57 protein-coding genes and 1 pseudogene (1 of these 58 only partly in view) are annotated in these 57331 nt (G+C 43.5%); 39 read left to right on the plus strand and 19 right to left on the minus strand.

The features are described from left to right. Positions 1–125: 125 nt before the first annotated feature. A complete protein-coding gene (locus L3V32_RS20080; RefSeq protein WP_006742321.1) occupies positions 126–2171 on the plus strand; it encodes a response regulator in 2046 nt (681 codons plus the stop codon). 103 nt (positions 2172–2274) lie between these two features. On the opposite strand, the gene cqsA is transcribed toward L3V32_RS20080, so the two are convergent. Continuing rightward, on the minus strand, positions 2275–3456 hold the full coding sequence (gene cqsA, locus L3V32_RS20085) for an alpha-hydroxyketone-type quorum-sensing autoinducer synthase (protein ID WP_237285032.1): 1182 nt from the start codon (positions 3454–3456) through the stop codon (positions 2275–2277). Between the two features lie 339 nt (positions 3457–3795). After that, positions 3796–4740, minus strand: coding sequence for a ribosome biogenesis GTPase YlqF (gene ylqF, locus L3V32_RS20090; protein ID WP_005376521.1), 945 nt, complete (start codon positions 4738–4740; stop codon positions 3796–3798). Between the two features lie 678 nt (positions 4741–5418). Between ylqF and L3V32_RS20095 the strand changes: the two genes are divergently transcribed. From L3V32_RS20095 to L3V32_RS20110, 4 genes are all read left to right on the plus strand, one after another. After that, positions 5419–6606: an EAL domain-containing protein gene (locus L3V32_RS20095; RefSeq protein WP_237285033.1), complete on the plus strand. Its 1188-nt coding sequence runs from the start codon at positions 5419–5421 to the stop codon at positions 6604–6606. Beyond that, entirely contained in the window at positions 6578–6727 is a 150-nt protein-coding gene (locus L3V32_RS20100; protein WP_374270259.1) for a hypothetical protein, read from the plus strand. The genes L3V32_RS20095 and L3V32_RS20100 overlap by 29 nt, the downstream gene beginning before the upstream one ends. Before the next feature lie 6 nt (positions 6728–6733). Continuing rightward, a complete protein-coding gene (locus L3V32_RS20105) occupies positions 6734–8095 on the plus strand; it encodes a GGDEF domain-containing protein (protein WP_237285034.1) in 1362 nt (453 codons plus the stop codon). Positions 8096–8231: 136 nt separating this feature from the next. Continuing rightward, a complete protein-coding gene (locus L3V32_RS20110; protein WP_237285035.1) occupies positions 8232–9119 on the plus strand; it encodes a LysR family transcriptional regulator in 888 nt (295 codons plus the stop codon). On the opposite strand, the gene L3V32_RS20115 is transcribed toward L3V32_RS20110, so the two are convergent. After that, positions 9116–9724: a response regulator transcription factor gene (locus L3V32_RS20115; RefSeq protein ID WP_005395257.1), complete on the minus strand. Its 609-nt coding sequence runs from the start codon at positions 9722–9724 to the stop codon at positions 9116–9118. The two genes, L3V32_RS20110 and L3V32_RS20115, sit on opposite strands and share 4 nt — an antisense overlap. Positions 9725–10202: 478 nt before the next feature. On the opposite strand from L3V32_RS20115, the gene L3V32_RS20120 reads away from it, so the two are divergent. After that, positions 10203–11183 (plus strand): chemotaxis protein, encoded by a 981-nt coding sequence (locus L3V32_RS20120; RefSeq protein WP_025998672.1) that lies wholly within the window; start codon positions 10203–10205, stop codon positions 11181–11183. A gap of 48 nt (positions 11184–11231) precedes the next feature. Here the strand turns inward: L3V32_RS20120 and L3V32_RS20125 are convergent, their stop codons facing one another. After that, positions 11232–11762, minus strand: coding sequence for a prepilin-type N-terminal cleavage/methylation domain-containing protein (locus L3V32_RS20125; protein ID WP_170892624.1), 531 nt, complete (start codon positions 11760–11762; stop codon positions 11232–11234). A gap of 446 nt (positions 11763–12208) precedes the next feature. Here L3V32_RS20125 and L3V32_RS20130 point away from each other — a divergent pair, with 446 nt between their 5' ends. The 4 genes from L3V32_RS20130 to L3V32_RS20145 all read left to right on the plus strand — a co-directional run bounded on the left by L3V32_RS20130 (position 12209) and on the right by L3V32_RS20145 (position 15059). Beyond that, positions 12209–12931 (plus strand): sulfite exporter TauE/SafE family protein, encoded by a 723-nt coding sequence (locus L3V32_RS20130; protein ID WP_054867404.1) that lies wholly within the window; start codon positions 12209–12211, stop codon positions 12929–12931. A gap of 101 nt (positions 12932–13032) precedes the next feature. Continuing rightward, positions 13033–13938 carry an EamA family transporter RarD gene (rarD, locus tag L3V32_RS20135; RefSeq protein ID WP_237285036.1) on the plus strand — a complete coding sequence of 302 codons (906 nt, stop codon included), beginning with the start codon at positions 13033–13035 and terminating at the stop codon, positions 13936–13938. Positions 13939–14145: 207 nt separating this feature from the next. Continuing rightward, a complete protein-coding gene (locus L3V32_RS20140) occupies positions 14146–14532 on the plus strand; it encodes an MAPEG family protein (protein WP_005395243.1) in 387 nt (128 codons plus the stop codon). Beyond that, positions 14526–15059, plus strand: coding sequence for a hypothetical protein (locus L3V32_RS20145; protein WP_047008291.1), 534 nt, complete (start codon positions 14526–14528; stop codon positions 15057–15059). The genes L3V32_RS20140 and L3V32_RS20145 overlap by 7 nt, the downstream gene beginning before the upstream one ends. A gap of 292 nt (positions 15060–15351) precedes the next feature. Here the strand turns inward: L3V32_RS20145 and L3V32_RS20150 are convergent, their stop codons facing one another. Beyond that, positions 15352–16716: an endonuclease/exonuclease/phosphatase family protein gene (locus L3V32_RS20150; protein ID WP_237285135.1), complete on the minus strand. Its 1365-nt coding sequence runs from the start codon at positions 16714–16716 to the stop codon at positions 15352–15354. 352 nt (positions 16717–17068) lie between these two features. Here L3V32_RS20150 and L3V32_RS20155 point away from each other — a divergent pair, with 352 nt between their 5' ends. Together L3V32_RS20155 and L3V32_RS20160 are read left to right on the plus strand one after the other, a co-directional pair. After that, complete coding sequence (locus L3V32_RS20155) at positions 17069–19174, plus strand: M4 family metallopeptidase (RefSeq protein WP_237285037.1); 2106 nt, start codon at positions 17069–17071, stop codon at positions 19172–19174. 149 nt (positions 19175–19323) lie between these two features. Further along, positions 19324–19638, plus strand: a complete 315-nt coding sequence (locus L3V32_RS20160; protein ID WP_005395239.1) for a multidrug efflux SMR transporter — start codon at positions 19324–19326, stop codon at positions 19636–19638. An 82-nt stretch (positions 19639–19720) separates the two neighbouring features. Here the strand turns inward: L3V32_RS20160 and L3V32_RS20165 are convergent, their stop codons facing one another. Continuing rightward, positions 19721–20626 carry a DMT family transporter gene (locus L3V32_RS20165; RefSeq protein WP_005395238.1) on the minus strand — a complete coding sequence of 302 codons (906 nt, stop codon included), beginning with the start codon at positions 20624–20626 and terminating at the stop codon, positions 19721–19723. A 184-nt stretch (positions 20627–20810) separates the two neighbouring features. Between L3V32_RS20165 and L3V32_RS20170 the strand changes: the two genes are divergently transcribed. From L3V32_RS20170 to L3V32_RS20180, 3 genes are all read left to right on the plus strand, one after another. Continuing rightward, the gene (locus L3V32_RS20170; RefSeq protein ID WP_237285038.1) at positions 20811–21269 is read left to right on the plus strand and encodes an NUDIX pyrophosphatase; all 459 of its coding nucleotides are present in this window, start codon (positions 20811–20813) and stop codon (positions 21267–21269) included. Positions 21270–21384: 115 nt separating this feature from the next. Further along, a complete protein-coding gene (locus tag L3V32_RS20175) occupies positions 21385–21957 on the plus strand; it encodes a GNAT family N-acetyltransferase (RefSeq protein ID WP_237285039.1) in 573 nt (190 codons plus the stop codon). Between the two features lie 125 nt (positions 21958–22082). Further along, complete coding sequence (locus L3V32_RS20180; RefSeq protein WP_124007837.1) at positions 22083–23495, plus strand: coniferyl aldehyde dehydrogenase; 1413 nt, start codon at positions 22083–22085, stop codon at positions 23493–23495. 169 nt (positions 23496–23664) lie between these two features. On the opposite strand, the gene L3V32_RS20185 is transcribed toward L3V32_RS20180, so the two are convergent. Continuing rightward, positions 23665–24144 carry an aminoacyl-tRNA deacylase gene (locus L3V32_RS20185; protein WP_006742302.1) on the minus strand — a complete coding sequence of 160 codons (480 nt, stop codon included), beginning with the start codon at positions 24142–24144 and terminating at the stop codon, positions 23665–23667. Positions 24145–24300: 156 nt separating this feature from the next. Here L3V32_RS20185 and L3V32_RS20190 point away from each other — a divergent pair, with 156 nt between their 5' ends. The 4 genes from L3V32_RS20190 to L3V32_RS20205 all read left to right on the plus strand — a co-directional run bounded on the left by L3V32_RS20190 (position 24301) and on the right by L3V32_RS20205 (position 29293). Then, entirely contained in the window at positions 24301–25842 is a 1542-nt protein-coding gene (locus L3V32_RS20190) for a glutamate synthase-related protein (RefSeq protein WP_206957718.1), read from the plus strand. Positions 25843–26028: 186 nt separating this feature from the next. Next, the gene (gene katG / locus L3V32_RS20195) at positions 26029–28203 is read left to right on the plus strand and encodes a catalase/peroxidase HPI (protein ID WP_237285040.1); all 2175 of its coding nucleotides are present in this window, start codon (positions 26029–26031) and stop codon (positions 28201–28203) included. Between the two features lie 165 nt (positions 28204–28368). Further along, on the plus strand, positions 28369–28821 hold the full coding sequence (locus L3V32_RS20200; protein WP_017820987.1) for an antitoxin Xre/MbcA/ParS toxin-binding domain-containing protein: 453 nt from the start codon (positions 28369–28371) through the stop codon (positions 28819–28821). Between the two features lies 1 nt (position 28822). Then, positions 28823–29293, plus strand: a complete 471-nt coding sequence (locus tag L3V32_RS20205) for an RES family NAD+ phosphorylase (protein WP_005376497.1) — start codon at positions 28823–28825, stop codon at positions 29291–29293. Between the two features lie 79 nt (positions 29294–29372). Here the strand turns inward: L3V32_RS20205 and L3V32_RS20210 are convergent, their stop codons facing one another. After that, a complete protein-coding gene (locus tag L3V32_RS20210) occupies positions 29373–31223 on the minus strand; it encodes an acyltransferase family protein (RefSeq protein WP_237285041.1) in 1851 nt (616 codons plus the stop codon). Positions 31224–31464: 241 nt separating this feature from the next. Between L3V32_RS20210 and L3V32_RS20215 the strand changes: the two genes are divergently transcribed. Beyond that, complete coding sequence (locus L3V32_RS20215) at positions 31465–31740, plus strand: nitrogenase-stabilizing/protective protein NifW (RefSeq protein WP_017635333.1); 276 nt, start codon at positions 31465–31467, stop codon at positions 31738–31740. Between the two features lie 117 nt (positions 31741–31857). Here L3V32_RS20215 and L3V32_RS20220 read toward each other — a convergent pair whose 3' ends face one another. Next, positions 31858–32958, minus strand: coding sequence for an alkene reductase (locus L3V32_RS20220; protein ID WP_237285042.1), 1101 nt, complete (start codon positions 32956–32958; stop codon positions 31858–31860). A gap of 11 nt (positions 32959–32969) precedes the next feature. Then, a complete protein-coding gene (gene gloA, locus L3V32_RS20225) occupies positions 32970–33356 on the minus strand; it encodes a lactoylglutathione lyase (RefSeq protein ID WP_145472886.1) in 387 nt (128 codons plus the stop codon). 210 nt (positions 33357–33566) lie between these two features. Here gloA and L3V32_RS20230 point away from each other — a divergent pair, with 210 nt between their 5' ends. Both L3V32_RS20230 and L3V32_RS20235 read left to right on the plus strand, forming a co-directional pair. Continuing rightward, positions 33567–33995 carry a PaaI family thioesterase gene (locus L3V32_RS20230; RefSeq protein ID WP_237285043.1) on the plus strand — a complete coding sequence of 143 codons (429 nt, stop codon included), beginning with the start codon at positions 33567–33569 and terminating at the stop codon, positions 33993–33995. A gap of 26 nt (positions 33996–34021) precedes the next feature. Next, positions 34022–34411 carry a MazG nucleotide pyrophosphohydrolase domain-containing protein gene (locus L3V32_RS20235; RefSeq protein ID WP_237285044.1) on the plus strand — a complete coding sequence of 130 codons (390 nt, stop codon included), beginning with the start codon at positions 34022–34024 and terminating at the stop codon, positions 34409–34411. Between the two features lie 45 nt (positions 34412–34456). Here the strand turns inward: L3V32_RS20235 and L3V32_RS20240 are convergent, their stop codons facing one another. Further along, positions 34457–35332: a universal stress protein gene (locus L3V32_RS20240; protein WP_237285045.1), complete on the minus strand. Its 876-nt coding sequence runs from the start codon at positions 35330–35332 to the stop codon at positions 34457–34459. A gap of 212 nt (positions 35333–35544) precedes the next feature. On the opposite strand from L3V32_RS20240, the gene L3V32_RS20245 reads away from it, so the two are divergent. From L3V32_RS20245 to def, 7 genes are all read left to right on the plus strand, one after another. Further along, positions 35545–36891: a magnesium transporter gene (locus tag L3V32_RS20245; RefSeq protein WP_069496682.1), complete on the plus strand. Its 1347-nt coding sequence runs from the start codon at positions 35545–35547 to the stop codon at positions 36889–36891. Positions 36892–37185: 294 nt separating this feature from the next. Next, on the plus strand, positions 37186–37728 hold the full coding sequence (locus L3V32_RS20250; protein WP_237285046.1) for an AAA family ATPase: 543 nt from the start codon (positions 37186–37188) through the stop codon (positions 37726–37728). 107 nt (positions 37729–37835) lie between these two features. Then, positions 37836–39281 carry a hypothetical protein gene (locus tag L3V32_RS20255; protein WP_006742289.1) on the plus strand — a complete coding sequence of 482 codons (1446 nt, stop codon included), beginning with the start codon at positions 37836–37838 and terminating at the stop codon, positions 39279–39281. Between the two features lie 100 nt (positions 39282–39381). Further along, the gene (locus tag L3V32_RS20260; protein WP_005395194.1) at positions 39382–39633 is read left to right on the plus strand and encodes a DUF2999 family protein; all 252 of its coding nucleotides are present in this window, start codon (positions 39382–39384) and stop codon (positions 39631–39633) included. A 288-nt stretch (positions 39634–39921) separates the two neighbouring features. Then, positions 39922–40251, plus strand: a complete 330-nt coding sequence (locus L3V32_RS20265) for a YceK/YidQ family lipoprotein (protein WP_237285047.1) — start codon at positions 39922–39924, stop codon at positions 40249–40251. A gap of 32 nt (positions 40252–40283) precedes the next feature. Next, a complete protein-coding gene (locus L3V32_RS20270) occupies positions 40284–40748 on the plus strand; it encodes an ABZJ_00895 family protein (protein ID WP_237285048.1) in 465 nt (154 codons plus the stop codon). A gap of 220 nt (positions 40749–40968) precedes the next feature. Beyond that, complete coding sequence (gene def / locus L3V32_RS20275) at positions 40969–41475, plus strand: peptide deformylase (protein ID WP_005388756.1); 507 nt, start codon at positions 40969–40971, stop codon at positions 41473–41475. Positions 41476–41539: 64 nt separating this feature from the next. Here def and L3V32_RS20280 read toward each other — a convergent pair whose 3' ends face one another. Next, positions 41540–41938 carry a helix-turn-helix domain-containing protein gene (locus tag L3V32_RS20280; protein WP_237285049.1) on the minus strand — a complete coding sequence of 133 codons (399 nt, stop codon included), beginning with the start codon at positions 41936–41938 and terminating at the stop codon, positions 41540–41542. Positions 41939–42022: 84 nt separating this feature from the next. On the opposite strand from L3V32_RS20280, the gene L3V32_RS20285 reads away from it, so the two are divergent. From L3V32_RS20285 to L3V32_RS20300, 4 genes are all read left to right on the plus strand, one after another. Further along, positions 42023–42526: a DUF2938 domain-containing protein gene (locus L3V32_RS20285; RefSeq protein ID WP_237285050.1), complete on the plus strand. Its 504-nt coding sequence runs from the start codon at positions 42023–42025 to the stop codon at positions 42524–42526. A gap of 232 nt (positions 42527–42758) precedes the next feature. Further along, positions 42759–43787, plus strand: coding sequence for a phospholipase A (locus tag L3V32_RS20290; RefSeq protein WP_006742284.1), 1029 nt, complete (start codon positions 42759–42761; stop codon positions 43785–43787). 94 nt (positions 43788–43881) lie between these two features. Next, positions 43882–44340 (plus strand): hypothetical protein, encoded by a 459-nt coding sequence (locus L3V32_RS20295; protein WP_005395188.1) that lies wholly within the window; start codon positions 43882–43884, stop codon positions 44338–44340. Positions 44341–44673: 333 nt separating this feature from the next. Beyond that, positions 44674–45678 carry a metal-dependent hydrolase gene (locus L3V32_RS20300; RefSeq protein WP_134645629.1) on the plus strand — a complete coding sequence of 335 codons (1005 nt, stop codon included), beginning with the start codon at positions 44674–44676 and terminating at the stop codon, positions 45676–45678. A gap of 41 nt (positions 45679–45719) precedes the next feature. Here L3V32_RS20300 and L3V32_RS20305 read toward each other — a convergent pair whose 3' ends face one another. The 3 genes and pseudogenes from L3V32_RS20305 to L3V32_RS20315 form a co-directional block, all read right to left on the minus strand. Continuing rightward, entirely contained in the window at positions 45720–46112 is a 393-nt protein-coding gene (locus L3V32_RS20305) for a hypothetical protein (protein ID WP_237285051.1), read from the minus strand. Between the two features lie 501 nt (positions 46113–46613). Beyond that, positions 46614–48374 carry an ABC transporter ATP-binding protein/permease gene (locus L3V32_RS20310; protein ID WP_237285052.1) on the minus strand — a complete coding sequence of 587 codons (1761 nt, stop codon included), beginning with the start codon at positions 48372–48374 and terminating at the stop codon, positions 46614–46616. 167 nt (positions 48375–48541) lie between these two features. Next, positions 48542–49157, minus strand: a pseudogene (locus tag L3V32_RS20315) (PolC-type DNA polymerase III). A gap of 356 nt (positions 49158–49513) precedes the next feature. Here L3V32_RS20315 and L3V32_RS20320 point away from each other — a divergent pair. The 3 genes from L3V32_RS20320 (at position 49514) to L3V32_RS20330 (ending at position 51565) form a co-directional block, all read left to right on the plus strand. Beyond that, a complete protein-coding gene (locus L3V32_RS20320) occupies positions 49514–50374 on the plus strand; it encodes an immunity 49 family protein (RefSeq protein WP_237285053.1) in 861 nt (286 codons plus the stop codon). A gap of 194 nt (positions 50375–50568) precedes the next feature. After that, on the plus strand, positions 50569–50829 hold the full coding sequence (locus tag L3V32_RS20325) for a DUF5062 family protein (protein WP_005376453.1): 261 nt from the start codon (positions 50569–50571) through the stop codon (positions 50827–50829). 241 nt (positions 50830–51070) lie between these two features. Continuing rightward, entirely contained in the window at positions 51071–51565 is a 495-nt protein-coding gene (locus L3V32_RS20330; RefSeq protein ID WP_237285054.1) for a YcxB family protein, read from the plus strand. A gap of 119 nt (positions 51566–51684) precedes the next feature. Here L3V32_RS20330 and L3V32_RS20335 read toward each other — a convergent pair whose 3' ends face one another. From L3V32_RS20335 to L3V32_RS20345, 3 genes are all read right to left on the minus strand, one after another. Next, a complete protein-coding gene (locus L3V32_RS20335; protein ID WP_182018573.1) occupies positions 51685–52425 on the minus strand; it encodes a helix-turn-helix domain-containing protein in 741 nt (246 codons plus the stop codon). Between the two features lie 104 nt (positions 52426–52529). Continuing rightward, entirely contained in the window at positions 52530–52991 is a 462-nt protein-coding gene (locus L3V32_RS20340; protein WP_046876053.1) for a carboxymuconolactone decarboxylase family protein, read from the minus strand. A gap of 164 nt (positions 52992–53155) precedes the next feature. Next, positions 53156–54100: a DMT family transporter gene (locus tag L3V32_RS20345; RefSeq protein ID WP_237285055.1), complete on the minus strand. Its 945-nt coding sequence runs from the start codon at positions 54098–54100 to the stop codon at positions 53156–53158. Positions 54101–54193: 93 nt separating this feature from the next. On the opposite strand from L3V32_RS20345, the gene L3V32_RS20350 reads away from it, so the two are divergent. From L3V32_RS20350 to L3V32_RS20360, 3 genes are all read left to right on the plus strand, one after another. Beyond that, entirely contained in the window at positions 54194–55099 is a 906-nt protein-coding gene (locus tag L3V32_RS20350; protein ID WP_237285056.1) for a LysR family transcriptional regulator, read from the plus strand. Between the two features lie 266 nt (positions 55100–55365). Beyond that, complete coding sequence (locus L3V32_RS20355) at positions 55366–56193, plus strand: MBL fold metallo-hydrolase (RefSeq protein ID WP_237285057.1); 828 nt, start codon at positions 55366–55368, stop codon at positions 56191–56193. A 250-nt stretch (positions 56194–56443) separates the two neighbouring features. After that, complete coding sequence (locus L3V32_RS20360) at positions 56444–56845, plus strand: VOC family protein (RefSeq protein ID WP_237285058.1); 402 nt, start codon at positions 56444–56446, stop codon at positions 56843–56845. Between the two features lie 242 nt (positions 56846–57087). Here the strand turns inward: L3V32_RS20360 and gcvP are convergent, their stop codons facing one another. After that, on the minus strand, positions 57088–57331 hold the end of the coding sequence (gene gcvP, locus L3V32_RS20365) for an aminomethyl-transferring glycine dehydrogenase (protein ID WP_237285059.1). It continues 2621 nt past the right edge of the window; 244 of the gene's 2865 nt are visible here — the last part of the coding sequence; its start codon lies off the right edge, out of view; the stop codon is at positions 57088–57090.

Here is a 57331-nt window from a genome sequence, read left to right on the forward strand (position 1 = left end):
ATATTTGCGCCATTTCGCGCTGCTTATAAGCGTTAAGTAATATATAATTACTTAATAATAAAACGATAAGAATGAATGCAAATCACACTATTGGGACGTCAGGCGGAGTAGGCAAAATAGATAATATGGACTCGATACGTAAGGTTTATCAATATGCAGAACCCAACCTGACTCTCGTTGGTTGGATGGGGTTTCTTGGCTTTCCGCTGTACTACTTTGTTTGGGATTTTGTTTTCCCACAGGCTTATGAAAACTTGCCGCTCAGACTGTTTTGTTCACTATTGTTCTTTGGCATCATTTTTAGAAACCGCTTGTCGTCAACGTGGCGAAAATATATCCATATTTACTACCAAGTGACGATAACGATCTGCTTACCGTTTTTCTTTTTCTATATGTTACTGATGAATGACTGGTCCAATGTTTGGGTCATGTCCTTTATGTCCGCGATTTTCTTGCACATTCTATTGGTTCATGTCACAAGAGTTATGTTCGCTCAAACTTTTGCCGGAATAGGTTTAGCGACGTTCTTTGCTTGGGTGGCGAAAGGGTTTCATCTCGATTTAACAATGGACTGGACGCATGTGCCAATCTTTCTCTTTATTTATGTATTTGGCAATTTATTCTACTTTCGGAACCAAGTAGAGCACGAAGCGAAAGTGTCGTTGGCCAAGTCATTCGGGGCCGGAATTGCGCATGAAATGCGTAACCCTTTAAGTGGCCTTTGCACGTCAATCGATGTTATCCAATCAGTCTTACCCAGTAAAAAAGAAGCCGAGAAAGACCAATATCTGATGAGCGGAGAGGATGTCACCCTGCTGCGCGAAGTTAGTGAGGATGCGATGAACATCATCCAGTCGGGCAACGAGACGATAGATTTACTTTTGACATCGATAGACGAAAACCGTGTCTCGCGATCCAGTTTTCAAAAGCATTCTGCTCACTCAGTGGTTGAAAAAGCGATTGAAAGCTTTAGTTATAAGCGTGCGACGGATCGCTTTGCTATATCCCTAGATGCGAGAAGTGAGTTTGATTTTCTTGGTAGCGATACCTTACTCAAATACGTTATGTATAACCTTTTCAAGAACGCCTTCCATCATCGCACATCTGAAGATTTCCACATACATGTCTCCATGACGAGTACGGAGCACTCAAACCAAATCGTTGTAACCGATAATGGTGCAGGCATTGCTCCTGATGTCCTACGTAATATATTTCAGGACTTTTACACAACTGGTAAGTCAGGCAGCTATGGTTTGGGTTTGCCATTTTGTAAAAAAGTGATGCGTTCTTTTGGAGGTAACATTGAATGCCAGTCTCAGCTAGGTGAGTGGTCTCAGTTCACGTTAACTTTCCCGCCGATCACATCTGATATCGTGACTGAAATTAAAAACGATTTGACCAAACTCAAAACCATCCTAACGGTGACTAATCAAGATATTCTTGTGTCGAAAGTGACGGACATTAGCCGTTTTATGGGTTTTGAATCAACGATCTTAGATGTTAATCAAGTGCTCAAAAAGAAAGAGTATGAGTTCGAATTCGACCTGATTTTTATCGATCTTGAGAGCTTGGATGCAAGAGCAAACCAATTGGACAGATTAGAATCTCTTTTGTCTTTCACGGAAGCTCGTATCGTTTATCTTTTTGAGCATCACCCGACACAGAGAGCATGCAAAGCGGCATATGAGCCTATTTGGGTCGAGACTCAAGCCTGGTTATTGAATACTAAGCCAACCATTGACCGTCTCTTGTATGATTCAAGCTATGTGTCGACACCAACGGCCTCAGTGGCTTTGGATACGTCAAATAAGCGGACAATTATGGTCGTGGATGATAACGAATCTTTGCGAAAATTTACCGCGATGTTACTCGAAAAGCAGGGCTTTGAAGTGATTCAGAAAGAAGACGGGCAGCAAGCACTGGATACATTAGAGCAAGAGAACGTTGACCTCATTCTTATGGATATCGAGATGCCCATCATGGATGGTGTAGAAGCTTCAAGGCGAATTCGAAGCTCGGATAAAAACTATGCGTCGGTACCTATTATTGCGCATACTGGGGATAGCTCACCTGTTACGCTGGACAAAATAGGCTCTTCTGGCATGTCTGACTTTATCGTGAAACCAGCGGATAAAAATCGCTTATTCGACAAAATCGCAAACTGGATTTAATCACTCGCAACTGTGTTATCTTGAGACGAGTTGATCATAACGCGAATACGGATAAAGAGCTCAGCAAAACTGCTGAGCTCTTTATTTTTACCTACGCTCTAGCTTATACAAACTCTAGATCGGGATGAACAAACGCTTCTTGGCAGGCGGAAAGAACGTGATCGACTTCGGCGGCAGTCATGTCCGCATTGACAGAAAAACGAATGATGTTCTTGTTTCTTCCTGTTGCAGGGCGACAGAAAACTGCACCAAAGACATTCCTTTCTTCTAGAAAGTCGCGAACTCGCTCAGTGTTTCTTTCGTTGCCACATTCTAGCGCGATAATTTGCGACTCACTGCGAATAGTAAACCCAATACGTTTTAAACCAACGGCTAGAGACTTCGCTCTTTTAAACAAAATCTCCCGCTTGTCATCGGCTTTTTTTATGACGTCCAGTGTTTTTTCTAACCGAATAATCTCTTGCGGTAACACGGTAGAGCTGAAAATGGCAGGATACGCGACAAATGGAAGCGTCTTCGCCAGCTTTTCTGCCCCTAAAATTGCGCCAGCACGATAAGCAAATGTCTTTGCAAGACTTACGGTTACAAAATCCACCATATGAGTCAAATCCAGCTCTTGCAGTAGCCCCGCGCCTTGCGTACCGTGCGTACCTAACGAGTGCGATTCATCCACAACTAAGCCGCAGTCAAACTCTTGTGCTATTTCGTAGATATCACGTAGAGGAGCAATGGTTCCGATAGTGCTGTAAACCGAATCCACAACAATAATTCCCGAACCATGGCGTGAAATCTGTTTTCGCAAGTGGTTGGTGTTGTTATGCATGAACGGATGAATTTGTGCTCCTGCGATACGTGCACCTTCCCATAAAGACATATGCGCAAAGAAGTCGATATACACAGGTATGTTCGGTGCACAAATAGTCTGTAATAAACCGACATTCGCAGCCCATCCCGATTGAGAAAGCAGACAGCTAGGCATGCCGACAAAACTGGCTAGTTGAGTTTCAAATGCAGGTTTCGACTCATCATCTTGCAAGAAAATCGCGGACATCACGACGTTGTCATCGTGTTGAGAAATCGCATCACGATGCGCGTTTTGAATCTCCTTGTTATGAGACAGTGCAAGGTAATCATTGCTTTGCATAACAATGGCATTACACGGTGGACGTTTACCAAGAACAAGGTGTTTCTTGTTCTCGTTCGGTTCAATTAGATCTTGAATATGAAAATCTAGGCGTTCCTCAATAAAGGGAGGAAGTGGTTTGCTTTGTATAGTTTCACTCATAATAAATCTCTTCTTCATATGGAAAAACGCCAGCGCTGACACTTATTCATATTGCGGATTTTGGGGAGAGTGTCACTAACCAGGTTGCATAAGTTTGCAGACCCTTGCAAACTCGACATTTGAGGGTTGGATGGTGGCTATAACTCTATAGGGGCCCGGGGTCTAAACTAGTTTGTGCTTAAAGTTTATACGGCGATTTTGCGGTATTTTTTCGTGCTTCATGTCTGGGTTTTGTATGAGGAATATAAAGTTTGAAAAGTGAAAAAATGGGCGCATTAGATAACAAAAAAGGCGCGAAAATCGCGCCTTAAAATATGATTGGGAAAAAATAATATCAGTTTATCGCTTATTACGTAGGTAGCGCTTGCGGCGCTCTTCTTTACGCTTCGCTTTTTCTTCTTCTTTACGAGCGGTTTCAATCTCGACTTCAATCAGCTCTTGAGTGATCATTTCTGGGCGCTCTAGTGTAATTTGGCCTAGTGTGCCTTGGCGAAGTTCGTGCAACAAAATCTCTGATACTTTGTGCAAGTCCACACGTCCACCTGCGCGTAGTGCGCCACGGCGACGACCAATCTCTTCCATGATCTCGATATCTGATTCAGGAAGCTCTTCGATTTGGTAACGTTCTTTAAGCTTGTCCGCATAGTGGGCTGCTAGGTACTCAATGGTGTAAAACGCAACCTCGTCGTATTCCATTGCAGTATCTTTTACAGCGCCAGTAGCAGCTAAACGGAAGCCACTGTGTGGGTTTTCCACTTTTGGCCACAGAATCCCTGGTGTATCGGATAAAACGATGCCATTTTGCAGGTTGATGCGCTGTTGACGACGTGTTACCGCTGGCTGGTTACCTGTCACCGCGATCGTTCGACCAGCTAGAGTATTGATGATTGTCGATTTCCCAACGTTTGGGATCCCCATGATCATGGTACGAATGTTTTTACCTATCTCTTCACGGTGTGGGGCAAGTTTACGGCAAAGCTCCATGATTCGATGCACTTCTTGCGGTTCTGACGTCGTGATTGCCATTGCTTTTACGTGTTGCTCTTGCTCCAAGTGCTCAATCCATAATTGAGTTAACTCAGGATCGGCCAAATCACGCTTGTTCAAGACTTTAACGACCGGCTTGTCACCACGGATTTGAGAAATCAAAGGGTTTTCACTACTGAAAGGAATACGAGCATCCAGTACTTCGATGATCACATCCACTTGTGGGATTGCTTCTTCGATCTCTTTGCGTGCTTTGTGCATGTGGCCAGGAAACCACTGGATTGAGTTATTAACCATTTGAATTTAATACCTTAATTTTCTTACTGCTCCAACGGGCGTACGAGTAGTAATTTGAGCTTCGAGCAGCATAGTTTTAGACTGAGTGTGTTAAAACCGTACTTACTTTTGTGGCTCTGTACCGCAAAGTTGAGCGTTTCTTTCGTGTTAATGAGCTAGTTTATCACGGAATGAAGGCGAAGCATTCAAGATGGAGACAAAAAGCCATGGTTTACAAACGAGCAAGCAAACATTTGTTGAGTATGCTCGCCAACGGACTTACAACAAGTATTCACTTTGGTGAGATATTAAGCGCAAATATTGTGTAGTCAAAGGTGGATTGTTTTGTCGGTTTTTTCTGACTTATTTCAAATTTTTATCTTTATATCAGTAATTTATGTTTCATTTCGCTATTAGTCGAAATTTGACTTTTAGCCAACACAAATTAATCTGACTGCCCAGTCCGAGTAAGGCTTTATGCTCAGTACGATAAGTCGTATTACAGCGTTGTCCGTTGCCACATTTTTGCCAGTAGTTTCTTTTTTAACTCATTGATAGTGACAGTTATTGAGAACAGACAAGCAGACTGAGTTTTACATTGAGGCTGAGTAATGCTGGTCGATTTTGATCAGCGAGTGGCAGGATTAATTTAACCAATCGAGCAGGAGATCGAAAATATAGACTATTGGATAGAGATAAATGAATACACAGCTTAATGTGATGGTGATTGATGGTCATCCTCTACAAACCAAGATACTTACCCAAATATTGGGTCATAGTGGCGCTTCAGTCAGTACATTCAATTGTGTGGACACTGCTAGTCAATGTGCACAAGAGCAATATTTTGATGTGATCTTTTGCGATCTCCAGATGCCGGGAAAAGGCGGTATCGACATCTTGGAAGTATTCGATCAAATTCAGTATCACGGGCAAGTCGTGCTAGTCAGTTTGTTGGAGCAGAGCATCATCTCGGCAGTACGAGAAATGTGCGAAGGGTTTAGTTTTGAGATATTAGGAGAACTGCCTAAGCCGTACGACGAAATGCAAGTGGTTAAACTCCTCAACCAAATAAAAGATGAAAGAACGCGAAAAACAGCGTTTGCTCAACCTATCGTACTGCAAGACCAAGAGTTTTTATTTGCTTTGGGTGAAGGGCGAGTGAAGAATTATTACCAACCTTTGGTAGACGCACACAGTGGTGAGCTTTTAGGTTATGAAGCGTTAGCGCGTTGGGTGCATCCTATTTATGGCGTGTTGTTACCAAACCACTTTCTTCCGATCGTAAAACGATGCCATTTGTCTTCTGAACTTTTTCAATCAGTGCTGATTAATACAATCTATGACATCAACAATAGGGGATTAACCCAAAAGGTCTCGATTAATGTCGACCACGAAAACTTGAACGACCCTGACTTCTCGCATCGTTTTATTCAACAATGCTCGGAGAGTGGTGTCGACCCGTCACAAATCACCATTGAGATTACAGAGCGGGAAGCTTTCCAAGCTAGCACGTCTATCTACAAAAACCTCATCAAACTCAGAATGAAAGGTGTCACGGTATCAATTGATGATTTTGGTACGGGCTCATCTACATTTGAAAAGTTGGCAAAGTTACCTTTTAACGAGATCAAACTTGACCGCGTTTTTGTCTACGGAGCGAGTGAAGACCTGAAAAAGAAAAGCATTGTCATCGCTATTTGTGCTTTAGCGAAAAGCCTCAATATTCGTATTGTCGCAGAAGGTGTCGAAGACGAAGTAACCTATAAAACCATGCGCGAATGTGGAATAGACATCTGCCAAGGCTTTTACATTGATAAGCCCATGCCGTTAGAGGTAATCACTATTTTGAAGCAAAGATATGAAAACATTGAACGGTTTGATCTTTGATGATCAGATGCTTATCTGTATGGCTATCAGTGATAAAACCGTGAGTATCAAGAAACGTCGATTTCTAGACAAGTTTAATGTGAATAATGTTATTGAACTTGCAAAAGTAGTGGGAACATAAAGTGTTATGAATGTAAGAAGTTTTGTTTCTTCTTTTGCGGTTGCGATGTTGTTATTTATTGTATCGGTGACCATGATTGGTGCTGTTCTCATCTCTTATGAGGAGAAGCAATTTAATACGTACGCTAACAATTTAGCAAAAACAAAGCAGAAGGTTATTCTGCTAGGCTTGTTGACCGAAGCTCAATTGGCGCAGTATGAAAACTTCAGCATCGAACAAATAGAAGCACTGACTGACTTCAGTTTTCAAGATGCAATTTATGCTTTAAGGCCGTATAAAAACCTAGATTATGTAGAAACTGTTGCTCGTAAAGCCCTACACCAAGCAGAAGCTCATTTGTCCAATGTCTATGATAGAGAAGACGCCATATTGTACTTTCGGTCTTACACTAGTGACAAACTCATCTTAGAACGACCAATCCCAGATCTAGAGGGCTCTAAAGAGACGTTTGATATAGAATGGTGCAGATTGAATTACGCTTGTATTCTTGCCGCGTGGAAAGAGCAGCTCTCCGACCGAGTTCTTATCTCTAAGCCCTTTAAAACCACGTATTCAGATGAGATGGCATTAAGTATCATGAGTCCCGTCTACTATAGAGGGAAGCTTGTCGGCGAATTTTCGGAACAACTGTATTTATCATCGCTTTATAATGAAGGCAAAGCCGTTGACGTAGAGGTTAGTAACGGAAATAAGCAGATAATTATTTACTTTCCGAGCTACCCCTTAGCTCATTTTGCTTACACTCAATCCTATGTTGCCGACAATAATAATCTTGTCATTTACCAATATCCGTTTAGTAAAATTGTGGTGGACTACAGCTTTATTCTTGTCATCTATTTTGTCGTAGCGTTCGCCTATTATCGAAAAGCCAATGAATCTAAACAGAGCAAAATTCAATTAGAAAATGCGCTGAGTGATGTAACGCAAGATGACTTAACCGGATTATTAAATCGGCGAGTATTTAAAGAAGAGCGGTTTAAACATCGGATGGAGGTTGAACCATACTCTATCATTGCGATTGACGGAAATCGTATCAAGAAGATTAATGATCGTTACGGACACCATGTTGGCGATGAAGTCATTGTTATTATTGCAGACTCAATGAGAAAGGTTTTTCGGAACAGTGACTACTTAGTCAGGACTGGTGGTGATGAGTTTATTGTAATTTTGCCCGGATGCAGCATGAGCAAAGCTTCCATGTTAGCGAAAAAGCTCCGTAGCGTTGTTAAACACAATCGTTTAAATACATTAGATATAGAGATCAGCGTTAGTACTGGTGTTGCTGTGCGCGAAGAGGATGAAACGCTGCAAGAGGTGATCGTGAGAGCAGATGAAGAGTTATATGAAATGAAAAAACAGCGTGTTTGAGGACAACAATACATAACCATGACATAACTGTTTGATAAATTTGACCAAGCAGTACCCTTGGTCTTTTATATTAGTCGAGCAATGCATAATGCTCCTTTGATTGCTGATTAGCATAAGACCCAACTGGTACTGTATCGTGAACAAAGACCTTGATCTAAACCTATTAAAAATACTGGTTCTGCTAGAAAAGCATCGTCAGCTTAAACCCGTAGCGAAAGCCTTGGGCAAGAGTGAGGCGTCGATCAGTAAATATCTTGCTCGCTTACGCATCCAGCTTGGTGATGAACTATTCATTCGTCACCCACATCATTTAGAACCCACCAACTTTCTGATGCGTCAGTTACCCAAAATAGCAGATGCATTAGATAACTTAGATACATGCTTAGTTCGATCAGAATTCAAACCAGAAAAATACAGTAAGGATATAACGGTCTGTTTACCCCAAACGGCTCAGTACTCATTTGGACACTTGTTGGCGATGGATTTAATGACGCTGTTTCCTAAAGCTCATATTACTGTCGCAACCATCACGGAATATACGGTGGACGAAATCCTTTTAGGCAAAGTGGATGCCCAGCTTCATTACTTCAATGATGAATTGCCAAAATCTATCCATCAGAAATTTATTGGCTACGCGCCTGCTGTGGTTGTTGTTCCGGAAGAGCTTGGGATCACCACTCTTGAAGAGGCTGCCAAACTGCCATTTATTATGCTTGAAATTATCGGTTGGAAAGAGAAAGAGCAGCTTGCAAAACGAGCAATGGAAAATCACGGTATGGTGATCAATCGAATTGCAGCGCTAGATAACGTGAGCAGTGTGCTAAAGCTGCTCAAACAAAAAAAGGCGGCGACGGTTTTTCTGGAGTATCAGGCGCCAATCGAAGGATACCGTTTTATTCGTATTCCTGAATCTTATTACCCCAACGGCTGGCCAAAGGTTGTAATTCAGATGAAGCAAAGCCATCGTCACGACGCAATGCACCAGATATTAACCGATGCCATTGCAAAATATATGAAGAACTAACGATCGCATTGAATGTTTTCAGCGCTTGGGATCGTATGCAGTAATTCAATCAATGAATCTGCATGGTATTTTTTCAAAATACGAGTTTTGTAAGTGCTGATGGTTTTAGCGCTGAGCGATAGTTGTTCTGAAATACGTTTATTTGAATAGCCCTGAGCTAAGTAGTGGAACACCATGGCTTCGCGATTGGATAGCGTGACATCACCAGTAGAAGGAGCGTGAGTAGACTTAAACATAGAGTACCCACGTGAGACACTCACAATCGCGTCAGCAATCGCTTCTTTTGTCTCGTTTTTATTCAAGAAACCATGAGCTCCCATCTCGTAAGCCGCTTTAGAAAGGCTGGAATAGTCGCGTGAAGAAATGAAAAGTAATTTACCTTGATAGCCCGTTGCTAAAATATTCTTCGCCAAACGCATACCATCTCGATCACCAAGGACAACGTCTAGAATAATAAAATCAATTTTTGTATTTCGAACTAAGTCCATTACTTCTGCGCTGTCTTTCGACTGAATGACTTCGGCTGTGTTGATTACGCTCTCAACAAGAGAAGTCAGTGCTTCGCTGTAAAGTGGTTGGTCATCAATGATAAGAACATTATTCAAATGGAGCCTCACTACTATCCGAACTGTCATACCGCCCAACGCAATATGATTGTATTAAGAGGGATTGTAGGAAAAACCTTGCTGATGGAAAGGAAAATGACATTTTCTATAATTGAAATTCACTGAGCACAATTGAATAAGATACTGTCGAATACGCCAATACACGAGGGATTTCATATGTGTGGGAATAGTGATAGGCCAACGAAAAACATCAATATTAACCCTAAACTTTTTATCGAAATGGCCGCTAAAAGTGGGAAGGTAAGGTCGCACTAAGTTAACTCATGTTATCCTGTTCAAAAATGAGACATTTTTTCACAGTTTGATATGGAAATGTGCGTTGGCCGTCCTTTTGGTGGTTTACAAACTTTGTTGTAACGACTAAAAAGGATGCTTGGATTTTTAGCCTGAGAATGGCTTCTCATGGCGTTTGCATCAAACTTTTTCTGATGCGTATTTTGGTTGGATAATTGGCTTTATGAGTAACGTAACCAGCACCATTTTGACAGAAAGTGGTACCAATGAGCTTGAAATCATCGAGTTTCATTTAGAAAAAACATTGCCGGATGGCAGCACAAAAACTTGTTATTACGGCATCAACGTTGCGAAAGTACGAGAAGTGATTCGCGTACCAGAGACAACCGATTATCCAAACGCACAACCTCACATGATCGGGGTGTTTTCGTCCAGAGATGTATTGACGCCTTTAGTAGATTTAGCTGGTTGGTTAGGTGTACCAACACGCCAGGACCTAGAGCGTAAGTTTGTTATCGTTACTGATTTCAACAAAATGACCAATGGCTTTCTGATTGATAGTATTTCACGTATTCATCGTATCTCTTGGAATGATGTGGAATCACCAAGTCAGTTTTTGGAAGCGGGCGAACAAGATTGTGTAGTGGCCGTTGTTCGCAAAGAAGGCAACCTGATCATGATTCTCGACTTTGAAAAAATCATCGCGGATATTAACCCAGAGCTGAGTATGGAAAAATACGATGTGAAAGGGGATAAGTCGGTAGATCTAAACCAGAGAATGGTGGGTAAGCGTAATGCTAAAACGATCATGGTGGTGGATGACTCAGCATTTATTCGCTCTTTGATTCAAGATACATTAGCTTCTTCAGGTTACAATGTGATCACTTGTAAAGACGGTGGTGAGGCTCATGAGAAATTAATGAGCTTAATCGAGGTCGCGAAAGAAGAAAACTTGCCAGTTAAAGAGCTGTTAGATGCGGTGGTTACAGACGTAGAAATGCCTCGAATGGATGGTATGCACTTAGTGAAGAGACTACGCGATACTGAAGCGTTTCATGAAATGCCGATCATTATGTTCTCATCATTGATGAGTGAGGATAACCGAGCGAAAGCACTGTCTCTTGGCGCAAATGATACGATTACCAAGCCAGAGATTGGCCGTATGGTGAATATGATGGATAAATACGTATTTAACTTTGCGTAAACAAACCCGATAAGATTAAAAATAAGGCTGCCGATGGGCAGCCTTATCTTATTGTGGGCATGGAAGAATTTTTAAGGTGTAACTTTCGTTTGGAGCCTGCGGTGGTCCATATAAAATCCCGCATTGTGTCAGGCTTGCTCTTTTTTCGTCTACTGCTGCAATGACCATTTCTCGTGTTGTTGAACCCGCTGGGTGATGAAATGTTTTCCAATCTGAGCCTTCTTCGTTCAGCCCTTGCACAAGCAATTTCATCGACTCGCTATCAGAATCAGGATACCCATATAAGAAAACACAGCGTTTTGAACCACCAATATTACAACCGTCAAATGGTAAACCGGCCATTAAAGCACTGTCTACGAAGTTTGAAACGTAAGATTTGCTCTCCAACCCTGCAATCGCCATTTTCCCATAACCGACACCAAGCGCTGATGCAATTGCGCCCTTCATGCCTTCTAAACGCGCTTCACGCGCATCACTTTGAAGGTTTAAAAAGCGTGGTGCGGCAGTGACAGCAAGAATGCCGAGCACGACAATAACTACGACTAACTCTATTAGAGTAAATCCAGTTTGTTTTCTCATATTATTTTCACAGCAAGTTAAAGGTAGAAAAAGTAACACTGACCGTACACTTGTTGTTGTGTAAATAAGTACGGTAATGACAGAATGATCAATAGTATAAAGCGATGAGTCATAAAGTGCTATACCGACGTAGTGAGAATCGATTACGCCTATATAGAGCGGGAGGAGGGTTCAAAGATCTAATGCGGCCGTTTTTGAGCAGTCATTAATTCCGTGGAAGAAATGCTGCATGAACAGTCGAGCATGAATTCGCCTAGATATAAGCATACGCGTACATCGGCTGAATGAAAGACGAAAAGAAGTGACGGCAAACCGCACAAATGGATTGTCTTTTTGTTCACTTTGATGAATGCTACGCGAGATTCATATCACAACACACTCGACGCATTCATCGTGCGAATGTGCTTTGCTTTCGTGTTTGGCTTTCAAATATAAGAATAATCTAAATGGAATTCGATTCGATAAACTTGCTTGCGATAGGGCTAATATTTCTTGGCTCTTATGTACAAACCGCAATAGGCTTTGGCTTGGCAATTGTTGCCGCACCTTTACTGATTCTTTGGGCGCCGGAGTATGTGCCTGCACCAATCTGTTTAGTCGCGTTATTTATTTCGTTGATGAATGCGATGAAGCACCGCAGTAGTGTTGAAATCGGCGGTTTAAAAATGGCATTGATTGGGCGTGTGCCCGGATCGGTCGCTGGCGGCTTGCTACTGTTTTTTGTCTCGACTCAAGCCCTTACACTTTGGATTGGTTTTTTGGTGTTATTCGCGGTTGTGGTGAGTGTTTTACCGTTTCGGGTTGAACCCACACCATCGCGTATGACATTAGCAGGATTCTTTTCAGGATTGTTTGGTACCAGTTCGGCGATTGGAGGCCCACCGATGGCGTTGTTGTTGCAACATCAAGAAGCGAATCAGTTACGTGGTAACCTATCGGCATTTTTTGTTTTCAGTTCCATCATTTCGCTCGTTGTTCAAATTCCCGCTGGTTTCTTCACATTACACCATTTGGTGATTACTATTCCGCTGTTACCTGCGGCAGCACTTGGGTATTGGCTCGCGATGAAAACCACCCAATCGTTACCAAAAGAAAAAATTCGGTTTGGAGCACTTATGTTGTGTTTTGTGAGTGGGTTTACAGCAGTAGTACAAGCGTTGAACCAATAATGCCCTCAGCATCTTAAACTCACAGGGATATCGCGTTCCTTTTATTATGCATAGCGCGATTTGTTTGCGCTGACTTATTCGTTTAGATGAGCGATAGTTTTATGAATAACACTCGTTATGGCACTTTTATGGCAGCATTCTCCTTTGTAATTTGGGGGCTGCTACCCATTTATTATCGTTATTTACCGAATGCTTCAATGGATGAGTTGCTGGCATGGCGAATCATCGGCTCAGTTCCGGTCGGTTTTTTAATTGTGCTTGGTATAACCCGTCGAGGACCGAATTGGAAAGAAATCTGGTGTGACAAAAAATCTTTGTGGTACACGTTTGTCGCGAGCAGTTTGATGTGTATTTCATGGAGTGCGTTCACTTGGGCTTTGACTCACCATCGAGTCATTGATGCAAGCTTAGGCTTTTTTATTGGACCGTTAGTGTCAGTGGCGCTAGGCGTGTTTATTCTTGGAGATAAGCTTTCAAAAGGTAAACTCATCGCAATTGTGCTAGCAACAATTGGTGTGATGTATCAAGTGATTCATTATGGCCAGTTGCCTGTTATCGCACTAACGATGGGGTTGTTCTTTGCTTTGTATGGCTTGTACAAGAAGAAGATAGCATACGACTGGAGCACCACCTTGTTTGTTGAGGCCCTGCTATTGACTCCAGTTGCCGTGGCGTATTTGTTTTACAAACAATGGACAGTGGGTGAGTTGGCTTCAGGCGTAGATATCAAAACATTGCTTTTGTACTTTGGCAGCGCACCGATCACGCTTTTACCACTGATTTTTTATTCTATCGCGATACGTATAACAAACTTATCGACAGTTGGTTTAATGCAATATATTGAACCAAGCTTGCAATTTGTTTTGGCTGTGATGTTTTTCGGTGAACTGTTTGATGAAGTTAAAGCAGTGACTTTTGCCTTTATTTGGGTGGGGCTGTTATTTACAATCTTTGAAAGTATTGTCAAAGGGCATAAGCGTAAAAAGCTGGCCAATCATCCTTTATAGTGCACCATTCTTGAATATTCACGATTTCACTCTCACGCCCTCTATTCGAGGGCGTTTTTAGTTCCATAAAGTATTCTCTTACTCGTTTTCTTATATTCGAGTCAAAGCATAATTTGAGGTTAATTGACGCATTATCATTAGGATACCGCTATATTTATAGCCAAGTGACACGCTATATAATGAAAACCGGATCAAAAAGGACGACATATGATCACAGCTCTATACGCTAGCATTCTTGCAATACTGATTATTTGGTTGGCCGTTCAAGTGATTAAGCAGCGTCGCTTAAATCAGGTTGCTTATGCTGACGGAGGAGTAGAGGCTCTCCAAATCGCTCGTAGTGCACAGAGTAACGCGACAGAATATATCCCCATTACTCTGATTCTAATGGCACTATTAGAATCCAATAGTGCTTACCCAACCTGGATACATCTCACAGGCATTATTTTCGTGATCGGTCGAATTATCCATGCTCGAGGTATATTGAAAGAGGACTTAAAAAGGCGTGTTAGGGGCATGCAGGTGACATTCCTAGTGATACTTTCGCTGGTTGTGTTGAATATGATTTATCTTCCGTACGATAAGTTATGGTAAGTCTTCGTAGCTATATCCCGCCGCCATGGGTACTCGTTCTGATTGGGTTAGTACTGAATATTGGCGCGATCGTTCTTACTAGCTTGGTCCTTGATAGGCTTGGCAAACAGTATTCGCAACTCGCAGAGCAAAAGGCGGAAAACTTGTATTCCATCCAACTCGCGTGGAATAGCGTTGAAACTCTAGAAAGAAAAAGAGAGGCGTTGCTGCTTCACTTGCACATAGGTCAGAGCGCAGCGATACCTTCGGAGATAGAACAGATATTGGAAGGGCACTTATCCTCTTGGACTCATCACGAATCGGATGAAATACAAATAGATAAACTCCCTCAGCTAATGTCAAAGATAAACCAAGCACAAGCTTCGTATAGAGATCGCATTGATGACTATTACATTGAGAATGTAGAGCTCAATGAGGTAATGGCAAAGCAAGATGAAAAGATCGCTTGGTACAAGAATATCGGGCTCTTCTTACAAGTATTCGGACTCGCATTAATCCTCGCACGTGATTTGGCTAGGAAGCCATAGAACAAAAGTTAACGGTAGGGTTTATTGCGAAATGCTAATTATAATTTGCAAATTGCAATTCATTGCGTGAGCAAACAGTGGCTATTGGTGAAGTTTTAATGAAAGTGGTCAAATAACAACCTGTTTTTGTGCGCTACAAAGTTGGCACGTCTCATGCTTTAGTATGAGTGACCCTTTCTAAGCCGAGGGTCACCTAGCCAACTGACGTTGTTAGTGAACCACTTTGTTCACAAATATATACAGCCAATCACGAATCCTTGTGGTTGGCTTTTTTTTATTTAAATGACACAGTTTAGAACTGTGCTTTAATCCAGATCATGCGATGGTCGGAAGACACATCTTTGCCATCACCATACTTGCCGATACGCGCATCGTTAAATAGCTTACGACCTTCTTCATAAGAAGCTGACCAGTATACACCAGAGTCCACCACATTTAGGTTTGCAGAAGGCAAGGCATAATCTACACCCAAGCCAAACGTCGAAGTGATGCGATTCGGATATGGGTGAGTGGAGCTGCGGTCAACAGCGTGTTCGGCTGCACCAAAGCTTGTCGGATAAAGCTCGCCATTCATCACGGTTTGGTTAACCAATGGATCATTATGCAGTTCTTGCATTACAGAGCTAATACCGTCACCGGCCACGGGATCAAGGTTTTGATCGCCCATCATTACGAATTTAGCCCCGCTCGATAAGCCACCTTGCTTACCTGCATCGTCGTAGAAATAGTCTTTACCTTGAATGTAGTGATGCCAGAACTCTACTTCGGCTGCGTTTTGCGCTTTGTTTTTACCTGGGTCGAATACTGGTGGAGTAGGGTGCGACATCAGTAGATGCACAACTTCCTCGCCATTGCGAGTCGGAATGATAATTGGTGCATCTACGTGGTTTTTAGAAGATAGGCGTACTTGATCCCATTCTTCTGCAGAGTACCACTCATCACCACACTTCATGCCATCTGGAATCTTTTGTGAGCCGTCACAGATAGTTATGGTTGGAATCTTCGCACCTTCCATATCTTTCCATTTAAACGCTTGGAACGTACGCGTATTTGCCGTATCAATCTTGTATTTAGACATTAGGGCAAAGGCATATTGACCGTGGTACATGCCAAAGCCCCATGCATCGCCCGGCATTTGACCTGCTGTTCCATTGTTGTCGAGGTCAAACTCGCTTAGCAAACCTGTGTTTGTAGAGTAAGACTCCGCGTAAGGATATTCGATAGGTTCAAGGTTCGCTTCACCGCCTGCACCATTGATGCTTTGCGCGAAAGACAGGTAGTTCTTCTGGAAGCCTTCAAGGGCAGCTTTGTTTTCGCCTGTTCCGTCGTTGTTGTATTCCGCCATCATAAGAACATCAGGGCGATTCTTCTGAATAATCGCAGCAACGTTTCGAATTTGAATGACTTTTTCCGCAGTGGTTTTGTCTTCAGCGGCGATAGAACCGTCTAAATAGGCAGTAACCAATACAGTTTGCTGCGCTGGTTCAATTTGCATTTCACTCACTAAAGCTTCAAAAGTTGCACGGTCAAAAGAGAGGTTGTAAGTCGCTATTTTTACTTCTTTAGGCTGAACATTGACGTATTCAGTGTCGTCATTACATCCAGATAATAGAGCGGCGCCAACCAGGAGAGCGATAGAGGTTTTAATTGTTTTTATGGGTACGTCATACCTTATAATTGGTTCTGCTGAATATTAAAGTCATCAGTAATTGTTTTAAGCGATATCAATCACACAAACGTTTTCATATTTACATATTCAATTAGTTTTTGTGTGATTTGTGCAATAAACGCAACACTTTCAACACCAAAAGGTTATATGCAAATTGTTAAAAAACGGTGTCGTTTTTAATAGATGAAATGGCACTAAAACATAAGCTGTATGATTGTGTGTGCTAAAATCAATGAGCGGGATAATTACGATAAGTTTGACTTCACTTTTGGGTGAGAAACAAACAAATAAGAACTGGTCAGTTTGGCTTTGCTATTGATGCAAAATAGGGGGCTAACCGATGGGTTCAGTATCAAACTATCAGAGCAGGTTATTTGTCACGGCAATGCTTGCTTCACCACTTCTTTTTTCAACACCTTTATCCGCCGCTCAGTCCGAACGGTTAGAGCAAAACCATGGTCTTGTTGTTGCTTTAGAAAAACGCAACCTTGCAGCCACACAAAATATAGATCGTGTGTTAGGTTTACAAAATGGAAATCGTGTACAAAAGCTGAAAACCAACCAAGGTAAAAACGGCGGTACGCATAGTCGTTATCAGCAGATGTTTAAAGGCGTCCCGATTTGGGGCAAGCAAATTGTCGTACATCGTGATAAAAAGGGCAAAATCAAGCATATCAACGGCACTCTCGTAAAGGATATTGCCCGAGATATCAATGATATGGTGCCTAAATTGTCGCTTTCTCAAGTAATGTCTTCAACGCAAAAGCCGTACCGTGAAAACGGATACCAAATAGAGAATCAGCGCCAAGGTTTGCGTATTTATGTCGATAAAAGTGACGTGGCGCACTTAGCTTATATTGTCCAGTTTTTTGCTGATAATGAGCATGGTGGTAAGCCTACGCGTCCCACCTTTCTTGTTGATGCTAAAACAGGAAACATTTTGCTGCAATATGAGGGGTTAGCGTACGTAGAAGCGAATGGTCCAGGAGGAAACCAAAAAATTGGTCGTTATCATTATGGTGTGGACTTTGAGTCTCTATTAGTCCAGCAATCTGGTGATACGTGTTTGATGGACATTCCTGGCGTGGTCAAAACCATCAACTTGAATGGTAGGACGTCTGGCAATACGCATACGTTCGTTTGTCCAACCAATAGTGTTAAAGAAATTAATGGAGCGTACAGCCCGTTAAACGATGCGCATTACTTTGGCAAAGTGGTATACGACATGTACAAAGATTGGCTGAATACCGCGCCCTTAACGTTTCAGCTTCAAATGCGAGTGCATTACCGCAAACGCTATGAAAACGCCTTTTGGAATGGCTCGAGCATGACTTTTGGCGACGGTGCGAGTTATTTCTATCCTTTAGTGAGTTTAGATGTCTCAGCGCACGAGGTTAGCCATGGATTTACAGAACAAAACTCTGATCTGATTTATTCAGAGCAATCAGGCGGAATCAATGAGGCTTTCTCAGATATGGCAGGTGAGGCGGCTGAATTCTATTCACGTGGTTCTAACGATTGGAAAGTTGGGTACGATATTAGAAAGGCTGCCAATGCGGCGTTGCGCTATATGGATAATCCGCCCCTTGATGGTCGTTCAATTGATCACGCGTCTCAGTATGTGAGTGGCATGGATGTGCATTATTCAAGTGGTGTGTTTAACAAAGCGTTTTATCTATTGGCGGTTGAGTACAATTGGGGAACGCGACAAGCGTTCGAGGTTTTTGCGTACGCTAACCAGAACTACTGGACGCCAAGCGAAACGTTTGACTCTGCAGCTGCGGGTGTATTGGCGGCCGCCCAAAGCTTAAACGTGGCGGCGAATGATGTAGCCGACGCTTTTGCTCAGGTCGGTGTTTCAGTTGATGGCGGAGTCGTCGAGCCACCATCTAGCACGTGTGAGGCTATCGCCCTAAACAATGGTGTTTCCAGCAACATAGACTCTTCATCTACTGGTGAGTGGCATTGTTTTACGATTGATGTGCCTACCAACAGTTCAGACTTTATTGTTACCACATCGGGAGTAAACGGCGATGCGGATCTTTATGTTAAGCTGGGAAGTGAACCAAGTTTAACCAACTACGATTGTCGCTCATACAGTGGCAACAGTAATGAAGCATGTAGTATTACTTCTCCGAATGAAGGAACGTGGCACATTGGTGTGTACGCTTACAGCAGCTACAGTAACTTGAATGTGGAAGCAAGTTATGTAGGAGAAGAGGCGCCACCACCATCTGATGAAGTTACTACACAATCGATCAACAATGGTAAAACATGGACGGCGATTATTACTGGTTCTGGCTTGATGAATGGCGTGTGGAATGTTATTTCAAATACGCCGTGTGATAACGATAACGAGTGCAGTTTATCCGGTATCGGAAAGAAAACCAGTGAGGTTAGCTTTACGTTGACGGATGGTACCGTATTCATCATCGCTAAGCCCTAGCGATTTTTATGTAAAGAGGCCCTGAAATATCAGGGCCTTATTTTTTACGTTCAATTTTCTGTATATAATAGCGAGTCACAAAGAAGTGAGGACGACCTCACCGCTCTATCTTTTCTCGGGGACGACCCCATCTCGTTGGGAAATATGACATGGCTTGGGGAATTCTCTTCATTGCTGGCTTATGCGAAGTGGCATGGGCTGTCGGACTAAAATACTCACAAGGTTTTACCAAATTGGCGGCATCTGGCTTTACCGTTACGTTTATGGTGTTGAGCTTTTGGTTACTTGGAATTGCATTAAGGACGCTACCACTCGGTATCGCTTACGGCGTTTGGGTAGGTATAGGAGCGATTGGAACGGCAATCGTCAGTATCTACATATTTAACGAGCCCGCGACGCTGATAAAATTGCTGAGTTTACTGCTTATTGTTGCTGGTATCGCTGGATTAAAATTATCCGCTTAACGTCAGGTTAAACATAAAAAGAAAGCCAGAGTCGACTCTGGCTTTTTACGTTTTAGTGTTATCTCGCTTTGGGGCTGAAGGGTTAAGCGCTGCGCTTAACGAATGGCAATCGCAAATGGTGGCCAAATACGTTAATGAGTGCTCCCGCTACAATTAGTGCACCACCGATGTACGTCCAGATGAGCGGGATTTCGCCGAAGAAAATGATGCCTAACAACACAGAAAATACGATCTGAATATACGAGTAAGCAGACGCTTTGCCCGCTTGCTGAGTTTGCATTGCTTTGGTTAATCCCAATTGCCCAACTTGGGTGAATACACCAACCAAAACCAACATGAAAGTCAGATACAGGTCGGGCATAACAAAATCATCGCCAATCAGTAAGAGTGAAGCGGGTAGAGCAACCAGAGGGAAATAGAAAATGATCACTGAACTATCTTCAGTTTGGCTAAGTTTTCTAACAATAACATAAGCAATTGAGCTACCAAATGCGCCCAAGATTGCAATCATTACGCTAAACATAGGTAAAGTGCGCTCTGCTTCTTGTCCTGTTTCTGGACTTACCATTATATAGATGCCGAGTAAGCACAAGGCAATGCAAAGGAACGTCGATGGTTGAATGCGTTCCTTCAAGAAAAAGACGGCTAGGAGCGCAGTAAATACTGGGTGAATGTATTGGAAGATGGTCGCTTCTGCCAAAGGTAAGGTAGTCACCGAATAATATACGCACATCAATGCCATGGTGCCCACTGCGCCACGCGCAAACAGTAATGGCTTATTATTGCCCCATACAGAAATTCGTTTTCGCTTAACATCTAAATAGCTGATAACAAGTGAGACGAGTGCCCTCGCTGCAACAATCTCAAATACAGGGATACCATGAAGACTGACATGCTTTACTGTGGCAGACATTAGCGCGAAACCGAATGCGGAGAGCACCATAAAGCGCACACCAATGGGAACCAGAGTGTTGAATGAATTAGACATTTTACTGCTCATTTGTTGCGAAAGATCGCACTTTAGCATACTCAGCTCACAAAATGATCCGTGATATTTAAACACATCTGCCGAGAGTGAGAATAAGCAGTAGACTATGGGTTCTCAAGCAACCCTATCTTTCATTCGCGCATGGAGCGAATCTAGGAAATATCTAGATATTTAAGGAGCATACATGATCCCAGTACAAGCTACGCATACTTCTGGCGTTGTCATTTCTAAAATTGATGGCGTCGATAAAATGCTGTTGCTCAAACGTGTTAATGGTGGTTATTGGTGCCATGTTGCTGGTGGTGTAGAGGCCGGTGAAACCGGATGGCAAACTATTCTCAGAGAACTGAAAGAGGAGACGCAAATTGACGATGTTGAGTTACATACTGCAGACTTTCTAGAACAGTTCTACGAAGCAAAAAATAACCGCATCATGGTTATTCCATGCTTCGTAATGTTTTGTCCACCTAACCAATCGGTTGTACTTAACGAAGAACACACTGAGTATTGTTGGTGTACGCTTGAAGAAGCAAAACGACTAGCCCCGTTTGCAAATCAACACCACCTTTACGAACATGTGTGGAGGCATTACGTGGATGTGGAGTCGTTGACGCCATTTACGTTAATTGAACAAACAGACTAGACGAGATAGCCATCCTTTTAAGCACGTTTGACATAACGAATATGGAAGTTTGTTCTCAACGCAATGAGGCGGTAGGATTTGTGAGTAGTGTTTACTGAAAAAAGGGATAAAGTGGATGGATGAGGTCATGTGCCAAAAGGCGTATCAAGGAAATAGCATGCAGGCCAGTTTTTCTGTTTCAGAAAGGGTCTCAATTGAGCCTCTCACCACCAAACACGCGACCGTTTTACTGGAAGTGGTGAACACGTATCGAAACAGCCTCTCTGGCTATTTGCCTTGGACGGACTTTGTGACCAACCGCAGAGAAGCAGTGAACTACATCTCTCAGCGCGTGAACAGCAAAGCGTTAGATGCACACTGGTGCGCGATTTATTTTGATGAGCAGTTTTCGGGTGTTATTGGCATTAAAGGTGTGGATTCGCACACACACGTCACTGAGATTGGCTATTGGTTGGCGAACAATGGGCGAGGACACCGAGTGATTGACCAAGTGCTTGCGGTTTTGATTCCTTTTTTGAAGCAGAAAGGGCACGCGCAATTCATCCAATTCCACTGTATGGAAGACAACATTGCCAGTATCAATATTGCTGAGCGTGCTGGTGCTACATTAAAAGAATACATTGATCACGAGTTCGAGACGCTTGACCGCTCTCAACGGCTCGGCATTTATGAGTTGCGTCTGACTTAGCTCCAAACCCACTGATATTTTAATCAGAGTTCGAACTCTAATTTCGCGAGCGCTACAATAGTAACATTGTTGCGCTCGTGTTAATTTGGAGCGTCATTGGTTGAAACTAGGTTAGGAGAAGCATCATGAACGCAATCGCAGAGGTTGAAGTGGACAACCTGTTACAACAAAGCCTTGATCGCTTAAAAGCGGCGTATGCCGCCGAACCTTATCCTAGTTTGGATGAGCGTAAGCAGCGCCTTGTCTTGCTAAAACAAGCTCTGATAGCGAATAAACAAGCATTGGTGGAAGCGCTGAGTGACGATTTTGGTTATCGTTCCGAATTTGATACCGCCATGACCGACGTTTTGCCGACGGTCTCGCACATCAATTACACCATCAAGCAGCTAAAAAAGTGGTGCAAACCAAGTAAGCGTGAATCCGGTCTGTTGCTTGCTCCGTCGAAAGTGACTGTTCAGTATCAGCCACTCGGCGTGGTCGGGATCATTTCGCCGTGGAATTTTCCTGTCATTTTGAGCCTTGCGCCTTTAGTTACTGCTTTGGCCGCAGGTAACCGTGTGATGATGAAGCTCAGCGAATTTACGCCCAAAACCAATAAAGTCATCGTCAATATTTGTCGCGAGTTGTCTGAATATGTCGAAGTCTTTGAAGGAGAAGCGGACGTTGCACAATCCTTCAGTCAACTGCCATTCGATCATCTTTTGTTTACTGGCTCGACAAATGTTGGTCGCGCTGTGGCAAAAGCAGCGGCAGATAACCTGACTCCAGTGACGTTAGAGCTGGGCGGGAAATCTCCGGTGATCATTGCAGAAGATGCAGACATGAAGAAAACCGTTGATGCGATTTTGTTTGGTAAATGCATCAATGCTGGCCAGATTTGTGTGGCGCCTGATTACGCGTTTGTACCACAAGAACGCGTCGAAGAGTTCATCACGCTGTTCTTAAAACGTTTTGAAAAACTCTATTTGAAATCCAACAAGAATCAAAAGCTGACCCATATTATCAATCAACGACAGTATGATCGTTTGACTGCGCTACTTGAGGATGCCAAAGCTCAGGGCGCAAGCATCCATACTGTTGAAGCGTCACCTCAACAGGAAAGGCTTTTGTATCCTCATTTGATCACTGACGTGTCGAGAGATATGCGCATCATGCAAGAGGAAATATTTGGGCCATTTCTACCCATCAAGCCTTACAAAGCGGTAGATGAAGCGATTGACTACATTAATCAGCACCAGCGACCACTTGCGCTGTATGTTATGTCGGACAACAAATCGACCATCAGACATATTGTACGCAACACACACAGTGGCGGCGTCGGCATTAACGACACGGTATTACACGTTGGCGCTGAAGATGCGCCTTTCGGTGGCGTTGGTGAATCAGGCATTGGTCATTATCACGGAGTGGAAGGATTCAGAACCTTTAGCCACGCGAAAACCGTACTCCACACGCCGAAATGGCTACCAAGGACGGGGGCATTAATGCGTCGCAGAGCTATGGCGATAAAAGCGATTCAAAAGATATTTGTTCGATAGTGGTTGGATTGATAAAAACCGCCCAAACGGGCGGCTTTTTTGGTTTCTATGCGCTATAAATTGCGGATTACCAAAAGCCGAGAAGTTTCCACCATGCGCTGCCAATAGAGAAAGAAAGGCTCTTTTTGAAAGAGCCTTTTTCACGAAATGTCGACAGGTTTTTGGAAGTTTAATGCAGAACTTCACTGCTGAATCTTAAGTATTTGCAGTCGTTCATTAGCTCTTTAAATGCCTTTCTATCTAGCTTAATCAGAGTTTCATGATCGCCGGCTTCAAGATAGACATGTTCCAAGTTTGCTAATCTTTCATCACAAACGGTCGACATGTGGTAAGGACTACCAATCGGTGGAATCGCGCCGTGCTCACAATCAGTGAAGAGTCGGTAAACCATACGCTCTTTCACTAAGTGGAAAGTAGCGTTAAATTCATCGTTTAATCTCGACAAACTGATTTTGTTGTTGGCAGGTAAGACCGCCATCATATGATGCCCTTCATGATCCTCAAGAATGACGCCTTTTGCGATATTCATTAAAGGCACACCTGCGGCAACACCACTTTGTAGCGAGCTATGACTGTGGCTGTGATTCACGGTTTGAAAGTGAATGTTATGCTCAGTCAAATATTCATCTAATCGGGTTGCAATCGTCATATAGCCTCCACGTGTATGAGACCCATAAAAAGTATAGGTTAGTCGGGCGACAATCGCGCATTTTACTCGGCGACACTGACGCTCTTTACGCTCCTGTTCTACGCTTATTGCAAGCCAGCGAGAAAGCATGGTTAACAATAATAAATAGGGGGCAACATGAGCAAGCCAATCATCGCTGATAACAAGCCGATCAAAGTAGAGTTGAAAGCTGGGCAAGAATATTACTTCTGCCGATGTGGGCGTTCTAAAAATCAACCTTACTGCGATGGGTCTCATTCGGGAACCGGCTTAAAGCCAATGAGCTTTAGTGCGGAAAAAGACGAAGATGCCTATCTCTGCCAATGTAAGCATACCGCCAATGCTCCTTTTTGTGATGGTACACACAAGCGATTTACCGCAGAGCAAGTCGGTAAAGAGGGACCGGAACAAAAGCGAGAGAAAAGAGACAAACCAACGGCGTCTGCTACTCAAGAAGAACCAACCCTCGAGTTTATCCACCAATTAGCGAGAGAAGGACTCTCTAAACTCGGTCATCATGGTCCGATGGCTGCAATGGGGGTTCCTAGGCATTTGCTACCACATTGGGATGCTATACAAATCATGGTGGCGCAAATGGCGACACAACCGTTGTTGGAAGACGTTCCTGTGTCTACCGAGTTGATTGTGGGACCAAACGCGCGTAAGCCGCTCAGACTCGCCATTCCTTTGTTGGTGTCGGACATGAGTTTTGGCGCGCTTTCGGAAGAAGCGAAAATTGCACTAGCAAAAGGTGCAGAGTTGGCAGGGACTGGGATTTGTTCTGGTGAGGGTGGCATGTTACCGGAAGAGCAAGCCGCCAATTCACGGTATTTCTATGAGCTTGCTAGTGCTCAATTTGGCTACGACGAATCTAAGCTTCTTAATGTTCAGGCGTTTCACTTTAAAGGTGGGCAAGGAGCAAAAACGGGCACGGGTGGTCATCTGCCTGCAAATAAAAATGTAGGTAAGATCTCTCAGGTGAGAGGCATCCCCGAAGGACAACCAGCGATATCACCACCAACGTTCAAAGATCTTCACACTACTCACGATTTCAGAAAGTTTGCTGACAGAGTTCGTGGCATCACAGGCGGTATTCCAATTGGATTTAAACTCAGTGCCAACCATATTGAGCAAGACATTCAGTTTGCGCTTGATGCTGGGGCTGATTACATCATCTTAGATGGTCGCGGTGGTGGCACGGGTGCGGCGCCAACTATGTTCCGTGATCATATTAGTGTGCCCACCATTCCTGCATTAGCTCGTGCACGTAAGTACTTAGATGAAAAAGGTGCAAGTGACCGTGTCACATTAATCATCACCGGTGGGTTGCGAGTTCCTACGGATTTTGTCAAAGCGTTGGCACTTGGAGCAGACGGAGTAGCGATAGCAAACAGTGCGATGCAATCGATCGGTTGTGTCGCGGCTCGCATCTGCAACACCAATAATTGCCCGGCAGGCATTGCGACACAAAATGCCGATTTGAGGCAGCGTCTCGACGTTGAAAAGTCATCCCAGCAACTGAAAAATTTCTTCGAATCTTCGGTTGAGCTCATGAAAGTCATGGCGAGGGCGTGTGGTCATCACGCTCTGAATGAATTTAGTCATCATGATTTAGCTACCTGGGATCACAACATGGCGAGGCTGTCTGGGATTAAGTATTCAGGTATGGACTTAAACTGATCTCTATCCATATTTTCTGCATATAGGTACATGTTTGATAACAATTATTTATTCGCTGAAATGTTTGAAATTTTGACTTGGCGTTAACTAAAAAAACAGTGTATGAACTACGCTGTTTGAGGTGGATATTCGATTTATTGAATAACAAAGAGTGGTTACCACAACCACGACACGAAGGAGCATTATATGAGCAAAGCAAACGGCGGTTCGGTAGGTAAATGTCCAGTTATGCATGGTGGGCAAACATCTACAGATAAGTCGGTGATGGATTGGTGGCCGAATGCCTTGAACTTAGACATCCTGCATCAACACGACTCCAAAACCAACCCATTTGGTCAGGACTTTAATTACAAAGAAGAACTGAAAAAGCTAGATGTCGAAGCACTTAAAAAAGATTTAAAAGATTTAATGACTGATAGCCAAGACTGGTGGCCTGCCGACTGGGGACACTACGGTGGTTTAATGATCCGAATGGCATGGCATGCAGCGGGTAGTTATCGTATTGCGGATGGCCGTGGCGGTGCTGCTACAGGCAACCAACGCTTTGCTCCTCTCAACTCTTGGCCAGACAACGCCAACCTCGATAAGGCTCGACGCCTTTTATGGCCAATCAAGAAAAAATATGGCAACAAACTAAGTTGGGCAGACCTGATTGTCCTTGCCGGTAACATGGCGTACGAATCCATGGGTTTTAAGACCTTTGGCTTTGCGTTTGGACGAGAGGACATTTGGCACCCAGAAAAAGACACTTACTGGGGGGCTGAGCAAGAATGGTTAGCCACAAGTGACGCTGATAACAGCCGCTACTCTGGTGAGCGAGATTTAGAAAACCCGCTTGCTGCGGTAATGATGGGTCTTATCTATGTGAACCCTGAAGGGGTAGACGGTAACCCAGATCCTCTCAAAACAGCACATGACATGCGAGTGACCTTTGCGCGAATGGCAATGAACGATGAAGAAACCGTCGCGCTCACAGCTGGTGGTCACACGGTGGGTAAGTGTCATGGTAATGGTGATGCCGCAAACCTTGGCCCAGAGCCCGAAGCAGCAGACGTTCATGAGCAAGGTCTTGGCTGGATTAATCACAAAACACGTGGTATTGGCCGTGACACGGTAACGAGTGGTATTGAAGGTGCTTGGACAACACACCCTACACAATGGGATTACGGATACTTCCACCTACTATTTAAGTATGACTGGGAACTGAAAAAGAGCCCAGCCGGCGCATGGCAATGGGAGCCAATCGACATTGAAGAACAAGACAAGCCTGTCGATGTTGAAGATGGTTCTAAGCGCTACAATCCAATCATGACCGACGCCGATATGGCGCTCAAAATGGACCCTGAATATCGTAAGATTGCAGAAAAGTTCCAAAATGACCCTGCGTACTTTGATGACGTTTTTGCTCGTGCCTGGTTTAAGTTGACACACCGCGATCTAGGACCAAAATCATGTTATTTCGGCCCTGATGTGCCAAGCGAAGATCTTATTTGGCAAGACCCAACGCCCGCAGGTAAGACAGACTACGATGTTGATTTAGTAAAAACAAAAATCGAAGCAAGTGGCCTATCCATTAGTGAGTTAGTAAGTACGGCGTGGGATAGTGCGCGTACTTACCGTGGCTCTGACCGCCGAGGCGGTGCAAATGGCGCGAGAATTCGCTTGGCTCCGCAAAAAGATTGGCAAGGGAACGAACCTGAACGTCTAAGACGTGTTCTTGCGGTGTTAGAAAAAATAGCAGCAGAAGAGGGCTGTAGTGTTGCAGATGCTATCGTGCTTGCTGGTAACGTAGGTATTGAACTGGCTGCGCGTGCCGCAGGTCATGATGTATCTGTGCCATTCGCGCCAGGCCGAGGTGATGCCACCCAAGAGATGACGGATGTTGAATCATTCGAAGTTCTTGAGCCTGTCGCTGACGGTTTCCGAAATTGGTTGAAGAAAGACTACGCGGTTAAGCCAGAAGAGCTTTTATTAGATCGTGCTCAGCTTATGGGACTAACGGCGCCAGAAATGACGGTACTTATCGGTGGTATGCGCGTTCTAGGCAGTAACTACGGCGGTGGAAAAGAGGGCGTATTTACTGACCGAGTAGGCACTTTGTCGAATGATTTCTTCGTGAACCTTACTGACATGGCATATACGTGGAAACCAGTGAGTGCTAATCAATATGAAATCCGTGATCGTAAAACCGACGCTGTGAAGTGGACGGCTACTCGAGTGGATCTTGTCTTTGGTTCAAACTCGATCCTGCGTTCGTATGCGGAAGTGTATGCGCAAGATGATAATCAGGAAAAATTCATCCATGACTTCATCGCCGCATGGACGAAAGTCATGAACGCGGATCGTTTTGACTTGCAATAAGTGAAACGATGCCCGTCGGTAGATGGGTTGATGAATAAGTAAGAGAGGCGGGCGAAAAGCTCGCCTTTTTCTTTACCTATCTTTTTACTTTGATTGTTACTTTGATTGAAAGTTAAGCTCATTTGAACCATAATAACTGGACCATATGAACCATGGGAGCTTGATATGGCAACTGCAGCATTAAAAAGCTTCAAACCGAAACAACCTCATAAAGCCAATTTCTGGTTTATGTTGGGTATTGAAGACGCTGAAACAGGTCGCACTGATGCGGTTCACAAAGGCTTTGAGCCAAAGGTGTATCGCAATATTGTTGAGCGTGTGAAGCTTTCTCAGAGTGAGTTTCAAAACGTCACATTGATACCTGTTAGCACGATCAAGCGTCGTCTAAAAAACGATGAGCGCTTCAATACGCAAGAAAGTGATGCAATCTATCGATTAGCGATGTTATTGAAACTCGCGACAGAACTGTTTGACGACGAAGAGCGCGCGTTAAAATGGATGAGAGAGAATGTGTATGGCTTAGGTGGAAAACGTCCACTTGATATGGTCTCGACCACGGTGGATTTTGAAATCGTAAAAGATTTGATCGGCCGTTTAGAGCACGGGGTATTCTCGTAATATGAAGCTCTATCGTCTCACACAAAAGAAATTTGCTGACACGCCATTCAGCCCCGTTGGCGCAAAGTTATTTGGAGGGCGATGGAACTCAAAAGGAACCGAAGCCCTCTACTTCTCTGAATCGGAATCCCTTTGCTCGTTGGAAGTATTTGTTCACGTAAACAACGATCCTGCTATCACCAAACTTTACGATTTATATCGTATTGAAATGCCAGAATACCTCATCGCCACCTTAGATGAAGAAGATCTCCCTGTGACGTGGCGAGCAATACCGGCGAGCGAGTCTACGCAGTACATTGGTGATCAGTTTCTCAATGATCCTCATCCAGAGTTTGCCGCGCTGCAAGTGCCTTCAACGATTTCACCTCGTGATAAAAACTACGTGGTGAATCCAAATCATCCCAAAATGAAAGAGATCATCAAGAAAGCCGAAAAGCTCGATTTCGCGTTTGATCCGCGCATTTTCAAATAGACGCCTAGCTTTGTCTTGCTTTAAAGCATTCAGCGCTTACCTGAGATAAACGCTGAAGCATAAAAGTTTATTTCCTTGGTTATTGTCGGTCGTAAGTGAACTGTTGCGCTTCATTTGTAGTGTTGAGGTAATGCCCAAGCACCAACTCAGCACCTTTGTAAGATAAATGGCTGTCATCCGTATACATCGCATTGTTTGCTCCAACTCTCATTCGACATACGCCATTTCTGCAAATGGCATCGGTCAAGTCGACAAACTCAACGTGCTCAAATTGCTCAAAGTAGTTCACTAACTTCGCCACGTTTTGAGGGTGATGTTGTTTGGGAGAAAAGTCGCAGGCAGACTCTTCTGTCTCGCCAAACAAACGCGCTTTCCAAAGGCATTCTCCTACCGCAAACGGTGCAGAAGGGGTTGGACCGAAAACGACCACTTCCTTTCCTTTCAGTTCATTCAATAATTTGGTTAATGATGCTTCATAATCGGCTTGTGAAAGCTCTTTATTGAAATTAGAAGAGATAACAACGCGACGAATGGAAGGGGTACTTAGAATTGTATCGACAGCCTCATTGAAGAACTGTCGGCAAGAAATTGAGCCAGCAGCTTCTAGGATGTCGACATAACCGACCGCACAGGAATCTTGAGTAAGTTGCACCACGCCAGTTGGTGTTACTTCGGATAGACGCTTCACGTAAACCATGCTGTGACTATTGCCCAACACAGCGATGGCGGGCTGCGGCGCAGACGAGCACACATCGTTAACGTTGGTGTTGCCGTTGCAATCTAAACCATAACCGTTGTTAACGCGCATGGCCTCGAAAAATGCGCTTCTTTCTGGAAAACCACCGTTTTGATGACCGATAACGCCGAGCGTTAGCAAGGGCAACGTCAACAACACAATAACCGCGGACACAGTGCGCATGCTCATGGCTTTTCGGCTACGGAACGGCTTTTCAATAAAGCGCCAAGTGAAGTAAGAAAGTACAAAAAGAGTGACAACGTAAAGTGGGATATTGATGTCTTGTGTTGTGTCCAACACGTAGCGGTAAAAGACAAATAATGGAATGTGCCACAAGTATAAGCTGTAGCTGATTAAGCCGACGAACACGACCCACTTTAGGCTCAGTAATCTACCGCAGACATTGTCTTTAGAGGCAAACAAAATCACCAACGCGCTACCGATGACCGGCACCAGCAGCGTAATGCCCGCGCCATCTTGCGATTTTTCAAACAAAAGCGCGGAAGCCAATATCAAAACGATGCCAATGGTTGCTAGAGTATCGTTAGATTGAACTTGGACTTTTCTCATCACTAATACGAGTAATGAACCGGTTGCCAGTTCCCAAGCGCGAGAGAAGATCATGTAAAAAGCGAAATCAGGATCGTTGCTCGCGTAGACAATAGTCATCAAACTCAGCGCAAATACCACGATGAAAAAAGTTAGGTAAAACGCGTTTTTGCCACGAGCGAGTAGCATGAGTAGCAAAGGAATGACAATGTAGTATTGTTCTTCAACGCCCAAGCTCCAAGTGTGAAACAGCGGGTTGGCTTGATCTTCTAAACCGAAGTAATTGTGGCCTTTCAAATACAGAAGAATGTTGGATGCGGAAAGAATGGAAGACACTGCAAATTGACCAACGTCTTTGTGTGCTTGCGGCAAAAATAGCCACCAAGACATCAAATAGCTGACGGCGATCACCACCAGTAAGAGGGGGAGTATGCGACGAATGCGTCGCTCATAAAAATCACCAAGGCTGAACTTCTGGTTTTCTAAGTCGTTAATCACGATGGTAGTGATCAAATAGCCGCTGATCACAAAAAATACGTCGACGCCAATAAAGCCACCAGCGAATTGCTCAACTCCTGCATGAAACAAAATCACCAACGTGACAGCAATCGCCCTTAATCCGTCTACTTCTGCTCTGTAAGTCATATCGTGTTGCTCCAACATTCCGTTTAATGAAGTAGAGCAAAATATGAACCAGAAATAATGTTTATTTAAATCAGTGCCTTAAAGTGATTGTCAAAATGAAAATGCTAGGTGGGTTAACGAATTCCCAAATTGAATTTCAATATGGAAACCCCATAAAGAATGATCTTAAGAGGCGCTAAATCAAAGAACGTAAAGCGCGAGGCACTTAGACTTCATTGAAAATGATTACGCTAAAGAAACGATGACAGAGAATACGATTCAGGAAAAAATTGCCAGCTTTACTTGTATCGAAGAGGCTTTGGATTACTTCGACATCGAGTTTGATAGCCGATTTATCGAAAACAACCGAACCGAGTTGGTTAAGAGGTTTAACGGCTACTTAATCCTCACCAAACCGGATGATTGGTTTTCAGGTCGTCGTGCTTTAAAGAATGCCTACTGTAAAGTACAACGCCGTTTGCTCAGTAAAACGACGCGCTCTGCGTGCCGAGGTTGTACATCTTGTCAAAGACGTTAATTCTGGTGGCTTGCCTAAAAAGAACCCTGCATCTTGGCGTCACAGGGGGAAGAGCAAGGTTCTTTTGGGTTAGCTATTGGTTTGTCGCGAGTTGCGAATCAGCTTTACGTAGATGAATTAACCCGCGTGATACGCAGGGTAGTCCACTAAGCCTTTTTCACCGCCGCCGAACAATGTGGCAGGGTCATGTTCTGCCAGCGGATAGCCATGCTTGATGCGGCTTGGTAAGTCGGGGTTTGCAACAAACGGACGGCCAAAGCCAATCATGTCAGCTAAACCACTTTCGATCGCGTGTTGCGCCTTTTCATCGTTGTAACGACCGGCATAAATCAGTGTACCTTTGTACGCCTCACGAACTGCGGTTTTAAAGTTGTGCGGAGTGTCTGGCGCGTCGTCCCAATCCACTTCTGCAATGTGAATGTAAACCACATTGAGTTTATCAAGCAGCGCTGCAGCGGCGGAGTAGGTTTCGACTGGCGTACTATCAACGGTGCCATTTAACGAAGTGAATGGTGCAAGGCGAACACCAACACGCTCAGCGCCAATAGCTTGCGTCATCGCCTCTACCACTTCACCAAGAAAACGCAGACGGTTTTCAATTGAGCCGCCGTATTCATCGGTGCGGTTATTCGCTTCAGAATCGATAAACTGGTTAACCAAGTAGCCATTCGCTGCATGAAGTTCGATACCATCGAATCCGGCTTCTATCGCGTTTAGTGCGGCTTGGCGGTACTCTTCAATAACGTTCTTGATGTCTTGCTTGGTCATTTCACGTGGCTCAACCACGTCGACAAAGCCAGGTTCGTCTGTGCCATTGTCGATAAATACTTTCACGTTTTCCGCTTTAAGCGCAGAAGAAGAAATAGGTTGCTCGCCGCCGATGTTGTCAGGATGAGTAACACGACCTACGTGCCATAATTGCGCGAAGATAACGCCGCCTTTCTCGTGCACTGCATCAGTTACTTTTTCCCAGCCAGCAATTTGCTCTGGGCTATAAATACCCGGTGTCCACGCGTAGCCTTGACCCATTGGTGAAATTTGCGTGCCTTCAGCAACAATCAATCCCGCTTCGGCGCGTTGAGCGTAGTAGGTCGCCATCATGTCGTTAGCGACATTACCCGGTTGAGAGGCTCGAGAGCGCGTCATCGGAGGCATAACGATGCGGTTTTTTAATGAGAGAGAGCCAAGTTGAATCGGTTGAAATAATGCGTCTGTCATAGGAAACCTCGTTATTGTTCAGTTTGAATCAGTTCGATTGGGTAGCCGTCGGGATCTTTGATGAATGCGATGTGCGTTTCTCCACCTTTCATTGGACCGGGTTCGCGAGTGACGTTGCCACCAAGCGCTTTGATTTTTTCGCAAGCTGCGTAAATGTCTTCACACCCAAACGCCATGTGTCCGAATGCGTTACCTAAGTCGTAACTGTCGGTATCCCAGTTATAAGTTAGCTCGATGGTCGCGCCATCTGGTTGATCAGGGTTACCAACAAACACCAGTGAGTAACGGTATTCTTGGTTTTCAAAACGCTCCAAAACGCTCACTCCCAGAACGTTTGTATAAAATTCGATAGATTTGTCTAGGTCAACAACACGGATCATCGTGTGGAGAAACTTCATAAGTCGCCTTTCATAACGTTGCGTAATCACGGTGCAAACCTTATCGCTACTCTAAATAAACTGGAAATTATCGTTAATTATAAAAATGATTATTTAACGTTATGGACAATGAGGTTGTTGGCCCTACAACGTGCAAACAAAGATTACTCGCCATTTCTTTTTAATAATTGGCATATGCTAATTACTCTTTTTACAAGCTGAGTACTTAACATGTCCGCAAACAGCCACTTTCATTCCACTCACGAATCTCATTATCAATGTGCGGTTTGTTCTTCAATCGATGCGAATCCGAACTCTTTGGCTGTGAACTACCAGTGCCTAGCCGATGGTTCTGTTGTCGGAGAGTTTCACGTTTTACCTCGTCATCAAGGTTACACAGACCTGTTGCATGGTGGCATTGCGAGCTCGCTGCTCGATGGTGCAATGACGCACTGTTTGTTATTTAGAGACATTCAAGCCCTTACCGCGCAGTTGGATGTGCGCTACCATGCACCTATTGAGCTAGATGAGTACGTCACGATTACTGCACACTGTGAAGGTGAACGCCGCGGTATATATCAATTGGTGGCTCAATTGCTGGTCAATAATGAAGTTAGAGTGACGGCAAAAGGGAAGTTTATTCGTCCTAAAGAGGCGTAAATAAAAACTCGTTCTACGGAGAGATAATGAAGAAATTTGATGAGTTGTACGCAATTGCGACGAGAAAATCTCAATATGACCAAACCAACACTTGGTTTAAAGGCGTAGAGACTTATCTGGAGGCCATTGGCAAGGAAGTCGATGAAGTCCGTGAAGAGATTCGTGAGGATCGCCTTTGTCATTTGGAAGACGAGTTAGGCGATGTGTTGTGGAACTATCTTAACGTATTAAAAGTGTTGGAAAGAGAAAAGGGCATAGATCCTGAGAAAGTACTCGAAAGAGCCTGCGCCAAATACGAGCAGCGTGTATCTGCGATTGAATCGGGACGCAGTTGGGATGAGGTTAAACAGCAGCAGAAACAAGCCTTGAACGCGGAACATGAAGCCGCGCAGTTAGAGACCATGAAGAGCCAATAACTGCGCGTGATATTATTTAAGATGCGGCGGAATGGGGAAGTCTGATCAATCCTTCGTGACATTGACCAACAGTAGGTCACAAGGAGGTTGATCAAGTAACGTGTCTACAGTGCTGCCAGACCAAAATTGGGATGACATGCTTCGCTTACACGCGCCCATAATCAGAATTGCCGCTTGTGATTGCTTAACTGCTTTTGGTAACGCCGTTTCAGGGTTTCCTTCTGGCAGCAGTAGTGGTACTTGAGTTAACTTTTGCGCAGTAATAAAGTCCGTAATGCCTGCTTTTTGGTTGCTCAAAATCTCTGCACGATAGCGAGACAGATAAGGCGCAACGTAGCGGCAGTAAACTAACGTCATTTTTCCGCTCAAGGTTTTTTCTAGCTTTGAGCCTCGCGATACGATGGCTTTATCTACGACCGACTTTGCATCTCCGCGATGAAGCGGATCTATCGCGCAAAGCATGTTGGCGTGAGAAGGCCATGAACGCTCACTTAATAGCAATAAATCACAATCGTTTTTTGCTAGCTCGGTGAGTAAGGTTTGAATGTCGTGCTTGTTAAAATGCCCCACGAGCAGTAAATCTGTGTCGTCGACAAGCCGTTTCGCGACTTGAGCAATCCAATGACCCCCTTTGAAATGCTCGTAAGAGAGGGTTGGCGTTTCAACTTCCTCTTCTTCACAAAGTTCGATAACGAAGTCTTTAAATTTTGATGTCCAAGCTTCAAACTCAGCTTGTCTCTTTTCTATATGGTCAGAGTTGAAACTAAGGAAATGCGCGAACGCGTGATCTTCACTTCGGCGGTGATCTTCCACCAATACCACGATGGGTTGAGCCAGCGCTGTCGCAAACTGAATCACTTTACGAAGCACCTTGCGACTTGGTAAGGCGGCTTGCTGAGTCAGAAAAAATACTGGTGCCATTGATTACTCCATTATCAAACGAGGCAAATGCGCCTAATGCACACTAAAAGTTTATACCATCCCCTTATGCAAAGACGTTCTGTTTCTGCGAGCAAAATATAAATTCCGCAATTGTGCGCGCCATTGCCTAGAATTTTAACATCAGGATCTCATGCCTTTAGATAATAGACATCGTGTTGACACTAACGTGATGTCCAAGGAAATCGGTGACAATGATGATAGATTCCAGCCAATTACAAATTAATCGCAAAGTGCCTCATTTGCTTGCCGAGATCATTAAAGCGATAGAGTCGACCGAAGACCTCAGTTTTTTGAAAGACTATCAGGAAGCGCAAATCGCGAACATTTTGGAGTCGGTCAACATTGCTTATCGTAAACGCGTGATAGAAGCGGTGCCGCCAGAGAAGTACTGGACGGTATTAAATTTGCTGCGATACGACACCGCCAAGCACATTCATCAATCACTCAACAAAGAGCTGCAACATGAACGCTTAGCGTACATCACGGATTCGGAACTGATCATCTTTGCAGACTTTCTACCGACAGAATTTGTGGATGAGTACCTTATCGACCAAAGTGAAGAGTCTGTCGCGCACATTCAACAAGCATTGTCGTATGAAGACAACAAAGTAGGACGATATGCCGAGCCGTATTTTTTGGTCGCAAATCCTAAAAACAGCGTAGGAGGCATCAAAACCGAGTTGTTAAAACGTGGACAAAGCCCGGTGCGATTGATCATTGTGCGCGATGTCGGAGGCGTTATTGGGACGATAGAACCTCAAACCCTGTTGCTGCATGAGAACCATACCAAACTCACAGACTTGACCGTGGTAACGCCAATTCTGGAAGATATCCAAACGATTCAAAGCGTCAGTAAACAGGTCTCGATTGATGGTGGAGCTCATTGGTTTCCTATCATGGCTGGTGGCAAAATTATGGGCGTTTTGTCGATGGCGACCATCGCGATTACTTTGCGCGAGCTCAGCCTACAAGCTGTAGTGGCAGAAAACGTACGAAGCGAAGAAGATTTGTTCACACCATTAACTGTGGCGACAAGGCTAAGAGCACTTTGGTTGGTGATTAACTTGCTGACCGCTTTTGTTGCCTCTGCAATCATTGGTATTTTTGATAATGTGGTCGAGCAAGTCGTTGCGCTTGCGATCTTAATGCCCGTGGTGGCGAGTATGGGCGGCATCGCAGGTAGCCAAACCTTAGCGGTGGCCATTAGGGGTATCGCACTCAACCATTTGCACCAAAGTAACTTGAAGCTATTGGTGAATAAGGAATTAAAAATCGCCACCATTAATGGCTTGATCATGGGATTAGTCATCGCGGGTGTCGTCTACATGGTGTTTGACTCTTGGCCATTGGCGCTTATTATCTGCTGCGCAATTTTTCTCAATAGTCTGGCGGCTGCGGCATCGGGTACGCTGATACCATTCACGTTGAAGAAGTTTAACATTGACCCCGCCGTGGCTGGCTCGGTAGTATTGACGACCGTTACTGATGTCGTCGGTTTCTTTGCGTTCTTAGGCTTAGGTGCCATCTTCTTGATATAGAAAGCCAATTGACGCTCTAACCCGCTGATCCAATCTCTCCATTTTCCAACCCAATTTTTGGGTAAGCTTGGTTCGCTCAAAATTCCTCCGTTTTTCATAAACGCTGAACACGCCGTTTAAGCTTCCATTTCATCAATATTTTTCACTGCTCATTTCTATCCCAAAAACATTCCACTGCTGATTTCTCTTAACGCTGGCGTGCCAAATGCCATGTCAATTTCAAACGCCAGATGATGCCAATTTTCTTGGCTGTACACGCATTACTTCACTCAAACAAAAAATAAGGAAACAATTTTGAATAAACTCATCGTATTCACTGGTGGTCCCGGTGCAGGAAAAACCTCGGTAATCGAACAACTAAAAACACAAGGTTTTATCTGCTCGCCAGAAACAGGTCGTCACGTAATACAAAGGCAGGTTGCGAATCACGGTTCAGCATTACCTTGGAATGACAAACAAGCCTTTCGAGACGAAATGATGAAGGCAGAAGTGAGCAATTACCGAGCTTTCAATGTCCGCCAAGCAGAGGTGTTTTTTGATCGCAGTATTGTGGACGTATATGGCTACAGCAAGTTGGAACAATTACCAATCTCGCATGAGCTCATCACGCATTGCCAGACGCTTCGTTATCAGTCTCAAGTGTTCATTTTTCCACCGTGGTCGTCGATATTCAGCAACGATGAAGAGCGAAAGCAAGATTTTTCTGAAGCGGTCGCCACGCATAAACAGATGGTCAACGCTTATCACAAGTTTAGTTATCAATTGATCGAAGTGCCCAAAATGTCAGTCGAAGACAGAGTGGCGTTTATTCTCGGCTCAGTCATCGAACAATGCTGAAAGATGAACAATGCAAATAAATGCGTAAGGCGATTGTGACCACGACGACAATATGCGTAAAGGGAGTTATTTATACTGGATAAAATTCAATAACTTAATTGAGCATTATGTCTTTTAAATATCTTACCTTATTGCTCGCAACGACGAGCATGAACAGCTTTGCTGATGTGGAGCTGCCTTCGGGGGATGATTGGTTAAACCATGTGACGAATGGCCTAGCCCCATATTGGATGATGGAAAGCGCGCATGGGCAACCTGCGGGGAATTTTCCGACATTTCGTTGTGATAACGGTGTCATTCTCGACCCACAAAAGCCGTGTGAAGAATTAAACAAAGGGTGGATTAGCCCGCACTTCGATCGCGAATACACACGCATGAAATCGCGCCAAACTTACGCTTATGGCGTGCTTTTTCATCTTACGGGTGACAAACAAGCATTAGAGCTGGCAAAGAAAGGGGCTTATTACCTGATTGATCATCTACAAGATGAGAAAAACGGCGGCTTTGTGAGCTTTACGCGTAGTGGAAAACCGGGGATGGAGTGGCAACAGCGAACTTCTCAAGACCAAGCTTACGCCTTGGTGGGCTTGGCGATGTACTACTACTTGACGCAAGATCCAAAGGTTGAACAAGCACTTATCGACCAGCAAGCGTTTATATTTAAACAATACCGACGAAGCGATGATCGCGGTCTGGCGTGGGTTTTGAAAGATGGTGATGGAGAAAGTGAGAAGCAGCAAGAGTTAGTCGCTCAACTTGACCAAATCAATGGCTACCTGTTGTTAACGGCGCCACTTTTACCAGAAACAGCGCAAGCCAAGTGGAAACAAGATCTGGAGTGGTTGACGCAAGTGGTGCTAGATAACTACCACTCCGACAAAGAGCAGCGCTTTTATGGCGCGATACACCACAAAGCGGTAATGATGCCAGATGCGAAACACAATGATTTTGGACACACCATCAAAGCGTATTGGATGACGTATCTCACTGGTCAGTTGTTGGAGAAATCCAATTGGACAGAGTTTGGTTTCAAAGGAATGAAACACACGCTTAAACAGGCGCAATACCAGCAAAACTTTGAGCAAGTCAAAGCGCTCTTCTCGCTAGAATGGCAGAGTCAATGGACGCAAGAGAGCATTCCTGCTTGGCAATCAAGACCACACAAACATTATAGCTCGTCTTGGGAATGGGCAGAACTCGATCAAGCGGCGATGACGGTTTCTCTTGTCGATGGTTCGATGAAAGAAACGCTTCAATACACGTTACCCACCTTTATGGACGTGTGGGTGGATCATCAATACGGAGGTGTTGGTCTTAATCCTAAATCAACCAAAGCGTTCCATTGGGGAAATGGTTACCACCAGTTTGAACATGCGTTGGTCGGGTATTTGTACGCGCAACAAATGGCAAAACAGCCCGCCAAGCTTTACTACGCGCGACCAGCCGAGAGTAAAATGCCACTTAATCCATATTACTTTAACGCGGATATAAAAGCGCTTTCATCGCAAAGTGATGGAGTCACTACCGCAACGTTCACCAATATTCGACCATAACTTGGTAGATGGTGGTGTGGTGGTTAAAGTCTGCGTGCAAACTAACAAAACCCAATGGTAAACTGCGGGTCTGTTTTACATAGTATTTAAAGGTAATTTGATGAACCCGATTCTTGCGATGTTGAAAGAAAACAATATTAGCGACGAGCAAATCAACGAGCTATTTCAGGCGTTAACTCAAAACCCTCTGGCTGCAATGGCAACTATCAGTCAACTAGGTCTGCCACAAGATCAGCTTCAAGCGTTAATGGCGCAGGTAATGCAAAACCCTGTACTGATTAAAGAAGCAGTGGAAGAGCTGGGCCTAGACTTCTCCAAAGTAGTAGAAGCCAAAGCGAAGCTACAGCAGTAATCGAGTTTTTGATAAAAACAGCAGCCGCCAGAGCCAAACGGTTCTGGCGGCTTTTTATTAGATGACAGGCAGAGACTCCAACTTTAAGCGTGATAGGTTCATAAAAATTTAAGTGAGATTCTAATCACGTCGCATGATCTCACTAGTGCTATTAGGAATAAATTGTTTCAAATATATCTAGCATATTAACATAGTTGCAATGAGTCCGTGTTGGTAAATTTATTGGATATACCATTTGAGAGTGTGGACGTAGCTCTAAAAATAATAGTTAGTTGGAATCTAGGCTAAATGAAAATAAAGATATTTAAAAAGCTACAAGTTGTATTTCTTGTGGTGTCAACGTCTTTAATTGTGGGCTGTTCGTCTATAGATGCGCATACTGGTGGTGGATACGGAAAGCCGTTTTCAGGTAAAGCGTTATCAGTCTCGCGACAACCTTGTTATTTAAGAACTGATATTACTTCCACCGCGTTATACCCACTTTCATTGATTGATATCCCTTTATCGTTAGCAACGGACGTGGTGTTTCTTCCTGTTGATCTAGCCATGGTAGCTACGCCTACAACAAGTTATGGCGGTGTTGTTTCTCTAGGTTGTCAAAGCGGCAGCATGATCTAAAGTCTGTATTTTATTTAAATAAATGTAAGGAAATGAAAGTGGAATTAAAGAATAACTATTCAGAATCAGAAGTAAACCAGCCTCCATCGGTACTTCTTGTTACGTCTCTGTTGTGTCTAGCGTCCGTTTGCTGGGCTGCATTGTTGTTGACCATAGAATATATTATTGGGATAGAAATGAGTGGTACAGGTTTTCTGAGCACGTTAATCCCAGCTATGAGTGTTGGATATTACTTCGGCTACAAGACTGGAGATATAATGCCATCAAAAACAAGGTGGTGTGCCGTTTTACTCTGGACTTTAGCAAGTTTGGTAGTGTTCTCAATCATCTTGATGTCGTTAGATATTTCTCTGTTTGATTTATTAACTGAGCTCGGTGAGATAAGTATTTTTATTGCTGTCGTAATGTTAATAACGATTGGTATCGCCTACTTAATTTTGAAAAGTGGTGAAAAAATGGCGATTAAGGTTTTGCTAAAAGCGCAAAAGAGTGCGTAGCTCACATATAACGAACGCTTAAAGATAGATACGTAAAAAAGACGCCAGCCATATCGTGCTGGCGTTATTGTTTTTTCTTTCTTTGTGCCTCTTTGGTCTTTAGCAAAATCGAATGTTTTAGACGAAACGGTCTTTCCACGAAAACTCAACCTGTTTATGTCTTCCCAAACGTGTGTATAATTCGCCGAAAATTACGATTTACAGATAACGAAAGGTAAGTATGGCAGTCCTCGAAATTCTCTCCATTCCAGACCCAAGGCTTAAAGTAAAAGCAGAAAAAGTCACTGATGTATCGACAGTACAAACGTTGATCGACGATATGCTAGAAACACTTTACGCAACGGGCAATGGCATCGGTTTAGCTTCAACCCAAGTGGGCAGAAAAGAAGCGGTTGTTGTCATCGATATCTCTGACGAACGTAATGATCCTTTAATCTTAGTTAACCCAGAAGTGGTGAGCGGAGAAAACAAAGCACTTGGTCAAGAAGGGTGCCTATCTGTTCCCGAATACTACGCCGATGTAGAGCGTTACACATCAGTTGTTGTGTCTGCATTGGACCGTGATGGCAACCCGATTACAATCGAGAGCGATGAGTTCTTGGCGATTGTGATGCAGCACGAAATTGATCACCTATCTGGTAACTTGTTCATTGATTACCTTTCACCGTTAAAGCAAAAAATGGCGATGAAAAAAGTGAAGAAGTACGTAAAATCGCAAGCTAAGTAATATGAAAGGGAGTAACTCACAACCGCGAGTTACTTCCTTTTAAATCAAGAATAAGTAGAGTGCTTTATCTCGGTTTTTTAGGGACATAACGCTTTACGACCTTCATAAGCTTCTGAAATGAAGAACAGTCCATATGTGACTCATCAGGACAGGAAGCAACATGGTTTAGGCTGTCTCGAACCGCTTTCAAACGTTTTATTTGCTCATCAATTTCAAGCGCCTTTTTCGCCAGTAAGTCACGATCAATGTATGCTTCTGAGTGATTCAACATTTCCGCCATTTCGTTAAGTGATATTCCAGCGATACGCCCTAAACTAATTAAGTTGAGTTTATTGAGTACCTCTGGTGTATATTGACGTCTCAATCCATTCCTTCCTATCGAGCGAATTAACCCCAACTGTTCGTAGTATCTGAGCGTTGAGGTCGGCAATCCTGATTTTTTAACCACTTCTGCAATATCCATATTATTCCTCATTGACTTCAAGTTGGCTTTAAGTTGTAGCATGCAACTAAGACCTTAACAAATCAAAAACTTGAGGAGCGAAAAATGCTGTTTTTAATAGGATTACAAGCGGCGCTAATAGGGATTGGTGCGACTTTGATAATGGATTTATGGGCTTGGCTACAAAGGAGAGTGTTTGGTATTTCCTCACTAAACTATGCATTGGTTGCGCGCTGGGTTTTATATATGCCCAAAGGAAAGCTTATGCATGCGCCAATTATGGCAACAGACGCGATGTCGGGAGAAAAAGCACTCGGTTGGTTTTTGCACTATGCCATTGGTGTTGTTTTCGCTTTGGCTCACATTGCTGCTTTTGGGCATCATTGGTTGGTAGAGCCTAGTCTAGTGCCCGGCTTAGCCACTGGTGTGGTCACGTTGGTGTTCCCATTTTTTGTCATTCAACCTTGTCTAGGATTTGGTTTTGCTGCCAGTAAAACCCCAACACCTTGGAAAGCCCGTTTTCTTAGCACATTGGCGCATTTGGCTTACGGCTTGGGTTTATTCATAGCCGGGTTTGCAATCAAAGTGGCGAGCCAGTATTTTGCATAGGGAATATGAGCATCATGCAAACGAGTCTTTTTTGTTTTTATTTATGATGCTCAACTCTTGGACTTTTTTGGCGCGTTGCTCATAGTGGGCCGATATGTTTGAGGTCTGTCGTATTTATCCAAGACGTAAAGTCGGTGAACATTTAACATTACCTTAACGCCAGAATGGCAAGCGGTTTACCAAGAAAAATTAAAATTATCTGGTTTGACATAAAGAATATTAAGGGTTTCAGATGGCTTCAAAAGTGGCAGGGATATCAATACTGAGCTTATTGGCAGCGCCAGTTGCGATGGGAGAAACAGCCAGTGCTTATGATTTATGTTTGCTAGACAAAATCAAGCAAAGCAAAGGTGAGGAAACCATAAAGAGCATTCGCGCGCAGTGTGAGCTTGATGCAGTAACAAGTACAGTGCCCGCAGATCCAGAAATTGAAGAACCTGAGGAGCTTCAGGAAAGCTTGGTCGACAAGCGTTTGGAGTCAGAACGAGAAAACGCCTTTGAACCATTTAGTTTGGTAGCGCATCGTGTTAACTACATCTTGCCGTTCACTTACAGTGATCGCGTAAATAAGCGTGCTTATGCGGACACTAAGTACGGGGATGAGCTGCGTAAGGAAGAAGCGGAGTTCCAAATTAGTTTTAAAGTGCCAATGAACTACGACGATTTGTTGTTTGATGGGGATGGTTTGTTCTTTGGTATGACGCTAAAGTCATTTTGGCAGGTATATACAGGAGCAGCATCGCGTCCATTTCGTGAAACCAATTATCGTCCTGAGCTTTTTTATTATACCCCGACAGACTGGAAGCCACTTGATGGTTCGACTTGGTTAGGTTTTGGTATTGAACATGAGTCGAATGGGCAGAGACAAGAGTTATCGCGCAGTTGGAATCGTGTTTACGCCAACTTAACCTTTGCGAAAGACAATTTTGCGGTTTCTCTTCAACCGTGGTGGCGTATACCTGAGGATGAAAAAACATCTCCGAATGATCCTAAAGGTGATGATAACCCGGATATCGAAGATTACATGGGGCACTTTGAGCTATCGAGTGCGTACAAATGGAATGGTTATGAGTTTACCTTCTTAGGCCGCCAGAACTTCCAAACGCATAAAGGCTTTGCCGAATTAGGGGTGTCATTTCCGATCTGGGGCAAACTTCAGGGATACGCACAGTACTCGACGGGGTATGGTAAGAGCTTGATTGACTATGATCATAATCAGCAGCGTATTGGTGTTGGTATTGCGATCAACGGTGTTCTGTAGTTTTTCGGTAGCCCAATAGAAATAAACGCTGGCAATTGAGATTTCAGTATTTAGAATGCGTGGCTGAAATTGATTTCCAACCTAGAGTGATTTTATGCTTCGTGATTACACCTTCGATTGTCTTGTAACCATGCCTCGTCATGAACTGGAAGAGTTTAGTGCTCGCATGATCAGTAAAATGGTGCCTGAAGACGTGATGAATGAGCTATTTACTTTCGATCAAGAAGAAGTGGATAGCGAAGACCGTATGTTGTCTGCACGTCTTGATGCCATGTTACGCATGACAGCAATCGCACTGAGTGAAATTCAACAAGCGTTTGATGACTCAGACAATGCGAAGCAAAATAGCGAGCGAATGACGCGACTGGTTCTTTGGCATTTCTATGCGATTTCATTCCATTTGGAAGAGGCGATCACGTTAGAAACACACTGTGCACTAGTGGAAAAGCTACTCGAAAATACACCTTCGGATGTTTTTGATTGGGTAAAAACATTGACGGAACTTCTGCACACTTACGCTGAAATCAACGCGAAAGAAAACCCTCAAGACTAAGGTTTTTGTCGTTAATCCTTCAGTAAACAAGGCGAGCCATCCGGTTCGCCTTGTTTTATTTTTGCATCTGTAAAATCCGCAGTTTTGTACTTTTGACGTACACCACAAGCCTCGCTTTAGGTTCGCTTCTCACTAGCGAATAGGGCGATTCCTTCTTACACTAAAATCAAAGTGTTTGTTTTCGAACACTTTAATGCGTCATTAAGGTGTGTCTTCCAATCCACTTAAATACGGATAATTTATGTCGGAGAACGTTCTGGTTTTTAAATTTGAGCCTATTTTGAAGCGTATATGCCTTCTATCTCGGCTACATTTTCGTTGCGGGCGTAAATAATGGACCCGTTAACGCAAGGTTTACTTGGCGCTGCTTTGCCACAGTCTGCAAGTAACAAGCGGCACATTGTGGCTGCTGGCGTGTTAGGCGTGGTTTCAGGGATGGCACCGGATTTGGATGTACTTATCCGTTCATCAACTGACCCATTGCTGTTTTTGGAATATCACCGACACTTTACCCATTCATTGTTGTTTATCCCTTTTGGCAGCTTTCTCTGTGCTTTAGTGTTGTATCCGTTGTTAGCAAAAAAGCGAGGACTAAGCTTCCGGCAGAGTTGGTTTTATTGTGCCCTTGGTTATAGCACCCATGCGCTGTTAGATGCTTGCACCAGCTATGGGACTCAGCTTTTTTGGCCGATAAGCAACACACGCTATGCCTGGAATACGATCTCTGTTATCGATCCCGCTTTCTCACTTCCGATTTTGATCCTGCTTTTCTTTGCCGCACTGAAGCGAAATCGAAGCTACGCGCGTGTCGCATTTCTATGGTCTCTGGCTTATCTGACTCTTGGGGTTATTCAACGAGATAGAGCAGAAGCGGCCGGGTGGAAAATCGTCCAAGAGAGACAGCACAGCGCTTTGCAGCTAAAAGCAAAACCAACCTTCGGGAATCTTTTGGTCTGGAAAGTGATTTATGAAACGGAAGATAACTACTATGTGGATGCGGTAAGAGTGGGGCGTTCAATAAAAATCTACCCAGGCGAATCCACACCAAAGCTCAATGTGAAGACTCAATTTCCATGGCTCGATCCGCAATCGCAGCAAGCGAAAGACATCGAACGTTTCCGTTGGTTTTCAAATGGTTTTGTAGCGCAAGACCCGAATAACGAAATGCGAATTGTTGACGTGCGTTACTCCATCGTTCCAAACCAAATTAACGCGCTGTGGGGCATCAATCTATCCCCAAAAGCCAGCGCGGATGAACACGTCGAATACACTGCTCATCGAGGTAGTACAACGGAAGACCGCCAAACTTTTCTCAATATGCTTACGGATTTTGAGTGATGGTTTTTACTTTGGGTACCGATGCGGTGTCGTAATAACCATCACGCTGACTGAAAGTCCTTCACTAGGGTAGGCTTGCTGGCGAAGAAAACTTTGCCAAACAGAGACTTGTACTTCCAGCCAAGAGACAACAGTCGTTTTGCTAAGCTTTTGTTTTCAATGATAGCGACCTCAACGCCTTGGTAATGATATGGATGGCTTTTAATGTAGTCGATAAATGCAGTAAGCACACCTTGCCCGCGAACGGAGGGCGCAAAGTTGACTGCAACAATGGAAAAGCGCTGACTGCCAACAGGGCAACGGACAAAGCAGTGTCCAAGCGGATGAGTGATGGTCTCGGAAAACTCAGGAAACGCGCGAGACTCTAGATCTTGAGAGAGCGCATCGTATTGCTGACATAAATGATAAAAAAGTTGTTTCGCTTCGCTGTTCATATCGGTGCCGCTTACTTGTAACTTGGTTTAAAGGCTTTGATTTCAAAAACATTGTAACCATAGGCAGCAAGATAAAATGCGGTGAACTTTTACAGTGATGATTTCCTATTTTTGAAACCTAACTTGTTACAAGTGAAGTTGATTAGGTTTTATATGGTACTTGGGGATGAGTGTTTCTAGTTGAAGGGAGAATACGCTGGTTACTGGATTCTTACCGGAGTTCCTGTATTAAAAGGAGAACCACTTGGTTTAATGCCGCTCGTTTAACTACTAGTGGCACCTTTTTGTATTTCGTCATCTTGTACAGCGACGAAGATGCGTGATATCGGATCTTCTATCCTAGCTTTTTATGGTCAAAATTGTCTCTTTAACCACTCAGCACGTTGCTATTAGATTCCTAGTCTCGCCAAGGCTCGCTGGAATGACACAAAAACATCGTTAAGCTGTTGGCATTAAATCACTTGGTCCGTTTTTGCTTATTCTTGAGGGCTTAACTAGGCATTACTCTAAGTGCTTAAATTGCAATGCCACAAGTCGCTGATACAACTCACAGCTTTGCATTAATGATTGGTGGTTACCAACATCGACTAACTCGCCATTGTCGAGCACCGCAATTTTATCCGCATGTTGGATAGTTGAAAGACGATGAGCAATGATCAGCGTTGTGCGTCCTTTCATCAGTGCTTCAAGTGCTTGCTGAACGTGATGTTCACTTTCACTATCAAGAGCGCTGGTAGCTTCGTCTAGCAGTAAGATTTTTGGATCTTTTAGAATCGCGCGAGCAATCGCAATGCGCTGTTTTTGTCCGCCCGATAGCCTAACGCCGCGCTCGCCTAAAAAGCTGTGATAGCTTTCGGGAAGCTTCTCAATAAACTCATGGGCATGGGCTTTTTTCGCAGCCTCGACGACTTGTTCATCCGTTGCTTCAGGATTACCGTAGCGAATATTATGGAAAACATCATGGCTAAACAGCGCTGGTTGTTGTGGTACGAGTGCCATTTGACGTCTAAGCTCGTTTGGATCGAACTGTCGAATATCTTCGCCACCAAACAACACTTTCCCCTGTTGTGGGTCATAAAAGCGTTGCAGCAGTTCGAATAGCGTTGTTTTACCTGCACCAGAAGGGCCAACCAACGCCAATACTTTGCCTTGTTCAGCGGTTAGGTTTAATCCGTTGATAGCAGGTTGATTTGGGCGAGAAGGGTAGTTGAAATTCACCGACTTAAAGCTAACTTCAGCAGACATGTCTGAACGAACAGGCAAATGGTTGCTTGGTGCTTTAATATCGCTTTCTACTTGAAGGATCTCAATCAGTCGCTCGGTAGCGCCTGCGGCTCTTTGCAGTTCACCCATCACTTCAGAAATGGTTGCAGTCGATGAGGCAACCATAATGGCGTAAAACACAAATGCGGCTAGGTCACCCGCAGACATTTTCCCGTGAATCACATCGCTGCCGCCAACCCAAAGCATGCCTGCAATCGCGCTGAACACAATCACAATAACGCCAGAGATTAGGATCGCGCGCTGTTTTACTCTCTGTCTGCCCACTTCATAAGCTTTTTCCACTTCGACAGCGAAAGCCGCTCGTTCATGCGGCTCTGAGCTAAAACTTTGCACGGTTTTAATATGTTCTATCGCTTCTCCAGCGTAGCTTCCGACATCGGCCATTGAGTCCTGACTTTGGCGAGAGAGAGCACGCACGCGTCGTCCATAAAACAAAATTGGTACCAAAACCATAGGCACAGAAGCAAGCACAATCAGCGTGAGCTTAACGTTAGTGGCAAACAACATTATGATGGCCCCAAAGCACATCAAAGCGCTACGCATCGCCATCGAGAACGATGAACCAATAATGCTTTGCAGCAACGTGGTATCGGTAGTCAGGCGCGACATAATATCGCCGCTACTGTTGGTCTCAAAATAGCTCGGATGCAGCGTAATCACATGGTTAAACACCGCAAGGCGAATATCCGCACTGACGCGCTCACCTACGGAAGACACAAGGTAGAAGCGAAAGAAGGTCCCAATGGCAATACACAGTGTGACACCAACAATAAACTGAATCGCATTGGTAAGCTCTTGCAATGATTGCTGTGCAAACCCTTGGTCGATAAGAATACGTACTCCATAACCAACGGATAACGTTAAACTTGCTGTTGCGACAAGTGCAACCAAGGCCGCTGCAACCCGCCATTTATAAGGCGCAATAAAGGTGTTGAGTTTAAGAAGAATGCTGAGATTTTTGTTATTTTTTCGGCTCATGAGTGACTCACAAAGCGTTTTAGGTACCTGGCATAGTAAGCCAGTTTGGTTGGTGAGACCAGCGAACTGCCGCATTCAGATTAGGAAGTTCACTGGGATAGCCAATATCGCATCGAAAATCACTTAAACGTCTAAGATACGAGAATCAGCTTTTAGCTAGGAGGGGGTTAAGCACGGCTTTTGGCGAGTAGCAGGTCGACTTTTCCTTTTTGCTGTTTTACTAACCGTTTGCATCAACTGAAAACTTGGCTTAACGATACCTGAGTTTTCTATCCCTTCGACCATTAAGAGCCAAAGCTTGGCTGTCATTTGCGCATCGGCTAGTGCACGGTGGAAAACACCGTCGTTGTCGATATTTTTATAGCGAACAAGTTCTCCTAGCTTATGTGATGGAGCTTCTTGAATGAGCCGTCTTGCCACTAGTAAGGAGCAAGCAAACTCACCCGAATAACTACAGTTGATTCGTTCAAGCTCTGCATCTAAAAATCGTTTATCGAAGGACGCGTTGTGAGCGATAAGGTTTTCGCCTGCAATGAATTCACTAAATGACGCCATTACCTCTTCGCAGCTTGGTGCCGATCGCAACATATTGTCAGTAATGCCGGTGTAGTTCTCAATGAAAGAACTCACTCTGAAGCCGGGATTCATGAGTTGCTGAAAACTATCGACAACCTCGCCATCGACTAACTTTACTGCACCAATTTCTATTGCGCGATCACCTAAAGTAGGAGAGAGACCTGTGGTTTCAAAGTCGAGTACGACCACAGAGTTTGCTTGAGGCATAAAATTTTCCAGCTGAGTAATATTGCGCAAGAGTATTATTGAAAGCGACAGAAAAAGAAAGGCGAACACAATGGTGAATATCTGTCTATCTTTACTCCACAAAGTCAGTGTTCGTCGTCCACTGTTTATGGACAGGTACGTTCTGGCTTACCCATCGTGGCTTGCGCGTTAGCCTTATATCTCAAATGTTTTTCGGCCTTTTGATTCATTTCAGTTAAGCATTAACTTTCGATACAACATACTGATTATAAATTGATTTTATAAATCAACTTCGGCATCATTCACGGCTTGATTTTGAGGATGAATATCATCACGGCAAAAAATTAGTACAACTTATAATGCGAGGCTAGGGAACGATGGAAACAATAAGAAATCACTATTTAGATATACCTGAAGAAAGAAAATTGCGTATTTTTCGTGAAGAAGACGAAAATTTTTACAGCTTCTGGGAAAGGATGCTTGATGAAAAACAATTTTTTTATAAGCAACCTCTTAAAAGAATGAAAGGCGATGCTTGGGATTCGCTTGAGGCATTCTTCACTGCTTCAGAATACGGACAACATCAGGCCTCGCCAGCTTATATAAAAAGGGCGCTTGAGTTACTGAATAACGTGTACTTGCTGGCCAATCATTCAGACCAAGTGGTTGAATTCTCCGTTGGGCACCGACACTTTTCGGAAGTGGGTAACCGTTCTGTTGCAGAAGGAACAATGGATGCATGGTTGGATGAAATCTGTTTAGCGATGGCCGCGAGAGATTGGCGCTGCGTAGAGCTGATGACCATCATGGATGAGTCGTTAGTGCGTTTAAAAGATCCTTTCGATGTTGCGCTGGTCGAGTTCGTTAGCGGTGTATTTAGCAATTCATCAGCGTTACCTGAGTTATTGCAAACTGTGATGGAGAAATCCTCCCCGCAATATTTAGAATCAACCAGGGTGCCATATGTACACTCTTTGTTTATTCCATTTGTGAATGTGTTTGTTGCCATTATCGATGGTGATGAGGCGCATTATCAAGAAGCACTGAGAGATGCGTTAGAGACGCATTACCAGTTCTACATGAATGAAGATGTTCGTTATTCGCCAAAAGGGAATGTTTCTCTAAAACTGATTGGTCTTGCTGCATTGGCATACGATAAGTATGGCTGGACAATTCCAGAAGCCGCATATTTGCCGAAGTGGCTCGTTTACGGTGAACATGATCTTTGTCCTAAATAAATCATTCGGAGTCTGCGCCCAAGCCCATTCGGATGTTCTGCACGGAAGCATACACAGAAAACATGCCGCGAAAAGGTTGTTTTTTAATCGACCACTCGGTAGTAAGGCATAAACTTATCAATATGCGAGCTTACTAACACGCCATACGTGACACTTCATGTATTCTTAGCCGAAGCGAAGAAGAGGATTTATCAATGTCAAAAAGCTCCAAGCTTCACAATGAAGACAAACTGGTCAAGAAGGCACTAGAGATTGGTGGGAAGATGGCGAAACTACAAGGTTTTGACCTTCCACAGTCACCACAACCTCTGAGAGTAAAAGCGATTTACCTATTCTTGGTCGATGCAAAACAGATAACGCCACTACCGGAAAGTAAGCTAGACGGCGCAAGCATCAAACACCGACTGGCAGTATGGATACACAGTGCATTGCCAGACAACGACCCTCTAAAGTAGAAAACTCAAGAAGTCACATAGGTCATTACTTAACACAGGCCATTAATTAACAAGGCGAGCCAAATGGTTCGCCTTGTTTGATCTTGGCGAGTGCACCGAGGTCTTTTTTGCGTGGCGGTATCATTGATTTACAAAACAGAATCAAAAGGACTAAAGATAAATCCCGAGAAGCGCTACAATGCAGGCGTTGCGAGAGTGCAACCAAGATTACTCATTTACAGAAGCCTTGAAGTAACCATACATGTCTAAAGATTTCGAATTCACTACAGAATACATACTCGACAAACCTTTCTTTGCTGAGTGTTATGATCAAACTAGCCAGCGAACGAAGTTCCCACAAGCGTACTTAAAAGGGATACTGTTTCTTATCTTTGGTGTGGTTTTATTGGAGTTTGAACTGCTACCTAACGGTTATGTCGGTTGGTTCTTTATCGTATTGAGTGTGATTGAAGCGTGCAGCGTTTACTTCAAAAGAACTTGGTGGCTGTGGCGTCAAACCATCAGTTCAAGCCGTGGCAGTAAAGTGGCTTTTGAAGTGAATGCAGATGGCGTGCGCTACAAAAGTGGTAAAGTTGACCGCAGCCTCGCATGGAATGAAATCGACCAACTGGAACAAAATGATTTGGGCTTTATCCTTCATCTTGGTAAACAGCGCCAATACATCAGCAAATCCTGCTTAAATAAAGACGTGATCGCGTTTATGGTAGAGCAGCACGCGGCATCAAAAGCGAGCTAACAAACTCACATCAAGCTGGAATGAGCGATCTAAAAAGTAGGTGATATATGATTGAATATTATAACAAGTACTTGGTCGATTATGAATCAACTGGGCTTGATGTACAAAGCTAATAAGGTTTAGAGATTTCTCTTTCGGACAAACTGCTTCGGTGTCATGCGCGCAATCTGCTTACACTCTCTAGTCATGTGTGCTTGATCGGAAAAACCTTGCTCCAGCGCCAACTCCGATAAAGTAAGATCGGGTTGAGCTCGGAGTAGTTCTAAAGTGTGCTTCACTCGTTTAATACGTTGGTAATGTTTAGGAGTAATCCCCAACCATTTCTGAAAATTGCGCTCTCTCTGGCGTTGACTGAGCGTCCCTGTAGGCTGGTCAATGATGTGGCCGACGTACTGTGGTTCATATTTCTCAATCAGTGCTTGAACCCAGCGATACAACGTAGAAATCCTTGCAGACGGCGAACGCGCTGTTTGCAGAGACTCAAATGTTGCTAGCGCAGAAGAAGCCAAAGGGTGAACATCTTGAATCCGCAATAGCTGTTCTAGGCGTTTACCAAATAGTTGATAACCAACTGCAGGATGAAAGCGTACGCCAGTCATCACCGCACCTGGCGGTAGGCAGACTTGATGTGCCAGAATGCTCACAGGTAGTAGGACAACCCCCGGCGCATGCCATTCACCATCCATTTGTACTTCATTCTGTAAAATGAATACCACACCTGTACCAGCATCACTGAGTAATTGTTTACGTACGGTTTGCGTCGTATCAGGTTTGACGGATGCTGACCAAATGGCTTGAACATAGCCAGCTAAAGCCCTTTGAGGTTTTAAAATATCAAATTCTAAGTTCAAATGAATCATCCTATTTAACCTCAACTTAAATGAGAAAGTGATACACATGAACTTTTCATCATATTAAGCTGAGGAATAAGCAGTGACTTATAAGTAAAAACTGTCAGATAGAATTATCTAGGCTTATAGTCTCCAACCTTTGGCTTAAATGCCTTAACTATTCGGTTCCAACTATTGATCGCGTTGATCGCAATTGTTAGATTGACCATAGCTTCTTCTCCGAAGGTATTCAAGGTCAGCTGATAGGTATCATCATCTACTGGTAGGCCAGCAGTTAGTAATTCAGCCCAGCCTAGTGCAACGTGTTCTGCATCGCTGTAGAATGGCATATCTTTCCACGCACTAAGCCCCCATATGCGTTCCGGCTTTTCACCTAACTTAAGCGCATCTTTACTATGCATGTCGATACAAAATGCACATTGATTGATTTGCGATATGCGTAACTTAACCAGTTCCCATATGATCATGTTCATGGTTTCTGATTGGCTAAATTGTTCATGGAAGTAAGCTTCCTGAGCGTATAGGATTTCTATTGCCTTTGGCGCTACTTCAATATAGTTGAGTCGTTTTTTCATGGTCATTCTCCTCTGTTTTTCACATAATAAGAAACGCTCTTAGCAAAAGATTGAAGATTTTCGACATGCTCTCAATAAAGTTAGATAAAGGAGTGAACGAAGAAAGCGAAAAAGTGTACCTATTGGAAACCAAGAAAACTTATGCCAATTAACAAAGTATTGCGCTAAATAATTCGACTTAAGGTTGGCGTCAATTTTTGCTCCGCCACCCTCCGTAAACGAGCAAAAGGCGCTGAGTTACCTATATACACACCAGCCGCAACGATAAAGACGCCTAAAACATTTTCCCATTGAGCCTGCTCACCAGAAATGAACGAAATCAGTAGAGTGAATACCGGCATAATATTAAATAATGGAGACATTTTATCTGGACCAAGAACGATAGCACCTTTCATCCAAAAGTAATAAGCGATCAAAGTGCCAAACAGGCTCATGTACGCTATTAGTGATAGGTCTTTGAATGTTATGGTATTTAAGCTACGGCTAAAGTCGCCGTGGTAAATCGCTATAGCGACCATTTGAATGGCACCAATACTTAACACCCAACGTAACTGCTGAGTTACTGGGATATGAGATGTTAAACGCTTAGCTAGAATCGTGTATAAACACCCACTAATTAAAGCAAATAACATGTATAGATCACCAATATTACTATTGCGGCCAATAGGATGAATATTTCCGCCTGTAATGACGATTACCACTCCACAAAAACTGATTAGTGCACCTAAAATAGTTTTAACCGAAATGGAAGTCTTGAGAATAAAGCCCGACAACAAGATGGTGACAAGTGGTAGATTTGCCTGAACAACAGCTGCGTTAACTGGGGTAGTAAAGCTCATTGCAGAGAAAATAGAGAAGTTTTGGATAGTTACACCCACGGTCGCTATAACAAACAACGACAACATGCTTTTTCGTGTGAGTTTGGCTCCATTTGGAGAGCGTTTGGTACCCCTTATCAACAAGAGTATTAAAGCTGCAACGGAAAACCGTAACGTCGCTGAATCCAAAGGAGAGACATCGCTACTAATAGCCTTTATTACGTTAAAGTTACTAGACCAAAAAAAGATAGCGACAACAACACCGCACCAAATTGATAAATGCTTAGACATAGATCTTCCTGATAAAAATTAACTTGACGCGATAATGCTATATATTTCATATTTGATTTTTAATAGCCAAATTTAAGAGGGTTAATCCCAAATATGGAACGTCACTCTTTGGATGACCTTTTGTTATTCGTTTCTGTTGCTCGCTATCAAAGCCTAACACAAGCATCTGAGCGTCTTAATATCCCGTTAGCCACGCTAAGCCGGAAGTTAAAAAGGCTGGAAACAAACTTAAATTGCAGACTATTTAACCGCAGTGCACACCACTTTGCGCTAACAACTGATGGCGAAAAATATTATCAACTCTGTGAGCCGTTACTTCTTAGCTTAAATAATGTGACATCGAGAATTGCAACTGAGCGTCAGTCTTTAAGCGGAACGATCAAAATATCAGCGCCAATTAACATGACACAGATGTGGTTAAAGCGGTGTGTTTATGAATTTGCAGAGCAACATCCGAAGATATGTATCGATTTAGATGTACAGAATGAAAAAATCAATCTTGTGTCTAACCGTGTCGATGTTAGTTTTCGTCTTGGTGATCTTATTGAACAAGACTGGGTTGCTCAGAAATTATGGTCGATTCCATTTGCGCTTTGTGCATCACGAAGCTATTTAGAACAACACCAACCGATTACCCATCCAGAACAACTTATCCATCATCGCCTAATTACGATAAACAACGACAGCCAATGGAAATTAGTTAATCAAATCACCAATGAAACATTTGATCATCCGCTAAAGTTTCAATTCACTTCAAATGATGTACTACTAGTTAGAGACGCCGTCATTCATGGTTTAGGAATTGCCTGGATTCCAACCTATTACTTTCATGAGCTAAATCATGATCAACATAACCTGCTGCCTTTGTTGCCAGAATGGCAATGCGCGGGTAAAGAAGTATTCATTATGTATCGGGACCGTGATAAAAGGCCAGCAAGAGTTGATGCATTTATTGAACATGTCTTCAATTGGAAAAATCGCATTCAAATGTTTGCTTGAAAGAGGTTTATCACATTGTGCTGTGCCGGTAACCTCAAGTGAAGCTTCATGACTCTGCTTCAATTGAGTTCATTTATTTAACCTCTAAAAGAATCATGAATACATAGGCAGTTAATGGGATTCGAGTTTACAAGTGATTCGGTCAGCTAAAACTCAAGCTAAGTAGAAAGTATTTGCAGTTGTATTTGCCTCTGAAAATCGTTTAGAGCTTTCTCATCCGCGAGGTTCTATAAGAAATTATTAAGGATATATTTGTGTGTGATTTCGTGAAAAAAATTATTGTAGGTTTACTTTTCAGTGCGTCGTCTTTTGCTTCCTTAAGTCAATATGTTCCAGCAATGAACGATAAGAACGGTTATGTAGAACCATTTCAAATGTTTGATAATGTCTATTATGTAGGAGACAAGTGGGTCTCATCATATGCCATTGCTACAGACGACGGACTCGTTATCATTGATACGCTTGATTTCCCTTACTCTGAGTGGATACCTATCAACCTAGAGAAGCTAGGGCTAAAAGATAAGCCAATAACGCACATATTGGTAACTCATGGGCATTCTGACCACGTCGGAGGCGCCCAGTTACTTCAAGAGAAGTATGGTTCCAAAGTCGTGATGACCAAAAGCGCTCATGAACTATCTATACAGCAATCAAACAAAAGCGAAGGTGAGAACAAGTTCCTTCCTCCAAATTTAGACATAGAGATAAAAAGCGATAGCTCTATGGTTGTTGGTGGACATGAGTTTAAGTTCTATTTCACACCTGGCCACACGGAAGGTGATTATTCCTTAGACTTCATTGTTGAAGATAATGGCGAACAATATCGTGCTTTTATCGTTGGTGGGCATAGCGTAAATAGCAATGATCCAGAAGTTATTGGCCAGTTCCTGAGTAGCATGGAGAAAATTAGAAAAATTTCACTACAGGCACCTATTGTGAACGTTAACCTTTCGAATCATCCACATAAAAATTTCCTTTTTGAAAATAGGAAGAAGCTCGGCACAAGCGGTAACCCGTTTATCAGTGAGGTAAACTTCTTCATGTTCCTTAAGCAACAAGAAGATTTAGCTAAGGGAAAACTAGAAGAACTATAATAACGTGGTATACGAGCAGTCTTCGTTATTAGGTTAGAGATTTGCTCTTGAGTTATAGCTAAGGCTTTAATAAGTTGCTCAATCAAGATTCGACACTTGTGGTAGCTATATTGTTTGTAGGTTCTAGTGACAGAGGCGCTGTGCGTAAACATTCGTATTGTGTGCCTTAAACATTTGCAAGGCGTTACGTGCTTTCTAGAAAAGTCTCAAAATAGCGTACAATTAGCGTTTTGACACAGCGGAAATCATCATGTCCAAAACTGTTCAGCAGCAAATCGGAAACATTGCTCTAGTCGTTGAAAATTACGACGATGCTATCGAATTTTATACTCAAAAACTTCAATTCACTCTGGTTGAAGATACCAACCTAGGAGGTGGTAAATGCTGGGTTCAAGTTTCTCCTCCAAACTCCAATGGTACAAACCTACTTTTAGCTCAGGCAAGTACACCGGAGCAAACGCATGCAGTAGGAAATCAAACAGGTGGTCGTGTTTTCCTGTTTCTGCAAACTAATGATTTTTGGCGTGACTACGAGTTGATGAAGAAAAATGGTGTTGTATTTAATGAAGAGCCTCGTGTGGAAGAATACGGGACAGTGGTGGTGTTCCAAGATCTCTATGGTAATAAATGGGACTTACTGCAACTGAACTGAGAAACTACACAGCACCTGCATAACATAGTGTTCATGAGGAGTTTCCAACAAGCTTTTAAGGTTCTGAGATATTAGTGCTAATTCTAAGGTTCTCAGAAGTTACAATATTTCTAAATCACTTTTGTGCAAACAATAACTAGTTATCATTCCTTCTTGATGTACCAACAAATGTCAGGGCGGCACAGCAAAAACAAAAAGGCGAACCAAACGGTTCGCCTTTGTCTATTTAGATTCTACAAAAATTAGTCTTCGTAGTTATCGATGCTTGGGCACGAGCAGATTAGGTTACGGTCGCCGTATACGTTATCTACGCGGTTTACTGTTGGCCAGTACTTCCAAGATTTGGTCGCTTTAGAAGGGAAGCAGCCAAGCTCGCGAGAGTAAGGACGGTCCCACTCTTCAGCAGAAAGGTCAACTTGCGTGTGTGGCGCATTAACGAGAGGGTTGTTCTCTAGTGGCCATTCACCGTTTTTCACTTTTTCCATT

Source organism: Vibrio sp. J2-4 (assembly GCF_021728155.1).
GTDB lineage: Bacteria > Pseudomonadota > Gammaproteobacteria > Enterobacterales > Vibrionaceae > Vibrio > Vibrio diabolicus.

Coding starts and splice junctions, on each gene's coding strand:
- L3V32_RS20080 (WP_006742321.1), top strand. CDS start 126: ATGGACTCGATACGTAAGGTTTATCAATATGCAGAACCCAACCTGACT.
- cqsA (WP_237285032.1), bottom strand. CDS start 3,456: ATGAGTGAAACTATACAAAGCAAACCACTTCCTCCCTTTATTGAGGAA.
- ylqF (WP_005376521.1), bottom strand. CDS start 4,740: ATGGTTAATAACTCAATCCAGTGGTTTCCTGGCCACATGCACAAAGCA.
- L3V32_RS20095 (WP_237285033.1), top strand. CDS start 5,419: ATGAATACACAGCTTAATGTGATGGTGATTGATGGTCATCCTCTACAA.
- L3V32_RS20100 (WP_374270259.1), top strand. CDS start 6,578: ATGAAAACATTGAACGGTTTGATCTTTGATGATCAGATGCTTATCTGT.
- L3V32_RS20105 (WP_237285034.1), top strand. CDS start 6,734: ATGAATGTAAGAAGTTTTGTTTCTTCTTTTGCGGTTGCGATGTTGTTA.
- L3V32_RS20120 (WP_025998672.1), top strand. CDS start 10,203: ATGAGTAACGTAACCAGCACCATTTTGACAGAAAGTGGTACCAATGAG.
- L3V32_RS20125 (WP_170892624.1), bottom strand. CDS start 11,762: ATGAGAAAACAAACTGGATTTACTCTAATAGAGTTAGTCGTAGTTATT.
- L3V32_RS20130 (WP_054867404.1), top strand. CDS start 12,209: ATGGAATTCGATTCGATAAACTTGCTTGCGATAGGGCTAATATTTCTT.
- rarD (WP_237285036.1), top strand. CDS start 13,033: ATGAATAACACTCGTTATGGCACTTTTATGGCAGCATTCTCCTTTGTA.
- L3V32_RS20140 (WP_005395243.1), top strand. CDS start 14,146: ATGATCACAGCTCTATACGCTAGCATTCTTGCAATACTGATTATTTGG.
- L3V32_RS20145 (WP_047008291.1), top strand. CDS start 14,526: ATGGTAAGTCTTCGTAGCTATATCCCGCCGCCATGGGTACTCGTTCTG.
- L3V32_RS20155 (WP_237285037.1), top strand. CDS start 17,069: ATGGGTTCAGTATCAAACTATCAGAGCAGGTTATTTGTCACGGCAATG.
- L3V32_RS20160 (WP_005395239.1), top strand. CDS start 19,324: ATGGCTTGGGGAATTCTCTTCATTGCTGGCTTATGCGAAGTGGCATGG.
- L3V32_RS20165 (WP_005395238.1), bottom strand. CDS start 20,626: ATGTCTAATTCATTCAACACTCTGGTTCCCATTGGTGTGCGCTTTATG.
- L3V32_RS20170 (WP_237285038.1), top strand. CDS start 20,811: ATGATCCCAGTACAAGCTACGCATACTTCTGGCGTTGTCATTTCTAAA.
- L3V32_RS20175 (WP_237285039.1), top strand. CDS start 21,385: ATGGATGAGGTCATGTGCCAAAAGGCGTATCAAGGAAATAGCATGCAG.
- L3V32_RS20180 (WP_124007837.1), top strand. CDS start 22,083: ATGAACGCAATCGCAGAGGTTGAAGTGGACAACCTGTTACAACAAAGC.
- L3V32_RS20185 (WP_006742302.1), bottom strand. CDS start 24,144: ATGACGATTGCAACCCGATTAGATGAATATTTGACTGAGCATAACATT.
- L3V32_RS20190 (WP_206957718.1), top strand. CDS start 24,301: ATGAGCAAGCCAATCATCGCTGATAACAAGCCGATCAAAGTAGAGTTG.
- katG (WP_237285040.1), top strand. CDS start 26,029: ATGAGCAAAGCAAACGGCGGTTCGGTAGGTAAATGTCCAGTTATGCAT.
- L3V32_RS20200 (WP_017820987.1), top strand. CDS start 28,369: ATGGCAACTGCAGCATTAAAAAGCTTCAAACCGAAACAACCTCATAAA.
- L3V32_RS20205 (WP_005376497.1), top strand. CDS start 28,823: ATGAAGCTCTATCGTCTCACACAAAAGAAATTTGCTGACACGCCATTC.
- L3V32_RS20210 (WP_237285041.1), bottom strand. CDS start 31,223: ATGACTTACAGAGCAGAAGTAGACGGATTAAGGGCGATTGCTGTCACG.
- L3V32_RS20215 (WP_017635333.1), top strand. CDS start 31,465: ATGACAGAGAATACGATTCAGGAAAAAATTGCCAGCTTTACTTGTATC.
- L3V32_RS20220 (WP_237285042.1), bottom strand. CDS start 32,958: ATGACAGACGCATTATTTCAACCGATTCAACTTGGCTCTCTCTCATTA.
- gloA (WP_145472886.1), bottom strand. CDS start 33,356: ATGAAGTTTCTCCACACGATGATCCGTGTTGTTGACCTAGACAAATCT.
- L3V32_RS20230 (WP_237285043.1), top strand. CDS start 33,567: ATGTCCGCAAACAGCCACTTTCATTCCACTCACGAATCTCATTATCAA.
- L3V32_RS20235 (WP_237285044.1), top strand. CDS start 34,022: ATGAAGAAATTTGATGAGTTGTACGCAATTGCGACGAGAAAATCTCAA.
- L3V32_RS20240 (WP_237285045.1), bottom strand. CDS start 35,332: ATGGCACCAGTATTTTTTCTGACTCAGCAAGCCGCCTTACCAAGTCGC.
- L3V32_RS20245 (WP_069496682.1), top strand. CDS start 35,545: ATGATGATAGATTCCAGCCAATTACAAATTAATCGCAAAGTGCCTCAT.
- L3V32_RS20255 (WP_006742289.1), top strand. CDS start 37,836: ATGTCTTTTAAATATCTTACCTTATTGCTCGCAACGACGAGCATGAAC.
- L3V32_RS20260 (WP_005395194.1), top strand. CDS start 39,382: ATGAACCCGATTCTTGCGATGTTGAAAGAAAACAATATTAGCGACGAG.
- L3V32_RS20265 (WP_237285047.1), top strand. CDS start 39,922: ATGAAAATAAAGATATTTAAAAAGCTACAAGTTGTATTTCTTGTGGTG.
- L3V32_RS20270 (WP_237285048.1), top strand. CDS start 40,284: ATGAAAGTGGAATTAAAGAATAACTATTCAGAATCAGAAGTAAACCAG.
- def (WP_005388756.1), top strand. CDS start 40,969: ATGGCAGTCCTCGAAATTCTCTCCATTCCAGACCCAAGGCTTAAAGTA.
- L3V32_RS20280 (WP_237285049.1), bottom strand. CDS start 41,938: ATGGATATTGCAGAAGTGGTTAAAAAATCAGGATTGCCGACCTCAACG.
- L3V32_RS20285 (WP_237285050.1), top strand. CDS start 42,023: ATGCTGTTTTTAATAGGATTACAAGCGGCGCTAATAGGGATTGGTGCG.
- L3V32_RS20290 (WP_006742284.1), top strand. CDS start 42,759: ATGGCTTCAAAAGTGGCAGGGATATCAATACTGAGCTTATTGGCAGCG.
- L3V32_RS20295 (WP_005395188.1), top strand. CDS start 43,882: ATGCTTCGTGATTACACCTTCGATTGTCTTGTAACCATGCCTCGTCAT.
- L3V32_RS20300 (WP_134645629.1), top strand. CDS start 44,674: ATGGACCCGTTAACGCAAGGTTTACTTGGCGCTGCTTTGCCACAGTCT.
- L3V32_RS20305 (WP_237285051.1), bottom strand. CDS start 46,112: ATGAACAGCGAAGCGAAACAACTTTTTTATCATTTATGTCAGCAATAC.
- L3V32_RS20310 (WP_237285052.1), bottom strand. CDS start 48,374: ATGAGCCGAAAAAATAACAAAAATCTCAGCATTCTTCTTAAACTCAAC.
- L3V32_RS20320 (WP_237285053.1), top strand. CDS start 49,514: ATGGAAACAATAAGAAATCACTATTTAGATATACCTGAAGAAAGAAAA.
- L3V32_RS20325 (WP_005376453.1), top strand. CDS start 50,569: ATGTCAAAAAGCTCCAAGCTTCACAATGAAGACAAACTGGTCAAGAAG.
- L3V32_RS20330 (WP_237285054.1), top strand. CDS start 51,071: ATGTCTAAAGATTTCGAATTCACTACAGAATACATACTCGACAAACCT.
- L3V32_RS20335 (WP_182018573.1), bottom strand. CDS start 52,425: ATGATTCATTTGAACTTAGAATTTGATATTTTAAAACCTCAAAGGGCT.
- L3V32_RS20340 (WP_046876053.1), bottom strand. CDS start 52,991: ATGAAAAAACGACTCAACTATATTGAAGTAGCGCCAAAGGCAATAGAA.
- L3V32_RS20345 (WP_237285055.1), bottom strand. CDS start 54,100: ATGTCTAAGCATTTATCAATTTGGTGCGGTGTTGTTGTCGCTATCTTT.
- L3V32_RS20350 (WP_237285056.1), top strand. CDS start 54,194: ATGGAACGTCACTCTTTGGATGACCTTTTGTTATTCGTTTCTGTTGCT.
- L3V32_RS20360 (WP_237285058.1), top strand. CDS start 56,444: ATGTCCAAAACTGTTCAGCAGCAAATCGGAAACATTGCTCTAGTCGTT.